The 57,671-nt window shown below is 64.0% G+C and carries 46 protein-coding genes, 1 tRNA gene and 2 pseudogenes (1 of these 49 running past the window's edge); 16 read left to right on the forward strand and 33 right to left on the reverse strand.

The genetic code is table 11. The features are described from left to right. Positions 1–1,505 carry the 5' portion of a serine hydrolase gene (locus tag D0T21_RS27055; RefSeq protein WP_116992604.1) on the reverse strand. 142 nt of this gene lie to the left of the window's left edge, so 1,505 of the gene's 1,647 nt are visible here — the first part of the coding sequence; the start codon lies at positions 1,503–1,505; its stop codon lies beyond the left edge, outside the window. 106 nt (positions 1,506–1,611) lie between these two features. Here D0T21_RS27055 and D0T21_RS27060 point away from each other — a divergent pair, with 106 nt between their 5' ends. Next, entirely contained in the window at positions 1,612–2,436 is an 825-nt protein-coding gene (locus tag D0T21_RS27060; RefSeq protein WP_116992603.1) for an AraC family transcriptional regulator, read from the forward strand. Here D0T21_RS27060 and D0T21_RS27065 read toward each other — a convergent pair. Both D0T21_RS27065 and D0T21_RS27070 read right to left on the reverse strand, forming a co-directional pair. Beyond that, positions 2,393–3,016, reverse strand: a complete 624-nt coding sequence (locus D0T21_RS27065) for a LysE family translocator (protein WP_116992602.1) — start codon at positions 3,014–3,016, stop codon at positions 2,393–2,395. The two genes, D0T21_RS27060 and D0T21_RS27065, sit on opposite strands and share 44 nt — an antisense overlap. A gap of 83 nt (positions 3,017–3,099) precedes the next feature. Then, positions 3,100–4,704 (reverse strand): alpha-amylase family glycosyl hydrolase, encoded by a 1,605-nt coding sequence (locus D0T21_RS27070; RefSeq protein WP_116992601.1) that lies wholly within the window; start codon positions 4,702–4,704, stop codon positions 3,100–3,102. 277 nt (positions 4,705–4,981) lie between these two features. Between D0T21_RS27070 and D0T21_RS27075 the strand changes: the two genes are divergently transcribed. Beyond that, positions 4,982–6,520: a sensor domain-containing diguanylate cyclase gene (locus D0T21_RS27075; RefSeq protein WP_116992600.1), complete on the forward strand. Its 1,539-nt coding sequence runs from the start codon at positions 4,982–4,984 to the stop codon at positions 6,518–6,520. A 47-nt stretch (positions 6,521–6,567) separates the two neighbouring features. Here D0T21_RS27075 and D0T21_RS27080 read toward each other — a convergent pair whose 3' ends face one another. Next, positions 6,568–7,266, reverse strand: coding sequence for a glutathione S-transferase family protein (locus tag D0T21_RS27080; RefSeq protein WP_116992599.1), 699 nt, complete (start codon positions 7,264–7,266; stop codon positions 6,568–6,570). Positions 7,267–7,358: 92 nt separating this feature from the next. On the opposite strand from D0T21_RS27080, the gene D0T21_RS27085 reads away from it, so the two are divergent. Together D0T21_RS27085 and D0T21_RS27090 are read left to right on the forward strand one after the other, a co-directional pair. Further along, positions 7,359–8,324: a GlxA family transcriptional regulator gene (locus tag D0T21_RS27085; protein WP_116992598.1), complete on the forward strand. Its 966-nt coding sequence runs from the start codon at positions 7,359–7,361 to the stop codon at positions 8,322–8,324. Between the two features lie 118 nt (positions 8,325–8,442). Further along, positions 8,443–9,573, forward strand: coding sequence for a sensor histidine kinase KdpD (locus D0T21_RS27090; RefSeq protein WP_158568056.1), 1,131 nt, complete (start codon positions 8,443–8,445; stop codon positions 9,571–9,573). Here the strand turns inward: D0T21_RS27090 and D0T21_RS32585 are convergent. Together D0T21_RS32585 and D0T21_RS27095 are read right to left on the reverse strand one after the other, a co-directional pair. Then, a complete protein-coding gene (locus D0T21_RS32585) occupies positions 9,570–9,989 on the reverse strand; it encodes a nuclear transport factor 2 family protein (protein ID WP_229211655.1) in 420 nt (139 codons plus the stop codon). The genes D0T21_RS27090 and D0T21_RS32585 overlap by 4 nt on opposite strands. 24 nt (positions 9,990–10,013) lie before the next feature. Next, positions 10,014–11,399: pseudogene (locus tag D0T21_RS27095) on the reverse strand (FAD-binding oxidoreductase); the annotation flags it as partial. 277 nt (positions 11,400–11,676) lie between these two features. Between D0T21_RS27095 and D0T21_RS27100 the strand changes: the two are divergent. Both D0T21_RS27100 and D0T21_RS27105 read left to right on the forward strand, forming a co-directional pair. Then, positions 11,677–12,051 carry a hypothetical protein gene (locus D0T21_RS27100; RefSeq protein WP_116992597.1) on the forward strand — a complete coding sequence of 125 codons (375 nt, stop codon included), beginning with the start codon at positions 11,677–11,679 and terminating at the stop codon, positions 12,049–12,051. A 235-nt stretch (positions 12,052–12,286) separates the two neighbouring features. Further along, the gene (locus D0T21_RS27105; protein WP_116992596.1) at positions 12,287–13,243 is read left to right on the forward strand and encodes an MYG1 family protein; all 957 of its coding nucleotides are present in this window, start codon (positions 12,287–12,289) and stop codon (positions 13,241–13,243) included. Here the strand turns inward: D0T21_RS27105 and D0T21_RS27110 are convergent. From D0T21_RS27110 to D0T21_RS27120, 3 genes and pseudogenes are all read right to left on the reverse strand, one after another. Next, a pseudogene (locus D0T21_RS27110) lies at positions 13,240–13,374 on the reverse strand (HigA family addiction module antitoxin); the annotation flags it as partial. The gene D0T21_RS27105 and the pseudogene D0T21_RS27110 overlap by 4 nt on opposite strands. A gap of 113 nt (positions 13,375–13,487) precedes the next feature. Beyond that, on the reverse strand, positions 13,488–14,783 hold the full coding sequence (locus D0T21_RS27115) for a hypothetical protein (protein ID WP_147328175.1): 1,296 nt from the start codon (positions 14,781–14,783) through the stop codon (positions 13,488–13,490). A 545-nt stretch (positions 14,784–15,328) separates the two neighbouring features. Next, positions 15,329–15,404, reverse strand: a tRNA-Phe gene (locus tag D0T21_RS27120). A gap of 121 nt (positions 15,405–15,525) precedes the next feature. Here D0T21_RS27120 and D0T21_RS27125 point away from each other — a divergent pair. After that, a complete protein-coding gene (locus D0T21_RS27125) occupies positions 15,526–16,926 on the forward strand; it encodes a M20/M25/M40 family metallo-hydrolase (protein ID WP_116992594.1) in 1,401 nt (466 codons plus the stop codon). A 9-nt stretch (positions 16,927–16,935) separates the two neighbouring features. On the opposite strand, the gene D0T21_RS27130 is transcribed toward D0T21_RS27125, so the two are convergent. From D0T21_RS27130 to D0T21_RS27155, 6 genes are all read right to left on the reverse strand, one after another. Next, positions 16,936–18,255 carry an alpha-amylase family glycosyl hydrolase gene (locus D0T21_RS27130; protein WP_116992593.1) on the reverse strand — a complete coding sequence of 440 codons (1,320 nt, stop codon included), beginning with the start codon at positions 18,253–18,255 and terminating at the stop codon, positions 16,936–16,938. Positions 18,256–18,263: 8 nt separating this feature from the next. Continuing rightward, positions 18,264–20,600, reverse strand: coding sequence for a S9 family peptidase (locus D0T21_RS27135; RefSeq protein ID WP_116992592.1), 2,337 nt, complete (start codon positions 20,598–20,600; stop codon positions 18,264–18,266). 142 nt (positions 20,601–20,742) lie between these two features. Continuing rightward, on the reverse strand, positions 20,743–22,170 hold the full coding sequence (locus D0T21_RS27140; protein WP_229211651.1) for an MFS transporter: 1,428 nt from the start codon (positions 22,168–22,170) through the stop codon (positions 20,743–20,745). An 87-nt stretch (positions 22,171–22,257) separates the two neighbouring features. Next, on the reverse strand, positions 22,258–22,830 hold the full coding sequence (locus D0T21_RS27145) for a hemerythrin domain-containing protein (RefSeq protein ID WP_116992590.1): 573 nt from the start codon (positions 22,828–22,830) through the stop codon (positions 22,258–22,260). 362 nt (positions 22,831–23,192) lie between these two features. Continuing rightward, entirely contained in the window at positions 23,193–23,903 is a 711-nt protein-coding gene (locus D0T21_RS27150; RefSeq protein ID WP_116992589.1) for an SDR family oxidoreductase, read from the reverse strand. A 76-nt stretch (positions 23,904–23,979) separates the two neighbouring features. Continuing rightward, on the reverse strand, positions 23,980–24,558 hold the full coding sequence (locus D0T21_RS27155) for a TetR/AcrR family transcriptional regulator (protein WP_116992588.1): 579 nt from the start codon (positions 24,556–24,558) through the stop codon (positions 23,980–23,982). A gap of 182 nt (positions 24,559–24,740) precedes the next feature. Between D0T21_RS27155 and D0T21_RS27160 the strand changes: the two genes are divergently transcribed. Together D0T21_RS27160 and pepN are read left to right on the forward strand one after the other, a co-directional pair. Continuing rightward, positions 24,741–26,798, forward strand: a complete 2,058-nt coding sequence (locus D0T21_RS27160; protein ID WP_116992587.1) for a S9 family peptidase — start codon at positions 24,741–24,743, stop codon at positions 26,796–26,798. Between the two features lie 62 nt (positions 26,799–26,860). After that, a complete protein-coding gene (pepN, locus tag D0T21_RS27165; RefSeq protein WP_116992586.1) occupies positions 26,861–29,512 on the forward strand; it encodes an aminopeptidase N in 2,652 nt (883 codons plus the stop codon). A 51-nt stretch (positions 29,513–29,563) separates the two neighbouring features. On the opposite strand, the gene D0T21_RS27170 is transcribed toward pepN, so the two are convergent. The 4 genes from D0T21_RS27170 to D0T21_RS27185 all read right to left on the reverse strand — a co-directional run bounded on the left by D0T21_RS27170 (position 29,564) and on the right by D0T21_RS27185 (position 33,314). After that, positions 29,564–29,962 carry a hypothetical protein gene (locus D0T21_RS27170; protein ID WP_116992817.1) on the reverse strand — a complete coding sequence of 133 codons (399 nt, stop codon included), beginning with the start codon at positions 29,960–29,962 and terminating at the stop codon, positions 29,564–29,566. Positions 29,963–29,991: 29 nt separating this feature from the next. After that, on the reverse strand, positions 29,992–31,005 hold the full coding sequence (locus tag D0T21_RS27175) for a hypothetical protein (protein ID WP_116992585.1): 1,014 nt from the start codon (positions 31,003–31,005) through the stop codon (positions 29,992–29,994). A gap of 68 nt (positions 31,006–31,073) precedes the next feature. Beyond that, on the reverse strand, positions 31,074–32,111 hold the full coding sequence (locus D0T21_RS27180; RefSeq protein WP_116992584.1) for a hypothetical protein: 1,038 nt from the start codon (positions 32,109–32,111) through the stop codon (positions 31,074–31,076). Positions 32,112–32,165: 54 nt separating this feature from the next. Then, positions 32,166–33,314: a TIGR04552 family protein gene (locus tag D0T21_RS27185; RefSeq protein ID WP_116992583.1), complete on the reverse strand. Its 1,149-nt coding sequence runs from the start codon at positions 33,312–33,314 to the stop codon at positions 32,166–32,168. Between the two features lie 178 nt (positions 33,315–33,492). On the opposite strand from D0T21_RS27185, the gene D0T21_RS27190 reads away from it, so the two are divergent. Then, positions 33,493–34,893, forward strand: a complete 1,401-nt coding sequence (locus D0T21_RS27190; RefSeq protein ID WP_116992582.1) for a GntP family permease — start codon at positions 33,493–33,495, stop codon at positions 34,891–34,893. Here the strand turns inward: D0T21_RS27190 and D0T21_RS27195 are convergent. Next, positions 34,859–35,764 carry a DUF2167 domain-containing protein gene (locus D0T21_RS27195; protein WP_116992581.1) on the reverse strand — a complete coding sequence of 302 codons (906 nt, stop codon included), beginning with the start codon at positions 35,762–35,764 and terminating at the stop codon, positions 34,859–34,861. The genes D0T21_RS27190 and D0T21_RS27195 overlap by 35 nt on opposite strands. Positions 35,765–35,958: 194 nt before the next feature. Here D0T21_RS27195 and D0T21_RS27200 point away from each other — a divergent pair, with 194 nt between their 5' ends. The 4 genes from D0T21_RS27200 (at position 35,959) to D0T21_RS27215 (ending at position 42,981) form a co-directional block, all read left to right on the forward strand. Beyond that, positions 35,959–37,605: a M28 family metallopeptidase gene (locus tag D0T21_RS27200; RefSeq protein ID WP_116992816.1), complete on the forward strand. Its 1,647-nt coding sequence runs from the start codon at positions 35,959–35,961 to the stop codon at positions 37,603–37,605. Between the two features lie 101 nt (positions 37,606–37,706). After that, a complete protein-coding gene (locus tag D0T21_RS27205; protein WP_116992580.1) occupies positions 37,707–40,481 on the forward strand; it encodes a pitrilysin family protein in 2,775 nt (924 codons plus the stop codon). 206 nt (positions 40,482–40,687) lie between these two features. Then, positions 40,688–41,317, forward strand: coding sequence for an FxDxF family PEP-CTERM protein (locus D0T21_RS27210; protein WP_116992579.1), 630 nt, complete (start codon positions 40,688–40,690; stop codon positions 41,315–41,317). Positions 41,318–41,460: 143 nt separating this feature from the next. Further along, positions 41,461–42,981, forward strand: a complete 1,521-nt coding sequence (locus D0T21_RS27215) for a family 43 glycosylhydrolase (protein ID WP_116992578.1) — start codon at positions 41,461–41,463, stop codon at positions 42,979–42,981. 17 nt (positions 42,982–42,998) lie between these two features. Here the strand turns inward: D0T21_RS27215 and yegQ are convergent, their stop codons facing one another. The 4 genes from yegQ to D0T21_RS27235 form a co-directional block, all read right to left on the reverse strand. Continuing rightward, positions 42,999–44,357 (reverse strand): tRNA 5-hydroxyuridine modification protein YegQ, encoded by a 1,359-nt coding sequence (yegQ, locus tag D0T21_RS27220; protein WP_116992577.1) that lies wholly within the window; start codon positions 44,355–44,357, stop codon positions 42,999–43,001. An 80-nt stretch (positions 44,358–44,437) separates the two neighbouring features. After that, positions 44,438–47,116 (reverse strand): bifunctional acetate--CoA ligase family protein/GNAT family N-acetyltransferase, encoded by a 2,679-nt coding sequence (locus D0T21_RS27225; RefSeq protein WP_116992576.1) that lies wholly within the window; start codon positions 47,114–47,116, stop codon positions 44,438–44,440. Positions 47,117–47,135: 19 nt separating this feature from the next. Then, on the reverse strand, positions 47,136–48,065 hold the full coding sequence (locus tag D0T21_RS27230; protein WP_116992575.1) for a histone deacetylase family protein: 930 nt from the start codon (positions 48,063–48,065) through the stop codon (positions 47,136–47,138). Positions 48,066–48,164: 99 nt separating this feature from the next. Then, positions 48,165–48,875 carry a DUF4386 domain-containing protein gene (locus D0T21_RS27235; RefSeq protein WP_116992574.1) on the reverse strand — a complete coding sequence of 237 codons (711 nt, stop codon included), beginning with the start codon at positions 48,873–48,875 and terminating at the stop codon, positions 48,165–48,167. A 130-nt stretch (positions 48,876–49,005) separates the two neighbouring features. Here D0T21_RS27235 and D0T21_RS27240 point away from each other — a divergent pair, with 130 nt between their 5' ends. Beyond that, positions 49,006–50,079, forward strand: coding sequence for a serine hydrolase (locus tag D0T21_RS27240; protein WP_116992573.1), 1,074 nt, complete (start codon positions 49,006–49,008; stop codon positions 50,077–50,079). An 8-nt stretch (positions 50,080–50,087) separates the two neighbouring features. Here D0T21_RS27240 and D0T21_RS27245 read toward each other — a convergent pair whose 3' ends face one another. The 9 genes from D0T21_RS27245 to D0T21_RS27285 all read right to left on the reverse strand — a co-directional run bounded on the left by D0T21_RS27245 (position 50,088) and on the right by D0T21_RS27285 (position 56,745). After that, entirely contained in the window at positions 50,088–50,957 is an 870-nt protein-coding gene (locus D0T21_RS27245; RefSeq protein ID WP_116992572.1) for a helix-turn-helix domain-containing protein, read from the reverse strand. An 18-nt stretch (positions 50,958–50,975) separates the two neighbouring features. Next, positions 50,976–51,329: a nuclear transport factor 2 family protein gene (locus D0T21_RS27250; protein WP_229211652.1), complete on the reverse strand. Its 354-nt coding sequence runs from the start codon at positions 51,327–51,329 to the stop codon at positions 50,976–50,978. A gap of 78 nt (positions 51,330–51,407) precedes the next feature. Continuing rightward, a complete protein-coding gene (locus tag D0T21_RS27255; protein WP_116992570.1) occupies positions 51,408–51,830 on the reverse strand; it encodes a PaaI family thioesterase in 423 nt (140 codons plus the stop codon). Next, positions 51,827–52,195, reverse strand: coding sequence for a VOC family protein (locus tag D0T21_RS27260; RefSeq protein WP_116992569.1), 369 nt, complete (start codon positions 52,193–52,195; stop codon positions 51,827–51,829). The genes D0T21_RS27255 and D0T21_RS27260 overlap by 4 nt, the downstream gene beginning before the upstream one ends. A 25-nt stretch (positions 52,196–52,220) precedes the next feature. Further along, positions 52,221–53,201 (reverse strand): PD40 domain-containing protein, encoded by a 981-nt coding sequence (locus tag D0T21_RS27265; RefSeq protein WP_116992568.1) that lies wholly within the window; start codon positions 53,199–53,201, stop codon positions 52,221–52,223. Between the two features lie 20 nt (positions 53,202–53,221). Further along, positions 53,222–53,665, reverse strand: a complete 444-nt coding sequence (locus D0T21_RS27270; RefSeq protein ID WP_116994563.1) for a nuclear transport factor 2 family protein — start codon at positions 53,663–53,665, stop codon at positions 53,222–53,224. Positions 53,666–53,769: 104 nt separating this feature from the next. Beyond that, a complete protein-coding gene (locus D0T21_RS27275) occupies positions 53,770–54,507 on the reverse strand; it encodes a LytTR family DNA-binding domain-containing protein (protein ID WP_116992566.1) in 738 nt (245 codons plus the stop codon). 5 nt (positions 54,508–54,512) lie between these two features. After that, complete coding sequence (locus tag D0T21_RS27280) at positions 54,513–55,685, reverse strand: sensor histidine kinase (RefSeq protein ID WP_116992565.1); 1,173 nt, start codon at positions 55,683–55,685, stop codon at positions 54,513–54,515. A gap of 154 nt (positions 55,686–55,839) precedes the next feature. Beyond that, positions 55,840–56,745, reverse strand: coding sequence for a LysR family transcriptional regulator (locus D0T21_RS27285; protein ID WP_116992564.1), 906 nt, complete (start codon positions 56,743–56,745; stop codon positions 55,840–55,842). Positions 56,746–56,869: 124 nt separating this feature from the next. Between D0T21_RS27285 and D0T21_RS27290 the strand changes: the two genes are divergently transcribed. Then, a complete protein-coding gene (locus D0T21_RS27290; protein WP_116992563.1) occupies positions 56,870–57,265 on the forward strand; it encodes a DoxX family protein in 396 nt (131 codons plus the stop codon). Positions 57,266–57,671 lie beyond the last annotated feature (406 nt).

Here is a 57,671-nt window from a genome sequence, read left to right on the forward strand (position 1 = left end):
AGCGGCTGCTCACCGAAGCGCGGCACCATCATCCACAGCTTGCCGTCCTTGAGCGTCAGCGTGTAGGTCGCGTTCAGTTCGGCACTGTCGTAGGTCCCGGCGACGGCGGCCAACTGCTCCGGCGTCATGCTGCCGGCGGTCACCCGTTCGAAGCGGGCCGCCGGTTCGCCCGGACGCTCCACCACCAGCGTGCGTTCGGTGATGAGCGCGGGCTTGGCCGTGCGCTTGGGATCGCGCACGAAGCGGCCTTCGCCGACCGGCAGCAGTTCCTGTTTCATGCCCGGCCCGGTGTACCACAGCTTGCCGTCCAGCGCCTCCACCCGGCGCAGCATGCCTTCGCGGGCGTTCCAGTACACGCCGGCATAGCGGGCCGGATCGGCCAGCGCCACGGCTTGAGGCTCGGCGGCGGCCGCGGCCGCGACCGGGAATTCGCCGGCCGCGTAGATGTCGGCCACCTTGCGCGCCAGGCTGCTCGGGTCGAGGTCGGGACGGTTACACAGCACGGCCACGCCCAGCTTCAGTTTGGGCAGGCGCAGCAGTTCCGCCTTGTAGCCGGCGAAGGAGCCGGAATGGGAGGCCACATCCAGGCCGCGGTATTTGTCCAGCATCAGGCCGCGGCCGTAGTTCAGCGGGGTTCCGTCGTTGAGCTTGCCGGCGGTTTGCATCTGCTCGATCATCCGGGCGCCGCCCACCTTGGGCTGGTAGAAATTGGCGTCCCACTTGGCCAGGTCGGCCACGGTGGACTGGACCGCGCCGTCGCCGGTGTGCTCCCAGTTCGACATCAGCAGCGCAAAGCTGGCGGGGCCGTTTGGACGGTAGGCGCTGGCGCGGTGCGGCACCACCGTGTCGTGGTCGTCGAGGATGCGGGTGTCGTTCATGCCCAACGGCTCGAAGATGCGCGCCTTGGCGAAGGCGGCCATGCTGCCGCCGCTGACCTTCTCGACGATCTGGGCCAGCAGCATATAGCCGGTGTTGCTGTAGGCGTAGGCGGTGCCGGGCTGGAAGTTGAGACCCTGCTGGCGCGCGACGTCGGCCAGGGCTTCGGCGTTGGAGCTGACGTCGCCCAGGGCCACGCCTCTCAGGTTCATCAGCAGCATATAGTCGCGCAGGCCGCTGGTGTGGTGCAGCAGGTGGTCGACGGTGATCGGCGTGCCGTAGTCGGGCAGCTGGGGCAGGTAGCGGCGGATGTCGTCGTCCAGTTTGAGCTTGCCGTCTTGTACCAGCAGCAGGATGGCGGCGGCGGTGAATTGCTTCGAGGTCGAGCCGATATCGAAGACGGTGCTGTGCGCGTCGATGGCGACGCCGTGTTCGAGGCTGGCGGCGCCGTAGCCTTGTTCCAGCAGCGGCTTGCCGTCGCGCCAGACGGAGACGGCGCAACCCGGCGCGTCGGCCTTGGCGTAAGGGGCGAACAGGGCGTTGGCCTGCTCGACCGGTGTGGCGGCGCCGGCGGCATGGGCCAGGACCAGGGCAGACAGCAGCAGGGACAGACGGGTAGGGTTTTTCATGATGATCTCCTTTGTGGTTAGGTGTTGTAGTGAAGTATATCACCGACACTGATGAGGATGTCAACATTGAAATTAATTAATTTGTGGAATGGGGTATGCTGGCGGGATGCCGCATTCGAACACCAAGCCCGGTCCCCGTTTCTGGCGGGACGCAAACCTGCCCTACATCGAGGCGCGGGCGGTTGGCGATGGGCGCAAGCTTGGCTACGCCAGGCACTCGCACGAGACTTTTTCGATCGGCGTGATTCGGGACGGGCACACCAACTACCTCAACCAGGCGTCGCGCCGGCTGGTGGGACCGGGCGCCGTGGTCCTGATGAATCCGGGCGATGTGCATGCCTGCAACCCGGTGGGCGACGAGACCTGGTCGTATCGCATGCTGTATGTCGACTGCGGCTGGCTGGCCGGCTTGCAGCGGGAATGGGGCTTCAGCGCCAACTGCGATTTCCGCCCGTTCGCGGCGACCATGAGCACGGCGCCTGCGCTGTATGCGGGATTCAATCATTTTTATGAGGTGCTGACGGCCGCCGCTTCCGACCACCTGCAGCGGCAGTGCGCAGCCGTGACCTTCTTCGAGCAGGTCCAGTCCGGCCTCGATCCGGCCGCCATGGTCGAGCGCGAAGCCAACCGCAAGCTCGAACGCGCGGCCGACTACATCAACGACAATTGCGCCGCCGCGCTCAAGCTGGAGGATATTTGCGGCGCGGCCGGGCTCTCGCCCTCATACCTGATCCGCGCCTTCCGCAAGCGCTACGGCATGACGCCGCACGCCTACCTGCTGAACCGCCGCATCCAGCTGGCGCGCGGCTTGCTCAAGGAGGGCAGGGCGATTGCCGAGGTCGCACTGGAGACGGGCTTTGTCGACCAGGCGCATTTCCAGCGCATCTTCAAGCAGTTGCTGGCGGCGACGCCGGGACAGTACTTGCGCTGAGCAACAAGTAGGCGGCGCTGGCCGCCAGCAGCAGCGCCATGGCGCGGTTAAACCAGCGCATCACAGCGGGATCGCTCAGGCGCCGGCGCAGAAAGGTGCCGGCATAGGCCCAGCAGGCGATCGACAGGTAGCAGATCACGAAATACAGCGCCGCGAACTGCCAGACCAGCACCGCGTCGCCGTCGGCGGCAAACGCGCCCATGCCCGCCACCGACGCCACCCAGGCTTTGGGATTGAGCCATTGCATGGCCGCGCCGGCCGCCAGCGACGGCCCCTTGGCGGCGTCGCCGGACGAGAGCGCGCCGTCGTCGCGCGCCAGCTTCCACGCCATGAACAGCAGGAAGGCGACGCCGGCCAGTTGTATCGCCCGCGTCAAGGCCGGCAGTTGAATCAGCAGTTCATGCAGGCCCAGGCCGGTTAGCAACAGCAATGCAGTGAAGCCGACGGTGGCGCCGGTGACGTGGCGCATGCTGGCGCGAAAGCCATGCTGCGCGCCGCTGCTGAGGGCGACGATGTTGACCGGGCCGGGGGTAATCGACGAGGCCAGGGCGAAGGCTGCCATGGAAATCAGGATGCTCATAGTTGCGGGTCTCCGGTAAGAATGAATCATGCCGGAGCGACGATACGCGGCGCGCGCATCGTCGTATTGTAGAAAACAACCCTTCAGCGGGCGCGGATCACGCAGCCATGCGCGGCCAGCTTGCCGTGCGCCTGGCCCCAGCCGTCGGCGTACAGGATCGGGCCGGCCGAGTCCGCCAACGCCACCGGCCGGTCCGACAGGTTGGCCAGCACGGTAATGGCGCCGGCGCCGCTGCCGCGCCGCATGCCGATCAAGCCGGGCGGCAGCGACTCGATGAAGGCGGTGGCGCCCTGGCGCAACGCGGGGTGCGCGCGCCGCAAGGCCAGCAAGGCGCGGTAGTGGCTGTGCATGCCGGGGTTGAAAGCGCTCCAGTCGAGCCGGTAGCGGTCGAACAGCACCGTCCAGTCGCGCCAGCTGGGCTCGTCGAACTCCTGGCCCATCAGGATGTGCGGCACGCCGTCCATGGTCAGCAGCAGCGCCGCCGCCGCGCGATGGACGCCGGCGCCGAGCACCTTGCTGGCGCGCGGTTGTTCCTTGTCTTCCAGCCAGCGCATGCGCAGCGCGCCGCGCGGGAAGCTGTAGGTCGACTCCTTCCAGTACTGGGCAAAGGCGTGCGCGTCGGCCTGTCCGCAAGCCACGCGGCGCAGCATCTCGCGGGTGCCGCCTTCGTAGGTCAGGTCGCAGCTGTGCAGGTGATGGAATTCGTCGCAGGACTGCGAGATCAGCGCGATGTCGGGCCGCAGCGCCGCCAGCGCGGTGCGGATCTCGGCCAGGAAATCGGTGGGCGTGATGTCGGAATCGTCGAAACGCAAGCCGTCGAAGCCGTAGCGGCCGATCCAGCGCTGCATGGCCGCGACCAGGTTGCCGCGCAGCGCGCGGTTGCTGAAATCGAAGCCGGCGAAGTACTCGCGCTGCGGCACCGCGTAATAGACCTGGCCGCCGGCGTCGCGGGTGTACCAGTCGGGATGGGTGGCGGTCCAGGGATGGTCGGCGCTGCTGCGGTTGAGCGTCCAGTCGAACAGCACGCGCATGCCGCGCGCGTGGATGGCGTCGACCAGTGCGTGCAGGGCGGTCTCGTCGCCCAGTGCCGGATCGATGGCGTCGAAGTCGAGCACCGCGTACGGATCGCCCAGCGCGCCGCGCCGGCCGCTATGGCCGATGGGATGGATGGGCATCATCCAGATCACGTCGACACCCAGTTGCTCCAGGTAGTCGAGGCGGGCGCGCACGCCGTCGAAATCGCCGCCGAACGCGGGCACCGACAGCTGGTAGATCACCGCCTCGTGCAGCCACGCCGGGCTGGCCAGCGCCTGATGGCGGCGATAGAGTGGGCCGGCCGCGTCGGCTTTCAGGCCGCGCCGGCGCATCAGCACGTCTCCATGCTCGTCGACCGTCAGGCAGGAATTGTTCTGGCCGTCCTCGGAGATCCAGGGATTGGCCGGATCCGGTATCCAGTGCTCGCCATCGACTACGAGTTTGTACAGGTGGCGGCCGGCGGCGATCGGCAGGGCGCATTCCCAGTGGCCGGGCGCTACCTGCTCGAACTGGCAGGCGTCGCCGACCCAATAGTTGAAAGTGCCGGCCAGCGCGACGCTGCGCAGCCCCGGCGCATCCTCGTAACGAAAGCGGACGCCTTGTGCGCAGCGTTGAGGGAGCTGCTCTGGGGAAGTTTCGAATTGGATGTTCATTGTGTTATTCAACTACAAAAATGTATTTAAGTAAATATTTATCGCTTAAGTTTGCATATTCATATGATTTTTATATGTAGTTTAGGTACTTATTGGCATGGATTTGAGAGAGCGCAAGTGCTGTGATTATTCGAGAGTTTCCACTGAGCAGAAAGCGCACATACTTAACGTCTTGCCCGGTAGATTATTCTTCGAGGTGACACCAATGATGTTCAGCAACATGTCGGAACGCCGCTTCGGGCTGCCGTTCGCACGACTCTCTCCACGCTTACCTGTCATGTACCTGGCCATCTTTTTTGTGGTCCTGGTATGCACCTCGCTGATCGGCGTCCAGGTATGGCTGACCGCGCACGCCCGCAGCGTGCAGCTGAACGAATCGGAAATCGCCGCCGCCAACCTCGCGGAGGCCGTGGGGCAGCATGCGTATGACACGATCAAGGAAGCCGATACGGTCCTGGTCGGGCTGGTGGAGCGGCTGGAAAACGACGGCAAGCTTGAGCTTGAGCTCGACCGCTTCCATCAGCTGCTGGTGCACCGCGTTGCGGAGTTGCCGCAACTGCACGGCCTGTTTGTCTACGGCGACGATGGCCGCTGGCTGGTCAATTCCCAACCTGAGCTGCTGAAAGGGAAAAACAACTCGGACCGCGAGTATTTCATCTATCACCGGGAGCACGCGGATCGGGGCGTGCATATCGGCCCGCCGGTGCGCAGCAAATCAACCGGCGATTGGATAGTCACGGTGTCGCGCCGCTTCAACCAGCCGGACGGCTCCTTTGGCGGGGTAGTGCTGGCGGCGATCAATATGAATTATTTCCAGAAGTTTTTCGAGCGCTTCAAGATCGGCGAGGACGGCGCCATTCAGCTGGCGCTGGATGACGGCATCATGCTGGTGCGGCGGCCGTTCAACGAAAAATCGCTGGGCAGGGATATTTCGAAACTGCCGCTGTTCCACGATTACTTGCCCAAGGCGCCAGTCGATACTGTGATTTTTACGTCAGCGCAAGACGGTGTGACACGGATCAATAGCTACCGGCGGTTGGAACAATACCCGCTGGTGGTCTCGGCCGCGCTGTCCAAGGACGAGGTGCTGGCGCAATGGCGGGCGGATGCTTATCTCTACAGCGCCGGCGTCATCATCCTGGTGCTGGGGATAAGCTTGCTGGGAATCCGGCTGGTGCGGCAGATTAATCTGCGGATACAGGCGGAAGCGGAACTGGTGCGTGCACGCAATTCGCTGGTGACGCTGAATCAAACGCTGGAGCGGTTGGCCATGCAGGATGGCATGACCGGCCTGTCCAATCGCCGGCATTTTGATGCGACATTGAAGAACGAATTCAGCCGGGCGATGCGCGGCGCCAGCGCGCTGGCGCTAGTCATGATCGATGTCGATTCCTTCAAGCAGTACAACGATATCTTCGGCCATGCCGCCGGCGACGAGTGCCTGAAGGCGATCAGCAAGGTGGTTGCCGACAGCAAGCACAGGCCGGGCGATATCGCCGCGCGTTACGGCGGCGAAGAGCTGGCGGTGCTGTTGCCGGGAACGGATGTGGCAGGGGCGCTGGCCGTCGCCGAGCATATCCGCGCGGCGGTCGAAGACCTGAACATCAAGCATCCCGGCAGCGCCACCGGCTACGTGACGGTCAGCGCCGGGGTCGAATCCTTCGCGCCGGTGCGGTTCGAGAGCGAGCCGGTCGACCTGATCAAGGCGGCCGACCAGGCCTTGTACCGGGCCAAGTCCCTGGGACGCAATCGCGTCCATTCGAACATCATCGACCGGGAAGTGCGATCGGCCTCCGCCCTCGGTGTGGCCGGGTAGGCCGGAGCGCTATTCCTTGGGGAGCGGCGAGTGGAGAGGGGCGATGCTTATCCGGTAAAGCGCGCCGAGATGGGCTGTTCGGTGGCGTCGAGTACAAACTCGCGCATGTCCGCGAAGGCGGCGCCGAATGCCGGCCGCTTCGAGATGAGTGCGATGTAGCGCTGGAAAACTTCGTCGCCACACAAGCCATAGCCGCGCGCCCAGACAACCGCATGTCCGACGATGCAATCGGCTGCGGTAAATTTCTGCCCACAGACGAAAGGCGCTTGCTCCAGCCGCGCGGCAAGCTGGGGTTCTATCTCCTCGCGGAACTTCTTGCGGTATCGCGCCACCGTGCGCGGGTCGCGCTCCGAGTCCGGCAAGACATGCTCATGGGCGCGAATTTGCCACAGCATCATGTCCATCCAGGTTGATCCAAAGTGCAGCATTTGCAGGTAGTCGGCGCGCTCGGGCGACGCCACCGGGAAGGGCGCGAGACCGGCATCGGGGTATGCATCGGCCAGAAAAGCGACCATGGCGGCGCTTTCGAGCATGTACTGCGACCTGCCGTTGTCCCAGGTAATTTCAAGCACAGGCACGTTATGGTTGGGATTCAGGCGCATGAACTCGGCGGAATACTGCACGGCGTTGCACAGGTCTACTTTCTCGACGTCGAAGGAGTTTCCAACGACCTCATGCAGCATCCATTTGGTGCGGGCGCTTCGGCTGGCCGGGTAGTGGTACAGTTTTAAGTGTTTAATTGGCAAGATATTCTCCTGTGATCGAAGGCCACAGTCTGGCGTCTTGCGGCTTGCCGGTGAAGTATCATATTTGACATTTTTTATGTCAAAATGGACAAATGAAGATCATCACGGTTCTGGTGTTGGATGGCGTGTTCGACAGCAGCTTGTCGATTACGCTGGATACCCTGTATGCGGCACAGTCCATACTTGCGGCGCGCGGCGGTGCGCTGCAAGTGCAGGTCAGGACCATCGCCGCCAAGGCTTACGTCACGACCGGCGCCGGCATGCGGATGAAGGCGGACCTCCAGCTCAAGACGGTAAAACAGGACGTATCGGACTGGATCATTGTTCCAGGCCTGGGTCACCGTTCGGATCAGGCGCTCAGCGAGGGTTTTGCGCGCACCGATACCAGGCAGGCGATGCGCTGGCTGGCGGTGGCGGGAGCGGGCAAGACCAGGATAGCGGCGTCATGCAGCGCGGTGTTTCTGCTGGCGCAGGCCGGTTTGCTCGACGGGCGCAAGGCGACGACGGCGTGGTGGCTGGCCCAGGCATTTCGCGCGCGCTATCCGGCGGTGCTGCTCGACGAAGCCCGTATCGTGGTGCGCGACGGACCGTGCCTGACTGCGGGCGCGGCCTTGTCGCAGCTGGATTTGATGCTGGCCATCGTGTCCGACGTGTTTGGCGAGTCGGTGGCGCATTTGTGCTCACGCTACTTGCTGATCGACCAGCGCGCTTCGCAGGCGCGCTACATGATGCGTGACCATCTGGAGCATGAAGACCAGACGGTGATTGCGGCGGAGCGCTGGATCGATGCGCATCTGGCGCAGCCGATGACGGTGACTGCGCTGTCGTCTGCGTTGGCGCTGTCGCCCAAGACGCTGGCGCGGCGCATCGAGGCGGCGACCGGCGTGTCGCCGATCAAATTCGTTCAGCGGCGGCGGTTGTCGCATGCCGCGCATTTGCTGGAAACGACGACGCTCTCGATCGAAGCGGTCGCGGCTCAGGTCGGTTACCAGGACAGTACCGCCTTGCGTAAATTGATCAAACGCGAGTTTGGCGTGACGCCGAGCACCTTGCGCTAACCCGACTGGTCAACTTGAAGGTCAGCGAGGCGGCAACTTGGGCGCTACTGTGATACTGTGGGGCGCGAGACAATTTTCGCAGGGATCGTCCGATTTTTTGCTGTGAAAGAGTGTCAATATGAGCCTCTCGGCTTTTATACGTTCCGATATGACGGAGATTCTTGCAGAGTGGACGGCCTTCGCGAAAAAGGCCGCACCGCCTGGTGGAGAGATGTCCGACCTGGCGCTGACCGATCATGCCGAGGCCATCCTGTGCGCAATCGCCAGCGATATCGAGAAGCATCAGAGCAAGCAACAGCAATACGACAAGTCCCAAGGCGGCGAGGCCGACGACAGCGACGAGGAGAGCGCTGCGGCTATTCACGGACGGCTGCGACAGGCGAGTAATTTTTCGCTCTTGCAGCTGAGTTCGGAGTTTCGAGCGCTGAGGGCGACCGTCTTGCGTCTCTGGTTGTCGCGCGTGGATCAAATGTCGGAAACGACGATACATGAAATGGTCCGGTTTAACGAAGCGATCGATCAGGCCCTTGCTGAATCGATTGTGACCTTCTCTGCCCGGGCGGACCGCACGCGGGATTTGTTCCTCGCCGTGCTGGGGCATGATTTGCGGGCGCCGCTTGCCACCGTTTCATTGGCCGCCGAGCTGCTCATGCGTACAGCGCTTTCCCAAGACCAGATCGCTCCGCTGGGGCAGAAAGTCAAGCGCAGCGCGATGCTGATGAGTTCGATGGTCACCGATCTGCTGGGATTTACGTGTCTGCAGATGGGGGCGGGCATGCCGACCAAGCGGTCGATGATCGATGCGCAGGAAGTGTGCAAAGCGGCGGTGGCCGATGCGGGCGCGATGTACCCCGGCAGCGCAATCGTTTTTCAGTCCAAAGGCAATTTAACTGGCGCGTTTGACGCCGTTCGCTTGCAGCAATTGTTGACCAACCTGTTGATCAACGCCGCCCAATACAGCGCAAAAGGCCATGACATTACGCTGCTGGCAGCCGGCGACGAGCAGGCCATCACGTTCAAAGTGAGCAATTTGGGGCCGGTGATATCGGAGGAGTCGCTGAAGACCATCTTCCAGCCGCTGGTCCAGCTGGATCCGGACAGTGACGACGATGCCAGGCCGAAGACCAGCCTGGGTCTCGGCCTGTTCATCGCTCATGAGACGACTGCGGCTCACAATGGCACGATTTCTGTGACGTCCGATGCGTCTGGGGAGACAGTTTTTTCGGTCAACTTCCCCCGCGATCGTTAGTGATGCAGTTCGCTGGCGACCGATGGCTGAGCCGTTGGTCCGGGCTGGAACGCTCGTTCGCTAGCCGCCGTGTCGTAAAGCGCCTCAAACCGCGCCACTTTGCCATCTCGCAAAGTAAACGCATGGACCCAGGAACTGTCGTACGCGCGCCCGGTTGGCTTGGCCAGCCAACTCGCCTCGCCGATGACGACCACCTTGTCGCCCTCGGCGATGAACTGCTTCGGTTCAAACCGGATGGTCTGCACGGAGGCGTCGAGCTTGGCGAAGAATTGCGCAATGCCCGACTTGCCGTGGAAGTTGCCGGAAAAAGGTAGCAGCTCCGATTCCGGCGTGCTCCACTCGGCGTTTTCGTGATAGCGGGTCAGCAAACTCTGGATGTCGCCGTTTTTGTAGTCTCGATAGCCGTCTATCACCACTTGCTTGTTTTCATCCGTCGCGGACGAGGCGGGTCGGATGTTCTGGTTGGTGCGGAACAGATTGTCGGGATCATATTGCCGCTTGATCTGCGCCAGCCGCTGATAGTTGGCGCCATACGCGTCGGCGGTGCGCCCGCTCTCGTCCTGGGTCAGGAAATTGACATAGACGCTGCCGGTCGCATAGGGCGCGGAGGCACTGAAAAAGTCGCGCGCCCAGTTGATGCAGCGGGCGTCGTCGGCCGGATCTTCCCAGCGCGTGTGCACGTTCATCACATACAGCGCGTCGCGGTGCGGATAGGCCGTGTCGCCCGGCGCGGGCCTGCCCGCCTGCCCGCCCAGCAGTCCGAGGAATATCTCGCATTGCGGCGTCGGCAGCTTGCTGGCGTAATGGATGACGGTATCGATGGCCTGATCGCTGAGCTGCGTGAAATTATGCGATTTCCAGTAGTTGCGCGCCCCTGGCGCCAGCAGCGGATCGAAGGCCTGCTGCCAGGCGACGTAGGGCATGGCGCCGACATGCATGCCTAGCGGTGCGCCGAAATGGGCGATGCGATCGATCGCATGTTGCACGGCATCCGGTGGCTGGCGCGAGAAGATGGGCAGCACCAGCACGTCCTGTCCATGCACCGCCGGCGGCAGGAAGGGCAGCGGCGGCGCCTGGCGCAAGACGGCCCAGACCGTGAGCTCGTCCGGCATCTCGTCGACGAAGGCGCGGTACTGCGCCAGCACGGCTTTGGCCTGGGCCAGCGGGAAAACGACCAGCCCGGCCGTGACGTCGGGCCCGACCGGATGCAGTTGAAACTCGAACCGGGTGACCACGCCGAAGTTGCCGCCGCCGCCACGGATGGCCCAGAACAGGTCGGGGTGTTCGGTGGCGCTGACGTGCAGCCGCCGGCCGTCGGCCGTGATCAGGTCGGCCGCCAGCAGATTGTCCGCCGCCAGGCCCAGCGTCCGGCTGAGCCAACCGAAACCGCCGCCCAGCGTCAGCCCGGCGACGCCGGTGGTGGAGTTGATCCCCAACGGCGTGGCCAGCGCGTAGGCCTGCGCTTCGTGATCGAAGTCGTGCAGCGTGGCGCCGCCTTCGACGTAGGCGCGGCGCTGCTGCGGATCGATCTGGACCGAGTTCATGGCCGACAGATCGATCACCAGTCCATCGTCGCACAGCGCGCTGCCGGCGATATTGTGGCCGCCGCCGCGCACGGCAAGGCTGAGGCCGTGGTCGCGCGCATAGGCCAGCGCGGTGAGGACGTCGGCCGGGCCCGCGCAGCGCACGATGGCGGCCGGGCGGCGGTCGATCATCCCGTTCCAGATGGCGCGCGCGGCGTCATAGCCGGCATCGCCGGCTTGCAGTAGTTGTCCTCTGAGCGAGGTGCGTAGTCCTTTGAGTTGATCATTCGTTGCAGTATTCATAGCGCATCTCCAGGTGGCGGCTTACGTTCATGTTTCGACGCGCAAGCCGGTGCAGACACGATTGGGCGGCGCGTGCTTCATCATAGGAAGTGGGTGCGCGCTCACGCAAGCACAGGCGCTTGAAATAGGGGAGTTTGCCCGTTGCTGATTGCGTGGGCCAGAACGCTCGGCCGGAAACGGCTTGACTTATAGTCAATCTGTTTTAACCTAGATTCGCGGAAGCCCTTTTCTGCCCTTCGTCGTCTCGGAAATGATGTCAATAAAAAGGAGAAAAATCATGTCCCGCCATCATACGTTTGTCGCCATGGCACTGTGGTCCGCAACTTTGCTCGCAACTTCCCTGTCTTTGGCTCAGAGCGGTAGTTCAGGTCGGCCTGTCGTAAAGGAAATCGAACAGAATGACAGGGTGCGCGTATATGAAGCGACCTTCAACCCGGGCGATGTCTCTCCCAGCGCCAAGCGTCCGATGCGGGTGGTGTACGCGCTGAAGGGCGGGGTGTTGGAACGTACGTATGTGGACGGCACCAAAGAAAAAATCATCTGGAAGAGTGGCGAGACCCGGATCATGCAGGAGGAACGAGATTACGCCATCAAGAACGTAGGCAAGACCAAGATAGACTTGATCGTGACCGCACTAAAAGAAACGAAATGACAAGAGGATGGGTAGTCTGAGGACTTGGGCGATAAGACGAAGGTCCGGAAATAGACCGGGCACATTCTGTTCCCAAAAAACGCCAAGCCAAAAATGACGACGTCCTGTGACTGGGCGCGATCAAGCCGATCACCACACATTGCACCCACGCACCATCATGCTCAGGCTGGCTTTGCTATCGGTGTTACAGCCGCGACGGTATATCATGGCGGTCGTTTCAACGATAGGACTAGGCATGATCATAGCGACTCACAGCGGCAAGTTTCACGCGGACGACGCGTGGGCGGTCGCCGTACTGAAGGTGTTATTCCCCGACGCGGACATTATCCGGACGCGCGACCCTGCGACCATTGAAGCGGCCGACTTTGCCGTCGATGTCGGCGGCATCTGGGACCCGGCCACCGGCCGCTTCGACCATCATCAAAAAGGCTTCAGCGGCGCACGGCAGAGCGGCGTGCCGTATGCCAGCGCGGGCCTGGTATGGCGGGAGTATGGCGCGCGCTGCGTGGCGGCGCTGGCCCTGGCGCATTGCGGGCACCAGCTCTCGGACGATAAGGCGCGGGAAATGGCCTACGGAATTGATGCGGACGTGGTGCAGTATCTCGATTTGTCGGACGTGGGGGCGGCGAAGAGCGCGCCGGGCGGGTATGGACTGTCGGCCGTGATCTCGGGCTACAACACCAACTGGCTCGACGAGCAAAGACTGGGCTACGGCGAGGCGGCGGATGGGTACCGCCTGGACCAGTTCCGTCGCGCGATGGCCGTGCTGACCGACGTCATGCTCAATGCCGTGAGATACCGGCTGGGCGCATTGCTCGCGCTGGAGCAGGTCCGGCAGGGGGAGGTGCTCGATGGCGGCAAAGTCCTGTTCCTGAAAAACGGCGCGCTGCCGTGGGGCCAGGTGGTACGCAAGGAAATGCCGAAGGTGTTGTTCGTCATCAGCCATAACCTCGCCGAGCAACGCCACATGTTGCACACCGTCTCGGTCAGCCCCGAAAGTTTCGAGGCGCGGGCCGACTTGCCTGAAGCGTGGGCAGGACTGCGCGACGCCGAACTGGCGGCGGTCACCGGCGTGCCGGATGCGGGTTTTTGCCACAACGGCAGGTTTATCGCGTCTGCCAAGTCGTACGAGGGGATACGCGCGATGGCGGTCTTGGCGCTGGAGGGCGTCGGCGAAGGTGGCGCGGGTTAAGCGGCGCTGGAGGCCATTTTCAAATCATATGCTTGTTGCATGTTGAGCCATGGCTGCGGATCGCCACCGAAGTAGTGTGTGAGCCGCAGCACGGTATCTGCGGTTAGTCCCCGTTCTTCTTTGACTAGTTCATTGACTTGACGATGTCATTGACGCGCGACGGAGACGCTCGCAACATCGGACCAGCCAGAGCAATAACTTTGGTGAAACGGCTGAGCTAGTTCGCCTATTCCGGCGATACTGCTCATGCCATGTAAGTCTGAAGCTTTTTCAATTCGCTTTTGATGAGCGTGAAAACTTCCGGAAGATCAAGCGACTTCCTGGAGAGCCGTTCCGATCGCATTGGTTCGCTATAAAGATGTTCGAGGTCGGCAGCGCAACCGTGCTTCTCGAAATATTCCTCGGTACGGATCTCGGGTAAAGGGACGAACGCCCCCGTCTTGCGGTTGAAGAGTACACCTTTGACGGGATAGGCTTTCAGCATTTGCCGTAGGTTCGCATCCAAGGTTAAAAACATCGGGATGATGTATCGCCCGTCACCGCCGGACAGAATAATTTTTTCTAGAAAGCGAGGTGCAGACATGTCCCATGCGATATTGTCGAGTTTCCTCAAAAGTCCGGTTTTCTTTGTTCCTTTTTTGATCTGCTCAAGCATGCTAATGCTTTTTCTGTCGCAAAAGAATTTGTGCGCAATGATGGCTTCGCGATCTGCGTAGGCACCGGTAACTTCATGCACAAATTTGAAGTATTCCTTCATCTTATTCTTTGGGCTTTTGGCGGATGCGATTTGAATGCGTAAGATGGCGATGAGGTGAAGCAAGAGGACCTTTTGGCGCAATTCCCAAGATTGGATAAGATTGCTACCCAATTCGCGGGCATAGAAATCATAGCTATACTGAACTGCGGTATGTACGGCTTCGCAATAACTCATCATGGATTTAATTACGCCGGTTGCTTTGAAAGCAGCGCAATCTATGCTCCGGAATAGCTGGAAACTCACCATATTTTTTCGGAAGTCGCGATTAAGTGACTTCCAAAACTGAATGGCGCTACTCGGATTCATGCTAAGACGCTTTCGCACTGTCTTAAGATTTTCCACCATATAGAAGACGCTGTCGAAGTTCAGGTTGTCATATAGGATGCTCGTTAGCAAATGCTCCGCCTCAGGGACCTTTTCCAGCGACCGGCCTTGGATCAGCGCATCTACGTACGTGACCATATTTGTGTCCAGAGTCAGTGTATAGTCGATTTTAAACTGCGCTTCCTGACCGGTGGTCATTTGCGCAAAGATGTGATCATCCATGAAGTAAAGTGTACTTCGGGAAAAATACGGGATAAGAAAATTGCCTGGCTCCATCATGTATTTTTCTAGCGTGGCCGGAAGCCAATTTTTTTTCCAATCCTTAAGCGCGACCATTGCGAACAAGTGCGGATTCGGCTTCCGCAAACAGGACCAACTAGCCAATGCTTCTAGGGGATTTGTCGCAGAGCTTAAAACATGGATGCATTGCTGCATATCTTGCGCGTCGAATTCCGTCATCAGTTTCTTTCAGTGGAGCCGCCGTCTCATACGGATGGGAACCGCAGGTGCCAACTGGCTTAGCAATAATGGTTAGGACATTGGGCGGCGGAGGGAGTTCGGGTGCCACTCGTGTCGATTTGCACCGAAAACTGACCCATCTTACCCCGTAATTCGCAGCATAATCTGACCCATGTTTAGACCACGCTGGGTGATGCCATCCCGACGCAGGCCAAACTGGTGGTGCTCAACGATTGACTTGGCGTGTCACCCCAGTGATTGCGTTTTGGGACTGGCAGGCGAAAGGTGACGAAGTCGAGCGACGCAACGCCTGACGAAGTCGGCTTTCACACAGGCGTCATTGTTGTTGGGCAGCAGCAGGCTTTGCTGGTGCCCTTGGTCCAATCTGAAGTGCCACTCGACGAGGATGATGATCTACTTTTTCGCTGGGTAGCAGACTAGGCGGCAGAGTCCAGGCGTTCCGGGAATGGACCGACACAGGGAGTTTGCACCGCAGAAACTAAAACGCCAACCTGCATGGGTTGGCGTTGTCGCTCAAGAATTCTTGGTGGCCCGGGGCGGAATCGAACCACCGACACAAGGATTTTCAATCCTCTGCTCTACCAACTGAGCTACCAGGCCAAGGGCCGCAATTATAGCGACCCTCCCCGGGGTTTGGCAAGGCCCAGCCACCACTTTTATTGACAGTAACAATTCCTGGGTATAAATTTAGTCGCTTTGGCATGACCTCGATAGGGACACTATGAAGCGGGCGACTTGGTTGGTGGCGGGATTGACGGTGGCGGGCGCGGTGCATGGCGCCGAATTGACGCCGGTGCAAAAGCAGATGCGCGAGATTTACCAGGAACTGGTGGAAACCAATACCACCAATTCGACCGGCTCCTGCACGGTGGCGGCCAACAAGATGGCCAAGCGCCTGAAAGCGGCCGGCTACCAGGACGCCGAGCTGCACCTGATCGTGCCGCCGGGCGGCCCGGCCAAGGGCAACCTGGTGGCGCGCATCAAGGGCGACGGCAGCAAGAAGCCGCTGTTGTTGCTGGCCCACATAGACGTGGTCGAAGCCAACCGCGCCGACTGGGCGCGCGATCCGTTCAAGCTGGTCGAGGAGGACGGCATGTTCTACGCGCGCGGCGCCTCCGACGACAAGGCCATGGCCGCATCCTTCGTCGCCAACATGATCCGCTACAAAAAGGAAAAGCTGGCGCCCAAGCGCGACGTCGTCATGGCGCTGACCTGTGACGAGGAAATGGTGCCCAGCAAATTCGACGGCGCCGAATACCTGTTCAACCACCACCGCGCGCTGATCGACGCCGAGATCGCGTTGAACGAAGGCGGCAGCGGCCTGCTGGACAAGCAGGGCAAGCCGGTACGCCACGGCATCCAGGCCGGCGAAAAAATCTACCAGAGCTTCCAGCTGGAGGTGACCAATCCCGGCGGCCACAGTTCGGCGCCGTATCGCGACAACGCCATCTACCACCTGGCCGACGGCCTGTCGCGCCTGGGGCAGTTCGCTTTCCCGTTCAAGCTGTCGGCCGTCACGCGCGCCTACTACGAACGCATGTCCAGCGTGGAGCAGGGCCAGGTCGCCGCCGACATGAAGGCCATCCTCAACGATCCGCCCGACGCGGCCGCGCTGGAGCGCCTGTACGCGGTCAGCCCGGTGCACAACTCCACTGTGCGCACCACCTGCGTGGCGACCAAGGTCGACGCCGGCCATGCCGACAATGCGCTGCCGCAGCGCGCCCGCGCCACCGTCAACTGCCGCATCCTGCCGGACGAGAAGGTGGACGATGTGCAGGCCACGCTGCAACGCGTGGTGGCCGACGACCAGATCAAGATCACCCGCATCGGCGAAGGCCTGAGCGCGCCGATGCCGCCGCTGACGCCGGCCCTGATGAAGGCAGTGGAAGAGATCAGCAACGATATGTGGCCGGGCGTGCCGGTGATCCCGACCATGTCGACCGGCGGCACCGACGGTCGCTTCCTCAACAGCGGCGGCATCTGGACCTACGGTATCAGCGGCATGTTCAGTGGCCCGGAAGGCAGCGGCGCGCACGGCTTGAACGAACATATCCGCGTGAAGTCGCTGTACGATGGCCAGGAGTACCTGTACCGCCTGGGTAAGCGGCTGGCCACCGAATAAGGCCGGGACTTACTCCGGCACGACGATGCGCCAGCGCCAGGGCTTGAGTACGGACTGGCCTTCGTCGCCGGCCAGCTTGTACTTTTGCAGCGTGGCGGTCGGGTTGACGATCACCCGCACATTGTTCTTGCCCTGTTGGCGCTTGAAGGCAAACAGCTGCTCGTTGCCGACGTCGAGCAGTTGCACCGCACCGCCGCTGGCGCCGTTCCACAACGCCGGGTTTTCCTTCTTCAGCTGATTCAGGCCGGCGTAGAAGCCTTCCAGTTCGTAGCTCTTCCAGTCGACCGGATCTTTTTCAAAGAACTCCAGCTTCTTCTCCAGCCGCGCTTCCTGGCCGTTGTAGATCAGCGGGATGCCGGGCAGGGTATAGCTCAACACCGCCATCGCGCCGTAGGCCGGGCCGTACAGGTCCTTGTCCGTGCCCTGCCACGAATTGATGTCGTGGTTGTTGGTGAACTGCAGGCGGTAGGCGTCGCGCGGATAAGCTTTCGGCGGATTGCTCACCAGGGCTTTCAGTTCAGCCGCTCCTGCCTGGCCTTTGCCGATCTTGACCATCAGCGTGTTCAGCGGCCAGTCGTAGCTGGCGTCGAAGGCCTTCTCGTGCAGCGCCGGCTCGTTCCATTCGGCCAGCATGAACACCGGCTTGATCTTGTCCAGCTGCGCGCGCGCCTGGTTCCAGAATTCGGTCGGCACCAGGCCTGCGGCGTCGCAGCGGAAGCCGTCGATGCCGGCCTCGCGCACCCAGAACGCCATCGCGTCCGTCATGCCCTTCCACAGTTCCTTGTTGCCGTAATCGAGGCCGATCACGTCGGTCCATTCCTCCATTTCGCCCGCTTCGTTCTTGAAGGTGACTGAGTGGATTTCGCCCTTGTCGTTCTTCTTGTACCAGTCCGGATGCTGGCTGGCCCATGGGTGATCCCAGGCCGTGTGGTTGCCCACCCAGTCCAGGATCACGTGCATGCCCAGCGCGTGCGCCTGCTTCACCAGCTTGCGCAGATCGTCCATGCTGCCGTAGTCCGGGTTGACGGCGGTGTAGTCCTTCACGGCGTAGTAGCTGCCCAGCGTGCCCTTGCGGTTTTGCTGGCCGATCGGGTGGACCGGCATTAGCCACACGATGTCCACGCCCATCTGCTTCAGGCGCGGCAGCGTGGCGGCGAAGGCGCTCAGCGTGCCTTCCTTGCTGTACTGGCGCAGGTTGACTTCGTAGATGTTGGAACTGCGGGACCAGGCCGGGTGTTTCACGGCGCCGGTTTCGGCATGGGCCGCGATCGGCCCGTACATCAGTGCGGACAGTGCGGTCAGTGGCAGCAGGGCGGCAAGCTTTTTCATGGAACTCCTTATTGTTTCAGCGTGCGTTCGAACAGCTGATAGATGCGGCGGTATTCGTCGTACCAGCTTTCCGGATGCACGAAGCCGTGACGCTCCAGCGGATACGGCGCCAGTTCCCAGTTGTCTTTTTTCAGTTCGATGAAGCGCTGCGCCATGCGCACCGAATCCTGGAAGAACACGTTATCGTCGATCATGCCGTGGGCGATCAGCAGATTGCCTTGCAGCTTGTCGGCGTATTCGATCGGCGACGAGATCTTGTACGCATCCGGGTCCAGCTCCGGCGTGTTGAGGATGTTGGAGGTGTACTCGTGGTTATAGGTGGTCCAGTCGGTCACGGGACGCAGCGCCGCGCCGGACTTGAACTGATCCGGTGCGCGCAGCAGCGCCATGAAGGTCATGAAGCCGCCGTAGCTGCCGCCGTAGATGCCGACGTTTTTGGCGTCGCCCTGCTGGTTGGCCACCATCCAGTTCAAGCCGTCGATGTAGTCTTCCAGTTCCGGGTGGCCCATCTGGCGGTAGATCGCGGTGCGCCATTTGCTGCCGTAGCCCAGCGATGCGCGGTAGTCCATGTCCAGCACGATGTAGCCTTTTTCCACCAGCAGGTTGTGGAACATCTGCTCGCGGAAGTAGACCGGATAACGCTTGCTGACGTTTTGCAGGTAGCCGGCGCCGTGCACGAACATCACCACCGGATATTTTTTACCCGCTTCCAGCGTGGCCGGGCGATACAGCTTGGCCCACACCGGATCGGCGCCATGCGTGGACGGCACGGCGACGATCTGCGGCGTGATCCACTCGCGCGCCTTGTAGTCGGCGCTGCGGGTGTCGGTCAGCTGGATGGCGGCGCCGCCGCTGCTGGCGACGGTGGCGATCTGGGTCGGCATGTAGGCGCTGGAGTAGCGCACCAGCAGCTTGCGGCCGTCCGGTGACAGCGTGAAGCTCTCGACGCCGCCCAGCGACGTCAGCTCGTGCAAGGCGCCGTCCTTGGTGGAGGCGGAACACACCTCGTAGGTGCCCGGCAGTTTTGGATTGCACAGGAAGTAGGCGGTGCTGCCGTCGGCGTTCCATTCAACGTCGCTGGTTTCCCATTTGCCCGAGGTCAGCGCGCGCGCCTTGCCGTCCGCCGTTTGCGTGTACAGGTGGGCGTAGCCGCTTTCTTCCGACTGGTACCACAGCGAGCTGTTGTCGGGCTGCCAGCCGAAATCGTTGCCGCGGTTATTGACCCAGGCGGCGTCGCTCAGGTGGTGCACCGGTTTCAGTTTGGCGCCGGCCAGGTCGACTGTGGCGATCCAGCGGTCCTTGTTGTCGATCGCCTGCACCATCACGGCCACTTGCGCGCCGTTGGCGCTCCAGCGGATCGAGTCTTCGCGGTTTTCGAAACGCAGGCCGCGATTGCCTTTGAGCGGATCGAGCTTGTGCGCGGCGCGCAGTTCGGCCAGCGGATCGACGGCGATGCCGGGCAGGGCGTCGAACGACAGGTCGGTCACTTTGCGGGTCGATAGTTCAACCAGTTTTAGTTGCTGCGGCAGCGGGCCGGCGTCGCTGACGCGCTTGCGCTGGTCGTCGCTTTCCTCGTAGCCGGATTCGGTGACGTACTTGGCCAGCTTGCCGACGCGGCGCTTGTCGCCGTCCTTGGCGCTGGTGACCACCAGCAGGTAGCGGCCGTCCGGCGACAGCGCGCTGGTGTCGATGACGACCTTCTCGCCGAAGTAGACCGGCAGCGGCGCGCGGGTAGGGTCGGCGCTGCGTTCGGCGTTGCGGCGGTCGCGGGTGGCGTCCTTCTCTTCCTTCAGGCGCGCCAGCGTGGACATCAGGCGCAGTTGCAGGTCGCGGCGGCTGTCGGCGTCCGGCGCGGCGTCCGGGTCCTTGGCGGTGCGCAGCAGCGCCACCGGCGACACCAGGCGCTCGGCGCGGCTCCAGCTGAACCAGTCGGCGCCGACGCGGAACTGCACGTGGGCGCCGTCGGCGGCGTATTGCGGATCGACGGCGGGCGTGGTGCCGCGCAGGATCTGCGTCAACGCGCCGGTCTTCAGGTCGCGCTCGAACAGGTCGCCGTTGCGCAGCAGCAGGGCGCGCGTGTGGTCGCGGTTGTAGACGGGGGCGGCGGCGTCAAGGTTGGCCAGCTGCTTGTCGTCGACCAGTTTCGCTGCGCCGGCGGCGGCGATCTGGAAGGTGTCGCGCAGCGGCGAGCCGGCGCGCTTTTGCTTGTAGTAGACCTGGCGGCTGTCCCAGCCCCACCATGCGGCTTCCACCGGATTGCCGATCCAGTCGGGATTGGCCATCGCCTGGTCCAGCGTGATCGGGGTTGGCGTGGCGCCGGCGCTGGCGGCGAACGAGCCGGCCATGGCGGCGGCTAAAAGGGGCAAGACAAAACGCATCGGTAGTTTCGCTTTGAGGTTGGGTGAACGGGAGCGCCGGATCACGGCGCGTCCACGATTCTAGCCCAGGCTCCAGTGAACTGTAATGCTTATATGTTCAGTTGCGTCTTCAGTTGCGGGCCATCTTGTCGCTGCTGCCATGGCGCGCGTCCGGGCCGCCGTGGCGTGGCGCTAGCCGCAAGGCCAGCAGCAGGATGGCGCCGGCCGCCAGGTACATGGCGATCAGCACGGCCAGCATGGCGGCGCTGCCGCCCCACGCCAGCAGGCGCGCGCTCAGTACCGGGGCGAACGCCCCGCCCAGCAGGCCGAAGCTGAGCACCAGCGCGATGCCGGCCGGGGCGCGCCGGCGCGACAGCAGGTCGGTGACGATGGCAATCAGCAGCGGCGCGGCCGAGGCGATGCCCAGTGACGCCAGCACCAGCCCGGCCAGCGACCAGGCCATGCCGTTGTTGGCGGCGAGCGCCAGCGCCAGGCCGCCGGCGGCCAGCACCATGCAGGCGACGAAGTGGCCGCGCCGTTCGTGCCGGCGGTCCGAATCGTAGCCGATGGCGATCATGCCGAGCACCCCCGCCAGACTGGGGACTGCGGCCAGCAGGCCAGGCTGCATATGGCTTGCTTCGGCCCAGCGCTGCATCAGCGCCGGCGCCCAGGACAGCAGCGCGTAGCTGGCGCCGATCAGCAGCAGGTTGGCGGCGGCCAGCAGGCACAGGGCGCGGTCGCGCAGCAGCGAGTCTATGATGTCGGCGGTCGAAGGCGGCGCGGCGTCGTCCGGCGCTGGCTGGCCGGGAGCGAATGCCGCCTGCAGCTGCGCTTCGTCGCGCGCCAAGTCCTGTTCGATCATCAGTTGTTCGAACGGTGTCAGCCAGCCGGCATCGTCGGGGCGCTCATCCAGGTAGCCGTAGACGACGGCGCCCAGCAGCACGGCCGGCAGGCCTTGCGTCAGCAGCAGCCATTGCCAGCCTTGCAGGCCGGCCGCGCCATGCAGGTATGTCAGCGTGGCGTCGCACAGCGGACCGGCGGCGACGCCGGCCAGCAGCGCGGCCGAGGCGAACACCGCGAACGCGCGCGCGCGGCGCGGCGCCGGATACCACCAGCAAAGGTACAGAATCACGCCGGGAAAGAAGCCTGCTTCCAACGCGCCCAGCGTGAAGCGCAGCGCGTACAACTGGAACGGCGTGCGGACGAAGGCGGCGGCGGCCGACACCACGCCCCAGCACAGCATCAGGCGCAGCAGCGTGCGGCGGGCGCCGGTCTTTTCCAGCAGCAGGTTGGCGGGGAGGGCGAACAGGCAGCAGCCGGCGAAGAACAGGCCGGCGCCCCAGGCGTAAACCTGGTCGTCGAAGCGCAGGCTGGCTTGCATCTGCCCTTGCGCGTAGCCGAGGTTGATGCGGTCCAGGCAGGCGACCGCGTAGCACAGCATCAGCAGCGGCAGCAGGCGCCAGCTGATTTTGCGGTAAATGGCGTCCAAGCCGGCGGAGCCGCGGAGGTGCAGTACGGTGGCGGTATGGGTCTGCATGCAGACGATATTAATCTGCACGATATTGCTTAGGCAAGCGTTAGCGGCGCGCGGCGGAACTCAAAACAACAGTGTTCCGCAGTGTTCCAGCATTGCGCTTGCACCAGGTCAGGCGGCCGCTGCGCCGGGACCGGCGTCATAGATGCGGGCGCGGCGCGGACGCAGCTCCGGCTGGGTGGCGGCGCCGTTGTCTTCCTGCGCCAGGAACTGGCTGCCGATCTCGAACCATTCTTCGCTGGAGATCACTTTCTGCGCCAGCGGCAGCAGCTCCTGCTCTTCCTTGTCGAGCCGTTTGAGCAGGTTCTGGCAATACAGGTCCACCGTGCGGCACAGGAACTTGCCTTGCGAAGCGCTGCGGCGCATGGCGCGGCGCAGGCATTTGTGCACGGCGTTGAGCATGGCGCCGCCGAGCCGGCTCAGCGATTCGAGATCGTTCATCAGCGCGCCGCAATTGGCGTCGGCCGCGCGCACGGCCGGCATCAGGCAGACCTCGACTTTGCGCTGGTGGCGCGACTCGGCAAAGGTGGTCAATTCCTTGAGCTGGGATTCAATGAACACAGGATCGATTTCCTGCGGGCGACGCGCGATCGACTGCACGTATTGCAGCAGACGGGCGATGAAATGGCGTTCTTTTTTTTGTTCGATCGATAGTGTCAATAAGACATAGGTGGCAGTGAGCATAACGTTTCCCGTATTTCGTCTGACTTCGGCTGCGCGGCAAGCGTTGGATGGCGGACGCGCCCGAGGTGAAGACTGCTACCTTAGCGCTGTGGCGGACTCATTCAACGTCGATTTACAATTGTTCACAACTAGTCGTGTGGCAATAACAGTATCGAAATAAAATCGCGAAGATTACCGGCGGGGAAAACGAGTTGACTACACGCCATGCCGGTCGTGAACGTGCGTACTCTTCCTGACTGAGAGGGAAATTATGCACCTATTTTGCGTGTGAAAATACGTGATTTATTGCGTCGATCAAAAATATTTTGTATCTAGCCGCGGCGATGTTTCGCCGCGGCTAGATTGCTGCGCTGCGGTAGCAATCAGGCGGCGCGCGGCTGGCCCAGGTAGGCGCTGCGCGGGGCGGTGAAGCCCTGCTTGACCTGGCGCGCGGTGTCGTCGGTCAGCACTTCGTCCTGGCCCGCTTCCAGCGCGGCGACGATGAGGCGGGCCACGTCGGCCGGGGCCGATTTCGGCGCGTCCACGCCGTCGGTCATGTCGGTGTCCATATAGCCCATGTGGGCGCCCAGCACCTGGGTGTTCTGCGCCTGCAGTTCGCCGCGCAGGCCGTTGGTCATCGCCCAGGCGGCGGCCTTGGACACGCTGTAGGTGCCGCTGGTCGGCAGGCTGATCCAGCTCAGCGCGGACAGCACGTTGACGATGGCGCCGCCGCCGTTGCGCTTGAGCGCGGGGGCGAAGGCCTGGCTCAGCGCCATCGGGCCGAACAGGTTGGTCTCCAGTTCGGCGCGCGCCGAGGCGTCGGCGTCGGGCGTGGAGACGCCGCTGCCGGTGAAGATGCCGGCGTTGTTGATCAGGATGGTCAGGTCGGGGATGGCCTGCGCGGCGGCGGCGATGTCGGCCGCGTTGGTGACGTCGAGCTGGATCGGCGTGACGCCGGCCAGGGTGACGCTGGCGGGGTTGCGGGCGCCGCCATACACCTTGCGGGCGCCGGCGGCGAGCACGGCTTGCGCCAGGGCCTTGCCCAGGCCACGGTTGGCGCCGGTGATGAGGACGACGGCATCTTTGATGTTCATGGTATTTCCTTTCAGTGGGTAAATCGATGAAAAACAATATGACCGGTCATCTTAAAAACCGGCGAAAAAAAAAGCATCACAGCAAAATACGGTTCAGCACCATGTCGGCGTAGCGGTCCAGCGGCGCCCGGCTGTGCGACGCTTTCGCGTGCAGCACCGCGCCTTGCCAGGCGTCGATGACGAAATGGGCCAGTTCCAGCGCCGGCTGCTGCGCGCCGATGCTGCCGTCGCGCTGGCCTGCGGCGATCACCACCGACAGGGCGGCGGCCCATTCGTCGTAGGCCTGGCGCAGCGCGTCGCGCATGGCCGGGATCTGGGTCGACAGTTCGCTGCTGAAGTTGCCCAGCATGCAACCGCAGTTGTAGTCGGTGGCGGTGTTGGCGCCGATCAGCAGGTCGAAATACGTCCGCAGCCTGGCCTTGGGCGCCTGGCTGGCGTCGTCCAGCACGTCGAGATAGCCGGCCGCCGCCGCGCGGTAGCGCTGCAACACTTCCAGCCCCAGCGCTTCCTTGCTGGCGAAGTGGTTGTAGAACGAGCCCTTCGGCACAGCGGCGGCGTCCGTGATGTCCTGGACGCTGGTGGCGTTGAAACCCTTGCTGTGAAGCAGGTTCAAGCCGGCTGTGACGATTTGCTCTTTGACGTTTGGTTTGGCCATGCGCTAAATATGACCGGTCGTCTCAAAATAGTCAAGAATAATTTTTGTTGCCAATCGTTTGAAAGAGTAGCGGCGGCAAGTAACAGCCAAGTAACTGTTTTGCTTGCTGCACTGCGATCTTGGTATCATGCCGACAGCCGGCCACCAGCCGGTATTTTTCTTATAACGTCGGAGATCACCGAATGAGACTATCACTGCTGCTGTTGGGAACCGCCGTCGCGGCTTCCAACGCCCTGGCCGCGCCGCGCGGCTTCACCGTTGAAGACATGGTCAAGATGGAGCGCGTCGGCAGCCCGGTGCTGTCGCCGGACGCCACCCGCGTCGTCTACACGGTGCGTTCCACCAATCTGGACAAGAACCGTGGCAACACCCAGTTGTGGATGCTGGACCTGCGCGCGCCCAAGGCTGCGCCGGTACGCCTGACCCAGGCCGACGCCAGCAGCAGCGATCCCGAATGGTCACCGGCCGGCGACGCGGTCTACTTCCTGTCGGCCCGTTCCGGCTCGCAGCAGGTGTGGCGCTTGCCGCTGGCCGGCGGCGAAGCGGCGCGCGTGACCGACCTGGCGCTGGACGTGGAAAACTTCCGCCTGTCGCCGCAGGGCGACCGCCTGGCGCTGAGCCTGGCCGTGTTCCGCGATTGCGCCGACCTGGCTTGTACCAAGACCCGCCTCGATGCGCAGGGCAAGGCCAAGGCCAGCGGCAAGGTTTACGACAAGCTGTTCGTGCGCCACTGGGATACCTGGGCCGACGGCCGCACCAACGTGCTGTACGCGGCGCCGATCGACGCCAGCGGCAAGGTCAGCGCGCAGCCGGTCAGCCTGTCCGGCATGCTCGACGGCGACGTGCCGTCCAAGCCGTTCGGCGACCACGACGAATACCATTTCAGCCCGGACGGCAAGACCGTGGTCTTCTCGGCCCGCATCGCCGGCAAGACCGAAGCCTGGTCGACCAACTTCGACGTCTACACCGTGGCGGCCGAAGGCGGCGCGGTCAAGAACCTGACCGCCGACAACCAGGCCTGGGACACCAAGGCGATCTACTCGCCGGACGGCAAGACGCTGGCCTACCTGGCCATGGACAAGCCGACCTTTGAAGCCGACCGCTTCCACCTGGTGCTGATCGACGTCGCCAGCGGCAAGAAGCGCACCGTCGCCGACAACTGGGACCGCTCGATCGCCGACTACCGCTGGACCCCGGACAGCAAGACCCTGCTGGCCAGCGCCGACGATATCGGTCAGCACCGCCTGTTCTCCATCGACGCCGCCAGCGGCAAGGTGAGCGCGCTGACCGGCAACGGTTATGTGAGCGGCTTCGACGTCGCGCGCGACACCGTCGTCATGGCGCAGGCCAACCTGGCGTCCGGCGCGCAGCTGTTTAAGTTCAAGCTGGGTGGCTCGGCCGACAAGGCGCAGCAGCTGACCACGCTGAACGCGCAGGCGCTGGCCGACGTCAAGTTCGGCGAGTACGAGCAGTTCTCCTTCACCGGCGCCAACGGCGAGACCGTCTACGGCCACGTGATGAAGCCATGGAACGCCCAGCCCGGCGTCAAATACCCGATCGCCTTCCTGGTGCACGGCGGCCCGCAGGGCAGTTTCGGCAACTCGTGGAGCTATCGCTGGAATCCGCAGGTGTACGCCGGCGCCGGCTACGCCACCGTGTTCATCGACTTCCACGGCTCGACCGGCTACGGCCAGAAGTTCACCGATTCGATCAGCGGCGACTGGGGCGGCAAGCCTCTGGAAGACTTGCAAAAAGGCCTGGCCGCAGCGGTGCAGAAATTCCCGTGGCTGGACCGCGAGCGCAGCTGCGCGCTGGGCGCGTCCTACGGCGGCTTCATGATGAACTGGATCGAAGGCAGCTGGTCCGACGGCTTCAGGTGCATCGTCAACCATGACGGCGTGTTCGACACGCGCGGCATGGCCTACGCCACCGAAGAGATCTGGTTCACCGAATGGGAAAACGGCGGCGCCTACTACGACGTGCCGGAACTGCACGAGAAGTTCAACCCGGCGCTGAAAGTGAAGAACTGGAAAACCCCGATGCTGGTGGTGCAGGGCGACCTGGACTTCCGCATTCCGACCACGCAGGGCCTGGGCACCTTCACCGCGCTGCAACGCCGCGGCATCCCAAGCAAGCTGCTGATGTTCCCGGATGAAAACCACTGGGTGCTGAAGCCGGCCAACTCGCTGCTGTGGCACCACACGGTGATCGACTGGCTCGATACCTACCTCAAAAAATAAAACCAGTTTAATCACGCAACGCCCGCAGCCACTGCGGGCGTTGCCACATTCAAGGAACACCCATGAAAAAATGCATGATCGCGGCCGCCATCGCGCTGGTCTATGGCGCCGCGCAAGCCGCCGCTCCGGCCACCGCTGCCGCTACCGCCGCTCCACGCGCCGAGAACGCCTTCCTGTCGCAAGCCGATGCCGCCGCCCGTTCGGCGCGCGTGGCCAATGTCGACTACACGCTGGACTTCACGCTGACCGGCAAGGAAACCTTCTCCGGCACCACCACGCTGGGCTTCGACCTGAGCGACGCCGGCCAGCCGCTGACCATCGACCTCGACAAGGCCACCATCCTCAGCCTGACCGTCAACGGCAAGGTCGTGGCGCCGCAATACAACCAGTGGTTCATCACCATCGCCCCGGCCGACCTGAAGGCCGGCCGCAACAGCGTCACCATCAGCTACACGCGCCTGCACAGCACCAACGGCGAGGGCTTGCACCGCATGGTCGACCCGGTCGACAACCGCGTCTACACCTACTCGCACTTCGAGCCGGCCGCCGCGCACCAGATGTTCCCGGTGTTCGACCAGCCCGACCTGAAGGGCACGTATGAAATCACCGTCACCGCGCCGGCCGACTGGGTGGTGTCGTCGACCAAGCGCGAGACCGGCATCCAGGATATCGGCAACACCAAGCGCTGGACCTTCCCGCGCACCAAGAAGCTGAGCTCGTACAACTTCGCCATGCACGCCGGCCCGTACAAGGTGTGGGAAGACCACGGCGGCCCGTACCCGATGCGCCTGTTCGCGCGCCAGTCGGTGGCGTCGCAGGTGTCGCCGCAGGACTGGTTCAACTACACCCGGCGCGGCCTGAAGTTTTTTGACCAGTACTTCGGCGTGCCTTACCAGTTCGAGAAATACGACCAGCTGCTGGTGCCGGACTTCCTGTACGGCGCGATGGAAAACGCGGCCGCGATCACCTTCGCCGAGCGCGGCTTCCTGTACAAGGACGAGATGACGGCGGCGCAGAAACAGAGCCTGGCCGGCGTCATCATGCACGAGATGGCGCACCAGTGGTTCGGCGACCTGGTGACGATGAAGTGGTGGAACGGCCTGTGGCTGAACGAAAGCTTCGCCTCCTTCATGGGCACGCTGGCCACCGCCGAATCGACCGAGTTCAGCAACGCATGGCAGGGTTTCTACTCGGGCGCCAAGCAGGGCGCCTACGTGCAGGACCTGCGCGTGACCACGCACTCGATCGAGACGCCGGTGCCGTCCACCGCCAACGCCTTCGACAACATCGACGCCATCACCTACTCCAAGGGCGCGTCGACCCTGAAGCAACTGCGCCACCTGCTGGGCGAGGAAGTGTTCCGCCAGGGCGTGCACAACTACCTGGTCAAGTACTCGTACCAGAATGCGAAGCTGGACGACTTCATCGGCAGCCTGGGCGAGGCCGCGCACCGCGACCTCAGCGGCTGGACCAAGCAGTGGTTGTACGAGCCGGGCGTCAACACCATCGCGGCGGAATTCAGCTGCGCCGGCGGCAAGATCAGCAGCTTCAATCTGCGCCAGAGCGCGCCAAGCAAGGCGATGCCGACGCTGCGCGAACAGCGCGTGCAGATCGGCCTGTTCAACTTGGGCGCGGACGGACTGAAGCTGGGCAAGAACGTGGCCGTCACCTACAAGGGCGCCAACACCGCCGTGCCGGAACTGGCGGGCGCCGCCTGTCCGGACCTGGTCTATCCGAACTACCAGGACTGGGGCTATGCGCAAGTGCAGCTGGATAAAAAATCCTTCGCCACCGCGCAGGCCAGCCTGGGCAAGGTGGACGATCCGCTGCTGCGCTCGATGCTGTGGCAAAGCCTGTGGGATGGCGTGCGCGCCGCCAAGCTGCCGCTCAACGAGTTCCTGAACACCGTGCTGGCCAACGCGCCGGGCGAGAAGGATTACACGCTGCTGGGCGACGTTACCGGCAAGATCCGCACCGCCAAGGCCTATCTCGATGAGATGGGGCCGTCGGTGGCCGGCTACAAAGGCCAGATGACGACGCAGCTGGAGCAGATGGCGTTCGCCGCCACCCAGGCCGCCAGTGGCGACAACAACTTCCAGCGCCGCTGGTTCGCGACCTACCTGGACATCGCCAGCACCCCGGCCGCGCTGGCGCAGCTGGCCGACATCCTCAGCGGCAAGCTGGTGGTGCCGGGCCTGAACGTCAGCCAGGACGTGCGCTGGGATATCGTCAACCGCCTGAACCGCTACGCCCATCCGGGCGCGGCGGCCTTGCTGGCGGCGGAACAGGAACGCGACAAGTCCGACAGCGGCCAGGCCGCCGCGCTGGGCGCCACCGTGGTTCAGCCGGACGCCAAGGTCAAGGCCGAATGGCTGGCCCAGATCATCGACCCGCAAACCAAGCTGCCGTTCTCGAAGATCCGCCGGGCGATGGAAAGCATGTATCCGGCCGAGCAGGGCGCGTTGGGCGAGCTGAGCGCCAATCAGCGCCTGGCTCAGCTGGGGCAGGTCGACAAGGCCGCCGGCCCGGTCTTCATGCGCTCCTACGCCAACATGATGATACCGGCCAACTGCACGCCGGCCAGCGTGCAGCGGCTGCAGGCGGCGGTGGGCAAGTTGAAGGACTTGTCGGCCGGCACCCGGCGCGCGCTGCTGGTGACGCATCAGGAAGATGAGCGTTGCGTGGCCATCAAGAAGGCGATGACCGCCAACTAACATCGTCAGTTGAAGAAAAAGACCCGCACGCCGCAAGGCCTGCGGGTTTTTTTATGGCTGGGCGGTTCCCACGTTCAGCACGCAGCGGCCGGCGCGGCAGACGGCGCCGGTATCCACCGCCAGCATGCAGTTCGACAGCATGTGGCCGCGCTTGTCTTCCTCGACGCGGGCGGCGGCGTGCTGCGCGACCAGCTGCTTGAGTTGTGCGCCATCCTGTGCACGGTCGGACCAGGCGATGTAGCGCTCCGGTCCGCCGCAAGCCTTGGCGCCGACGGCGATGGTGTGGCATTGGCTGTCGCGGTCGCAGCCGGTGTCGGCGTTCTGGGCCTGGATTTTTTGCCACAGCGATGCGGCGTCAGGCTTGACGGGCGGCGTGCCGTGGCAGGCGGTGGCGATCAGTATCAGCGCGCCGGCGGCGGCCAGGCACAGGGGGCGGAATGTGGTTTTCATGGCCATATCATGATCCTGTCCGGCAGGCTTTACAAGCGTTCGCTCAAGCGCGCCTTGCGCGCCATGCCGTCCGGGCCGAACAGGATGACGAAGTCGGCATAACGCGGCTCGCCGTCTTTGGCCGGCGTCAGCGACGGATAGCGGTAGCGCCACACCTGATAGCCGCTGTCGAAGCGGATCACGCTGGCCGGTCCCAGCGCGGCCTGCATCTGCTGCATGCTGCGGTGGTCGTCGGCCACGGCGGTGTCGGCGGCGCCGGGCGGATCGTCCTGGTAGCTCAACTCCAGCAGCGTGTCGTCGGACCAGCCGCGGTCCCACAGCGGCGCGTAAAAGCTGCGGTCCAGCAGTACCTGGCAATCGCAGAAGGGCAGCGTGTCCGGCGTCTGCGTGCCGCCGGCGTACAGCATGTCGAACGGCAGCGTCTCGCTGCGGGCGCCGTCGCGCAGCGTGACGGCGAATAGAGGCCGCTCGCTGAAGAACAGGTAATTGCCTTGCGGCGAGGAGCAGACGCGGTCGGCGTCGGTGAACAGTTCGCCCAGCCAGGCGAACAGCTGGTCGTTGTTCGACAGCAGCCCGGCCTGTACGCCGACCTTGCATTCCAGCCGCAAATCGCCCAGCCGCCGCATGCCGGCCGGCACGCCGGGACTGCGCACGCGGGCGCGCCAGGTCAGCGTGCTGGTCTTGCTGCTGGCGACCAGGGCGGCGTCTTCCTTCAGCGCCTGGGCGTTGAGCGCCAGCGTGAAGGTGTGGTCCGGCGCCACCGGGACCGGCAGCGACAGCGTATCGCCGGCCACGCGCAGGGTGATGCCGTCAAGCCGGGTGGTGGGCAGGCGCGGTAGCAGTTCGAAGCGCAGCGTGGCCTGCGGCGCCAAGGCATGCTCGCGCTCGAAGCGCTGCATGCCGGCGATCATCTTGCGGTAGGACTTATCGACCGGGTCGCGCGTGGCGGTGACCGTCACGCGCGGCGGCGCGGCATCCTGGCCGTGGGCGGCGCCGGCCAGCGCCGCCGCAACCAGCAGCCAGGCATGGACTGGATAGCGCATCGCCGCTTCCTCCTGCTAAAGCCCGATGGTAGAACCGTGCGCCGTTCGGCGGCGCACGGCTGGCTTGCTTACAGGTGGTTCAGCTGCCAGGTGCCGGAGCTGCCGTCCGGCGCGCTCCAGCTGCCCTGGATGCTCAACGGCGTATCGAACTTGCCGCTGAACGTGGGGCCGGCGCTGCTGCCTACATTCAGCGAGAACGCCACATTGCCGTTGGCGTCGATGTTGCCATGCACGGCGAACTGGCCGCCGCCGCAGGACGCATCGAGCACGCCGGCGGTGGAAACCTGGCCGCTGCATCGCCCGCTGTAGGTGCCGCTGAAGGTGCCCGACCACGGTCCGCTGAAGCGCTCCACGTTGAGCATGGCGCGTCCGGTCTTGGCCTGCGCATAGCCTTGCAGTTCCAGCGTAGTGCTGTGCGAGGTGCGCTTGCCTGCCGCCGTCACCGAGGTCAGCACGACGCTGTTCTTGATGGCGCGATTGGAGCTGGATTCGACCCAGCTGGTGCTTTCCCTGGTGTTTGTTGTGCCGTCGGCCGATTTCATGCTGGCGCTCGAAACCAGCTTCGCGGTCTTGAAGGTGCCGGCGCGAACCGTCACCGTTTCCAGCGCGGCGACCGTGGTCGTGGAGGTGCTGGTGACGGGGGGCAGGGCGCCGCAGCCCGGCGAGTAGCTGGTGGTCGTCGTGACGTTCCAGCTGGCGCCGACGGTCAGGTCTTTTTTGCCGCTGGTGTAGGTTCGCGCGTAGGTCGAGGTGCACTGGCCGCTGACGTAGGCGCTGCTGTCGCCGTCGGCCAGGATGCTGGTCTGGCCGCGCACGAGCGACGGATCATCGAGGATCTGGTCCTGTACCCAGGAACCATCGGCGTTGACCGAAGTCACCACATTCGAGTACCACAGCGGTGGCGGCCCGCCGGCGGCGCTGGTGGCGGCCGGTTCGATCATGGTGTAGAGCTCTTGGTACGAGTAAAAATCGCCGACGCTGGGCTTGATGTCGGCCAGCGGGCGGACCTCGGCCGGGGTGGCGCTGGAGGCGCCGCCGCCAGCGGAGCCGCCGCCGCAAGCGGCCAGCAGGGCGGCGATAGTCAGGATGGAAGCGTTGCGTAACATGATGCGCCTTGTGTGGAAAAAGGGCGCGATCTTATAGGCTGGAACTGAAATTGTCTAGTTTGCAACCTGCTGTTCGATCCAGCGCAGCAGCTCGCGGCCGAACACGCGGGTGCGGGCGGCGTCGAGCTGGCGTTTCTTGTAGGCGTCGTGGCTGGCCGGGCCGGTCAGGCTGCGCTGATAGCTGGCCTCGTCCATCAGCTGGATCTCGTACTCGAAGAAGAAGCCGACGTCGTAGTCCTGCTCCGGCCCGGCGTCGAGCTGCTGCACGTGGATCATCTTGCGCACCGTGACCTGGATGCTGTTGAAGCCGCTGCCGCTGTGCGGATTGTCGCAGCGGGTTTGCGGTTGCGCCAGCTCGGCCAGTTCGGCGTCCATGACTTGCAGCAGCGCGGCCGGATACTCGTCGCTGTGCTCCAGCTGGGCGCGGTATTTGTTGAAGATCAGCTTGGCCGCCTCCAGGTCCAGCAAGGTGTTGCGGGTGCGTTCGGCATCGACGTTGGTGACCGACAGCAGGTGCGCCCGTTGCAGCGTGCGCAGCGCCAGCAGGCATTCGAAGCGGGTGGCGAACACCAGCCGCACGCCCAGGTGGTCGAAGATGTCGGCCGCCAGGTAGGCGGCCTTTTGCAGCAGCTTGAGCAGGATGCTGCTGCGGCCCTTGTTGTCCTTGCGGTCGTAGTGCAGCATCGGCAGACAGACTTCGCCGTCGGTCAGGTAGTGGCGGTCGCCATCGTGGCGTATCACTTCGTCCAGCGTGCCGAACACCTGGGCGCGGATGGCGTGGAAGTGGCGCAGCTTGAGGTTGTTGTCGATGTAGAAGATGCCGTGCATGACCTTCAGCACCGCGCACGACCACATGCGCCGCAGGTCGACATGCTGGCCGCGCAGCGAGGCGTACACCAGCAGTTCCAGCGGGTCGTCGGGGTGGGTGACGTCGTCCGGGATCAGCGCCGCCTGTTCGGGCGTGAGGAAGCTGCCGGTGATGAAGTCGATGGCCTCGCGATGGGCGCGCTTGATCAGCGCGGTCGCGGCCGGCTGGTCCAGGTCGAAGCCGTACTCGCGCACGAACTGGTGGGCGTCGTGCAGGTTGCGCAACGCCAGCGCCCCCAAGTCGATTGCCGAGACGCCGTTGGCAATTGCGTTGAGATAACTCCAGTTGAGCGAGAACTTGCCCCCGCTCTTGAGCGAGGCTTTGAGTTCGGACATGGCATCAGGCAGAGGCGGCGATGATTCAGTATCGCAGTCTGTTTGATCAGCGTCAATGCTGCACCGCCGCACCCGGCGCGCCCGCCTGCGACAATGCGGGTTCTGCTTTCAGTCCAGCTACGTCGGCGCCGGATTATCTCTACAATGTGCCGATCTCATTTGAATCGACGGAGCCCGCATGTCCTTCCTGATTGTGCTTGCCGCACTGGTGTTTCTGATGCTGGCCGCGTATCGCGGCTACAGCGTAATCCTGTTCGCGCCGGTGGCGGCGCTGGGGGCGGTGCTGCTGACCGACCCGGGCGCGGTGGCGCCGGTGTTCAGCGGCATCTTCATGGAAAAAATGGTCGGCTTCGTCAAGCTGTACTTCCCGGTGTTCCTGCTGGGCGCCGTGTTCGGCAAGCTGATCGAGCTGTCCGGGTTTTCCGAAGCCATCGTGGTGGCGGCCATCAAGTACATCGGCCGCTCGCGCGCCAACGCCGTCATCGTCGCCGTGTGCGCCTTGCTGACGTATGGCGGCGTGTCGCTGTTCGTAGTGGTGTTCGCGGTCTATCCGTTTGCCGCTGAACTCTACCGCCAGAGCAACATCCCCAAGCGCCTGATGCCGGGCGCGATCGCGCTGGGCGCGTTCTCGTTCACCATGGATTCGCTGCCGGGCACGCCGCAGATCCAGAACATCATTCCCACCACCTTCTTCAAGACCACCGGCTGGGCGGCGCCGTGGCTGGGCGTGATCGGCTCGCTGTTCATCCTGGTGGTCGGCCTGAGCTTCCTGGAATGGCGCCGCCGCTCGGCCATGGCCAAGGGCGAAGGCTACGGCGCCAGCACCGCCAAGGACACCGCCCGCGCCGCCAGCACCGGCCTGCCGCATCCGCTGCTGTCGGTGGCGCCGCTGCTGCTGGTGGGCGTGGCCAACTTCATCCTGACCAAGCACATCCCCGGCTGGTACGGCGACAGCTACGCGCTGACCACCGAAGCCTTGCCCGGCCTGCACGCGCCGGTGGCGGTGCCGATCAAGACCGTGATCGGCATCTGGGCAGTGGAGGGCGCGCTGCTGCTGGGCATCCTGCTGGTGGTGGCGACCGCCTTCGGCCGCATCCGCAGCACCTTCGCCGAGGGCACCAAGGCGGCGGTCGGCGGCGCGCTGCTGGCGGCGATGAACACCGCGTCCGAATACGGCTTCGGCGGCGTGATCGCTTCGCTGCCGGGCTTCCTGGTGGTCAGCGACGCCTTGCGCAGCGTGCCCAATCCGCTGGTGAACGCGGCGGTGTCGGTCAGCTCGCTGGCCGGCATCACCGGCTCGGCCTCGGGCGGCATGAGCATCGCGCTGGCGGCGATGGCGGACGCCTTCGTCAAGGGCGCGCAGGCGGCCAATATTCCGCTGGAGGTGCTGCACCGGGTGGTGGCGATGGCCAGCGGCGGCATGGACACGCTGCCGCACAACGGCGCCGTCATCACGCTGCTGGCGGTCACCGGCCTGACCCACCGCGAATCCTACCGGGAGATCTTCGCCATCACGCTGATCAAGACCACGGCGGTGTTCTTCGTCATCGCGGTGTACTACCTGACCGGGCTGGTGTGACGGCCGGCGCCGCGGCCCCACGGCCCAGCACCTTGTACAGCCAGGCGCCGCCGGCGGCCACGGCGACCAGGATCACTTGCTTGAACGCCAGCAGCAGCGCGGACAGCTTGCCGAACAGGCCCAGCTTGGCCGCGACGCCGCCGGCCACCAGCGCCGCCAGGCCGTAGTCGGCCACCTTGTCGGTCTTGCCGTCGAAGTCGGCGTAGCGCTTGCCCGGCGTGAAATCGGTGAGGGCGGCGACGTTCTTCATCTCGCTCCTGACCTGCGCGATCTGGTCCATGCCGGCCACGGCGTTGAGCACCAGCACGCCCTCGCGGCCCAGCACCCTTACGTGGTAGTTCAGGCCGTTCTCGTTGCTGCCCTCGGTGTGCAATTCCTTGGCCCAGAACAGCTTGTGTTGCGCCGCGTCGTAGCTGGGCTGCTCGGCCCAGCCGATCAAGGTCATCGCCGCGTAGCCCTGCTCGCGGCGCGCGGTGTTGTTGTCGGCCACCGCATCCTTCAGCTGCACCAGCAGCTCGGCGTAGTCGATGCCGCCGGCGTCGTCGTCGCGGACGTGGCCGCCCGGTTCGTAGCTGACGATCACCCCCCACCCAGCCGCGCCCAGCGGATCCACATTGGCCGGCAAGATCATGCCCAGCGTCGGCGCGCCCGGCGGATTGCCCCAGCCGTCGACCAGCAGCTTGTTGCTGTCTTCCGGGTTCAGATAGCGGAAGTGCGGCGGCAGCTCCAGCGTGGCGATGCCGCCCGGCAGCGTGACCCTGCCGGTCTGGAAATGCAAGCCGGCCAGCAACTGCTCCGGCGCGTCGACGGCGCCGGCCAGCAGCGGTGCGCACAGGATCAGGCACAACAGGGCGGTCAGGACACGGCGCATCGTCACTCCTTGTTAGAAAAGCCATATCCTACAGGAAAATATTATGAATTTGGTAATTATCTCCAGCCGTGTGCGGCGTGGATGAAACGCTACGCCCGGCATGCGCCTGTCTGATTGCCCGTGGGTTGATTTCATGTCAGTATTGCCTCGCAGTTTTAATTAAAATAATTTCGGAGACAGATTTGAAAAACACCATGCTCATTTGTTCGCTGGTCGCTGCCGCTACCGCACAGGCAGCCAGCGTTCCGGAGTTCGATGCCAAGCATTTGTCGCAAGACGTCAAAGTGCTGGCGTCGGATGAATACGAAGGCCGCGGCCCGAATACGGCCGGCGAAACCAAGACCGTCAACTACCTGATCGAGCAATTCAAGGCCGCCGGCCTGCAGCCGGCCGGCGACCTGCTCAAAGGCCAGAAGACCCAGCGCAGCTGGACCCAGGATGTGCCGCTGGGCCGCTTTGAAATCAAGGGCCCGGTCAAGCTGGTCGTCAGCGACGGTACCACCCGCCAGGAACTCAAGCAGGGCGACGACATGGCCGTGCGCGCCGCCATGAACGGCAGCAAGCAGGTCGACTTCCGCAACGCGCCGCTGGTGTTCGTCGGCTACGGCGTCAACGCGCCGGAGCGCAAGTGGGACGACTTCAAGGGCTTCGACCTGCGCGGCAAGCTGGCGGTGGTGCTGATCAACGATCCCGACTTCGAGACCGGCATCGGCGACTTCGGCGGCAAGGCCATGACCTACTACGGCCGCTGGACCTACAAGTTCGAAGAGATGGCGCGCCGCGGCGCGCTGGGCACCATCATCGTGCACGAGACCGCGCCGGCTTCCTACGGCTGGGCCACGGTGAAGAACTCCAACACCAACGTCATGTACGACATCGTGCGTAAGCAGCCGGCCATGGCGCACGCGCCGATGGAAGCCTGGATCCAGCGCGACCTCGCTGTCGACCTGTTCAAGCGCGGCGGCCAGGACTTCGAGGCGCTGAAGAAGCTGGCGCAGACCCGCAACTTCAAGCCGGTGCAGCTGAAGGGCGTGAACCTGAGCGCCAGCTACGCGGTCGACGCCCAGACCATCGTGTCGAAGAACGTGGCCGGCCGCGTGATCGGCAGCAGCGCGCCGGAGCAGACGGTGATGTACAGCGCGCACTGGGACCACCTGGGCGTCGGCCTGCCGGACGCCAAGGGCGACAAGATCTACAACGGCGCGGTCGACAACGCCACCGGCATCGCCGCCTTGCTGGAACTGGCGCGCGCCTACGGCAAGGCGCCGGCGCCGCAACGCAGCGTGGTGTTCCTGGCGGTGACGGCGGAGGAGAAGGGCTTGCTCGGCTCCGAGTACTACGCCGCCTATCCGCTGTATCCTCTGGCCGAGACGGCCGGCGTGATCAACATGGATGCGCTCAGCCCTTATGGCCCGGCGCGCAACTTCACCATCTCCGGCAGCGCCAAGCTGGACCTGCTGGACCAGCTGATCGCCAAGGCCAAGCAGATGGACATGGCGTATGCGCCCGATCCGAAACCGGAAGCGGGTCACTTCTTCCGTTCCGACCACTTCCCGTTCGCCAAGCGCGGCGTGCCGGCGATTTCCTTCGGCTCCGGCGACGACTGGATCGACGGCGGCCTGGCGGCCGGCCACAAGGCGGAAGAGGACTACAACACCAACAACTACCACCAGCCGTCGGATGAGTGGAGCGCCGCCTGGCCGTTCACCGGCATGGCCCACGATCTCGGCCTGTTGTACGGACTGGGCCGCGACCTGGCCGATTCCAGCGCCTGGCCGAACTGGGCGCAGGACGCCGAATTCCGCGCCACCCGCGACGCCAGCTCTGCCAAGCGCAAATAGTCGCCAATTTAACTAAAAAGCAATAGAATACTTGCGCACCCGCTTGAATGCCGGTGCGTTTTTTTTTGCAGCCTGCCTTCCCCCTACCGAGGAGATTCCGCATGACCCTGTCCCTACGCCGCACCATCCTGGCGGCTTCGATTGCCCTGTTGTCAGCCAGCGGCGCGCTGCACGCCGCCGAGCCGGCCAAGTCCGTCAAAGCCGATATCGCCATCCCCGATATCCCGTACACCAAGTTCGTGCTGAAGAACGGCCTCACCGTGCTGGTCCATGAAGACCACAAGACGCCGGTGGTGGCGGTCAACACCTGGTACCACGTGGGCTCGAAGAACGAGAAGGCCGGCAAGACCGGCTTCGCCCACCTGTTCGAACACCTGATGTTCAGCGGCAGCGACCACTTCAACCAGGGCACCTTCATCAACGCCATGGAGCGCATCGGCGCGACCAACCTGAACGGCACCACCAACACCGACCGCACCAACTATTTCGAGAACGTGCCGACCTCGATGCTGGACTACACCCTGTTCGCCGAGAGCGACCGCATGGGCCACCTGCTCGGCGTGCTGGACCAGAAGAAGCTGGACCTGCAGCGCGGCGTGGTGCAGAACGAAAAGCGCCAGGGCGAGAACCAGCCCTACGGCGTGGCCTACCAGCTGCTGACGGAAAACACCTGGCCGGCCGGCCACCCGTATTCGTGGACCGTGATCGGCTCGATGAAGGACCTGGACGCGGCCTCGATGACGGACGTGCAGGAATGGTTCAAGACCAATTACGGCCCGAACAATGTGACCCTGGTGCTGGCCGGCGACATCACGCCGGAACAGGCGCGCGAGAAGGTCGAGAAGTACTACGGCGAGATCCCGGCCGGCCCGCCGCTGGCCAAGCATGAGGCGTGGATCGCCAAGCGCACCGGCACCCATCGCGGCACCGTGCAGGACCGCGTGCCGCAGGCGCGCATCTACCGCGTGTGGAACGTGCCGGGCGCGAACACCGCGACCGAGCCGCTGCTGGACCTGGCCGCGCACGTGCTGGGCAGCGGCAAGACGTCGCGCTTCTACAAGCGCCTGGTGTACAAGGACCAGCTGGCCACCAGTGCCAGCGCCAGCAACGACTCGTCGGAAATCGCCGGCCAGTTCGACCTGACGCTGACCGCCCGTCCCGGCGTCGACACCCGCAAGCTGGAGCAGGCCGCCGACGAAGAGCTGCGCGCGCTGATGAAGTCCGGCCCCACCGCGGCCGAGCTGGAGATCGCCAAGACCGCGCTGCTGGCGCGCTACACCCGCATCGTCGAGCGCGTCGGCGGCTTCGGCGGCAAGAGCGATCTGCTGGCCTCCTGCAGCACCTACACCGGCAATCCGGACTGCTACAAGGACTACCTGAAGGCCATCAAGGCGGCCACGCCGGCCGCCATCAAGCAGGCCATGAACGAATGGCTGGCCGACGGCGACTACGTGCTGGAGGTGCAGCCTTTCCCGACCAATCTGTCCGCCGGCGCCAAGCTGGACCGCAGCGCGCCGCCGGCGCTGGGCCAGCCTGAATCGCTGAAGCTGCCGGCCATGCAGAGCGCCACCTTGTCGAACGGCCTGAAGGTGGTGCTGGCCGAGCGCCACAGCGCGCCGGTGGTCAACCTGTCGATGATGATCGATGCCGGCTACGCCTCCGACGCGCAGGACATGCCCGGCCTGGCCAGCCTGTCGTTGCGCATGCTGGAAGAGGGCACGCCGACGCGCGGCTCGCTGAAAATCAGCGAAGAGTTCGAGGCGCTGGGCGCCGAGTACTCCGCCAACAGCAACCTGGACGGCGCCTTCGTGCAGCTCAACGCGCTCAAGGCCACGCTGCCGAAAGCGCTGGACATCTACGCCGACGTGCTGCTGCATCCGGCCTACGCGCAGAACGAGCTGGACCGCCTGAAGAAGGACCGGCTGGCGGCGATCGCGCGCGAGAAGAGCAATCCGCAATTGATGGCGCTGCGCGTGATGCCGGGCCTGATCTACGGCCAGGGCCATGCCTACGGCCTGCCGCTGACCGGCTCCGGCACCGAGGCCGCCGTGGCGCGCATCAGCCGCGACGACCTGGTCAAGTACCACCAGACCTGGTTCAAGCCCAACAACGCCACCCTGCTGGTGGTGGGCGACACCACGCTGGCGGAAATCACGCCGCTGCTGGAAAAAACCTTCGGCGGCTGGAAGCCCGGCGCGGTGCCCAAGAAGAACGTGGCCCAGGTCGCGCCGGCCGACAAGCCGGTGGTCTACCTGATGGACAAGCCGGGCGCGCTGCAAAGCGTGATCTACGCCGCGCAACTGGCGCCGCCGCGCAACGCGCCGGAAGCGGTGCCGCTGCAAGTGGTCAACAACATCTTCGGCGGCAGCTTCAGCTCGCGCATCAATATGAACCTGCGCGAAGACAAGCACTGGTCGTATGGCGTGAACGCCGGCCTGCAGCCGGCGGTGGGCCAGCGCCTGTACCTGAGCACCTCGCCGGTGCAGACCGACAAGACCGGCGCGGCCCTGCAGGAACTGGTGCAGGAATACGCCAACATCGCCGGCGCCAAGCCGATCACCGCGGCCGAGCTGAGCAGCGCGCAGGAAAACGAAACCCTGCGCCTGCCGGGTTCGTTCGAGACGGCCGGCCAACTGGCCGGCGCCTACGGCACCATCCTGCAATACAAGCTGCCGGCCGACTACTTCAACACCTTCACCGGCACCGTGCTGGCGATGACGCCGGAGCAGGCCAACGCGCTGGCGGCGCGCACCATCACGCCGGGCAAGCTGACCTGGCTGGTGGTGGGCGACCTGAGCAAGGTGGAAGCCGGCGTGCGCGCCCTGAATTTGGGCGAAGTGCGCAAGATCGACGCCGACGGCAAGCCGGTCCAGTAAGCGTCAAGCTTTAACGCGAGGTACAGTCAAAAAATCCCCGCCATGTGCGGGGATTTTTTTTGTGGCGCGGATGCAGCAGAACATTTACTGTATTGCAATTTACGTTGTATTTTGATAATTATAATGTACAAAATGCATCAAATGTGGTCTACTTGAATCTCTTGGCGTCATCCGGTTTTTGTCCCACTTCGCAAGGAGCTCCAGCTATGAACAAGAAGATTCTCGCCGCCCTGGTAGCGGCCTCGGCCGCATTGAGCATGGGTGGCGCCGCGCAGGCGGCCAACCTGGTGGTCAACGGCAGTTTTGAAGATCCCGGCTTCAGCCTGCCGGCAGGCTCCTACTGCTACCTGGGCGGACCTTTCGATTGCGGCATCGTCAACGGCTGGACCGGCGGCTTCCCGCTGATGCTGTCGACTAGCGGCCCATGGGGCAATCCGAACACGCCGGACGGCAATGTGCTGGTCGGCATCCAGGGCACCAGCTTTATCCAGCAGACGCTGAACCTGGCCCCCGGCAGGTACACGCTGTCCTGGATAGACGCCGGCCGCAGCAATTATGGCGCCCCGGCCGAAACCTACCAGGTCTCCGTCGGCGGCAACGTGATGAGCGTCGAGTCGGTCAACTTCGGCGCGGGCTGGACGGCCAAGTCGCTGACCTTCAACGCCGCCGGCGCCACCACGCTGAGCTTTGCCGGCCAGACCACCGACGACGCCACCGCCTTCATCGATAAAGTGGAAGTCAACGCCGTGCCGGAACCGGAAACTTACGCCATGCTGCTGGGCGGCCTGGGTCTGGTTGGCTGGGCGGCGCGCCGCAAGGCCCGCGCCGCAGCCTGAACACGGAATAGGCGCGGACGCTAAGCCGATACCGAAGCGCGTATCGGCGGCGCTCAAAATGTGATTGGAGGGATTTTCATTCGCCCCGTAGCATGCGATGAAAACATAACGAGAAGCGCCCCTCAATCGCACTGGAGACAACCATGAAGCGTCTACTGTCATGCATGGCCATGCTGTTCAGCATGGCCTGTTCAGCCTTTTCCGCGCACGCCGCCATCACCATGAACACCAGCGTGCAATACCAGATCAAGAACGTCAACAGCGGCTTGGTCCTGGGGATAGCCGGCGCCAGCCAGGCCGCCGGTTCCAATGTGGTCCAGTGGGCCGACAACGGCACCGCCGACCACCTGTGGCACTTTATGCCGATGGGTAACGGCCAGTACAACATCGAGAATATGCTGACGCACCAGGTGCTGGGCGTGGCCAGCGCCGGCACCGCCGACGGCGCGCAAATCGTCCAGTGGGCCGACAACGGCACCACGGATCACCTGTGGACCGTCACCCAGGCCGCCAGCGGCAACTTCCTGATTCAGAACGTCAACAGCGGCAAATACCTGGAGGTGTTCCAGGCCAGCAATCTGAATACCGCCACCATCGACCAATGGGCGTTGACCGGCTGCACCTGCCAGGAATGGCAGCTGGTCAATACCAAGACCAGCCCCTACCCGGCGCCGCGCACCGTCAGCGGCGACGGCATCTTCGTCCACGACCCGTACATGCTGCGGGATGCCGGCGGCAAGTACTGGCTGTACGGCAGCCACCAGACGCTGGCCACCTCGACCGACCTCAATACCTTCACGCCGTACACCAACTGCACCACCACGCAGATGGGCGGCTATGCGCCGAACTGCCCGCCGATCGGGCCGGATTTCAGCTCCTGGAGCGGCTTGCAGACGCCGAAGGGATGGAACAGCGGCGCCAACACCGACATCTGGGCGCCCAGCCTGATGCTGGTGAATGGCACCTATTACCAGTACTACTCGATTCCCTACCTGCCGAGTTCGGGCGCCGAGGCGGTGATCGGCCTCGCCACCAGCAGCGCGCCGCAAGGGCCGTGGACCGACCGCGGCTTCGTCACCAAATCCTGGACCAGCACGACCACGCCGCCGGCGGGCTTCACGACGACCACCGACAACGCCATCGATCCGGCGCCGTTCACTGACGCCAGCGGCAACTGGTGGATGGCCTGGGGCTCGTGGACCGACGGCACCCACCTGATGCAGCTCAATCCCGCCACCGGCCTGAAGTCCACCACCAACACCACGGTCACCACGATCGCGCGGCGCGGCTCGCCGACGTCGGCCGAGGAGGGCCCGTTCATCTACTACTACAACGGTTTCTACTATTATTTCGCGCCGATCAACGCCTGCTGCAGCAGCACCTCGCCTTACCGCACCATCGTCGGCCGCTCGGCCAGCGTGACCGGGCCCTATGTGGACCGCGGCGGCGTCGCGCTGACCGCCGGCGGCGGCACGATACTGCTCAGCACCCATGGCAACATCATCGGGCCGGGCGGCGGCAGCGTGTTCAGCGACGCCGGCAACAACAACCGGCCGACCTTCGTCTACCACTACTACGACGGCAACAACAACGGCCGGCCGACGCTGGGCATCAACCCGCTCGGCTTCACCAGCGACGGCTGGCCCTACGTGATGGCGAACTAAGCCGGCCGCGCGGGCGGCTACAGGTAGCGCGCCAGCAGCGCGCCGTCCAGCGCCGGGTCGAGCTCGATGTGCACGAAGTGGCCGCTGCCCGGCGCCACTGCGATGTCGGCGCCGTCGTCGGCGCGCATGCGCGCCAGCGTCAGGTCGCGGTTGCCGCCGGGGTGGATCACCTCGATGCGGTCGCCGACGGCGAAGCGGTTCTTGACCTCGACCCGCGCCCAGCCGTCCGCCACGCCCAGCACGTCGCCGACGTACTGGCTGCGCTCCGCCTCCGAGGCGCCGCGCATATAGTTCTGGTGCGCCTGCGTGTGGTGGCGCTGGTAGAAGCCGTCGGTGTAGCCGCGGTTGGCCAGGCCCTGCAACTGGCCCAGCAGGCCGATGTCGAACGGCCTGCCGGCGACGGCGTCGTCGATCGCCTGGCGGTAGACCTGGGCGGTGCGCGCCGCGTAGTACAGCGACTTGGTACGGCCCTCGACCTTGAGCGAGGTCACGCCGATCTTCACCAGCCGCTCGATGTGCTCGACCGCGCGCAAGTCCTTGGAATTCATGATGTAGGTGCCGTGCTCGTCTTCGAGTATCGGCATCAGCTGTCCCGGCCGTCCGGTCTCCTCGATCAGGTAGGGCTGGTCGGCCAGCGGGTGGCGCGGCTGCCGGTGCAGCGACGACCACGGACGGTTGGCGTCCTCCAGCGCCTGCTGGAAATGCAGCGGGATGATTTGCGTCGGCCCGAGGTCGCCGCTGGCGTCTTCGGCGGCCGGTTGCACCTTGTAGTCCCAGCGGCAGGAATTGGTGCAAGTACCCTGGTTGGGGTCGCGGTGGTTGAAGTAGCCCGACAGCAGGCAGCGACCCGAGTAGGCGATGCACAGCGCGCCGTGCACGAACACTTCCAGCTCCATCTCCGGGCAGCGCTGGCGGATTTCCTCGATCTCGTCGAGCGACAGTTCGCGCGACAGGATCACCCGCGTCAAGCCCATGCGGTGCCAGAACTTGACGTCGGCCCAGTTGACGGCGTTGGCCTGCACCGACAGGTGCACCGGCACCTCGGGCCATTTATCGCGCACCATCATGATCAGGCCGGGATCGGCCATGATCAGCGCGTCGGGCTTCATCGCGATCACCGGCGCCATGTCGTGCAGATAGGTCTTGAGCTTGGCGTTGTGGGCGAAGATGTTGGAGGCGACGAAGAATTGCTTGCCGCGCGCGTGGGCGCTGTCTATGCCTTGCTGCAGGGCTTGCAGCGTCGAGAAATCGTTGTTGCGCACGCGCAGGCTGTAGCGCGGCTGGCCCGCGTACACGGCGTCGGCGCCGAAGTCGAAGGCGGCGTGCATCTTGGCCAGCGAGCCGGCGGGGAGGAGGAGTTCGGGAGCGTGAAGCATGGCGGTTGGGCAAAAGCTGCACAGTCTAGGGCGGCCGCCGCCAGGTTTCCTTGTCCTAAATCAAAATTTCCCGGATGGCTTCACAGCGTCTTGCTGCACAGCCGGAAGTCGGGATCGTCCTCGTACGGGCGGATCTGGAAGCCCAGGCTGGCCATCAGCTTGAGCATGCCGCTGTTCTTGCACAGCACCAGGCCGTCGATCTCGCTCAGGCCCTTGTCGCGCGCCACGTCCATGATGCCCAGCATCAGCCGCGTGCCCAGGCCCTGGCCGCTGTAGCGGTCGTCCACCAGCAGCGAGAATTCGCAGCTGCTGAGGTCGGGATTGGCGATGTAGCGCGACACGCCGATGATGCTGTCGGTCTCGACGAAGTCGCCGTCCGGGCCCGGCGTGCGCTGGGTCAGCACCGCCACCAGCGCCATCTCGCGGTCGTAGTCGATCAGCGTGTAGCGCGCCAGCATCGGCACCGACAGCTCGCGCAGCGAGGAGGCGAAGCGGTAGTAGCGCGACTTCTCCGACAGCCCGCGCACCAGTTCCTGCAGCATCGAGGCGTCGTCCGGCTGCACCGGGCGCAGCGTGTACTGGCCGCCGCCGCGCATCGGCCATTCCTGGGTGTAGCTGGACGGGTAGGGCAGGATCGCCAGGTGGCCGTAGCCGTGCGCCGACGGCGGCGCGGCGTCGATCACGATGCGGGCGTCGACCGCCAGCGCGCCGTGCTCGTCGACGATCAGCGGGTTGATGTCCATCTCGCGCAGCTGCGGCAGCGCGCACACCATTTCCGACACCCGCAGCAGCATCTGCTCGACCGCCTCGCGCTGCACCGGCGGCGCGCCGCGCCATTCGCCCAGCATGCCGGCCGAGCGCACCCGGCCGATCAGGCGCTGCGCCAGGAACAGGTTCAGCGGCGGCAGCTCGACCGCGCGGTCGTTGATCAGCTCGATCATCGTGCCGCCCGCGCCGAAGGTGATCGCCGGCCCGAACAGCTGGTCGGTGACGACGCCGATATACAGTTCGCGGCCGTGGCGCTTGCCGGCCATCTTCTGCACGGTGACGCCGTTGATCTGCGCCTCCGGCAGCAGGCGGCGCACGGTGGCCATCATGTCGCCGTAGGCGTCGCGCACGGCGGCGGCGTTGAGCAGGTTGAGCACCACGCCCTGCACGTCGGACTTGTGGGCGATGTCGGGCGAGTCGATCTTCAGCGCCACCGGGTAACCCAGTTGGCTGGAGATCAGCATCGCCTCGCCGGCGCTGCGCGCCAATATCGTTTGCGTGATCGGGATGTGGAAGGCCGCCAGCAACGCCTTCGATTCCATTTCAGTGAGCACCTTGCGGCGCTCGGCCAGCACGCCCTCGATCAGCAGGCGGGCGCCGTCCAGGTCCGGCTGGGCCAGCTGCGACAGCGGCGGCGGCGTCTGGTGCAGCAGCTGCTGGTTCTGGTAGAACGAGGCGATGTTGGAAAAACCGTCGACCGCCGCTTCCGGCGTGCGGAAGGTGGCCACGCCGGCGGCGTTGAGCAGCTGGCGCGCCTCGGCTACCTGGCGGTCGCCCATCCAGCAGGTCAGCAGCGGCTTGCCGAGGCCGGCGTTGAGGGCGCCGACCGCCTGCGCCACCGCCGCCGGGTCGCCGCCCAGCTTGGGTGAATAAATCACCAGGACGCCGTCCACCTGGCTGTCGTGGCCGCAGGCCTGGACCGCCGCGCTGAAGGCTGCCGCGTCGGCTTCCTCGGACAGGTCGAGCAGGTTGGCCAGCGTGGCGTGCGGCGGCAGGCCGGGCGCCAGCGCCCGCGCGCCGGCCTCGGACAGCGTCGCCAGTTGCAGGCCCAGCTCGGCGATCCAGTCGGCCGCCAGCACGCCGGGGCCGCCGCCGTTGCTGACCACGGCCAGGCGCGGCCCGACCGGACGGTAGCGCGAGGCCAGGCATTTGGCGGCCGAGAACAGCTGCACGAAGGTCTTCACCCGCACCGCGCCGGTGCGGCGCAGCGCGGCGTCGAACACTTCGTCGCTGGCGACGATGGCGCCGGAGTGGGTCAGCGCCGCCTGCGAGGCCGCCGCCGCCTTGCCGGCCTTGAGCACCAGCACCGGCTTGGTGTTGGCGGCGCCGCGCAGCGCCGACAGGAAGCGGCGGGCGTCGGTCACGCCCTCCATGTAGATGACGATGCTTTGCGTGGCCGGATCGGTGGCCAGGAAGTCCAGCGTCTGCGCCAGGTCGACCGCGGTGTTGGCGCCCAGCGAGACCACGGTGGAGAAACCCACCGCGTTCTGGCTGCCCCAGTCGAGGATGGCCGAGGTCAGCGCGCCCGATTGCGAGATCAGCGCCAGGCTGCCCGGCTGCGCCAGCTGGCCGGCGACGCTGGCGTTGAGGTGCAGGCGCGGCCGCTGGTAGCCCAGGCAGTTCGGCCCCAGCAGGTGGATGCCGTGCTTGCGGGCGATGCCGTGCAGCTCCCCGGCCAGCGCGCCGTCGACGCCGGCCGACAGGATCAGCGCGGCGCGGCACTGGATGCGGCCGGCCACTTCCAGCGCGAAGCTCAGCTCGTCGTTGGGCAGGGCGATCAGCGCCAGGTCGGCGCGCGAGTGGGCCAGGTCGGCCAGCGTGCCGCTCATGCCGACGTCGAGGTAGGTCACCGGCCCGGTGTAGCCGCCTTGCTCCAGCTGGGCGCGGATGCCGCGGCCGTAGCAGGTCTGGGTGCCGGGCTGGTCGGCCTGGCCGGCGAATACCACGATGGACTTGGGCGAGAACAGCGGCGTCAGGTAGTGGGTTTCCATGGATGCTTTCGGTGAGGGCTCAGTCGTCCATGCCCAGCAGGACCTTGACATGGGCGGCGGCGCTGCGTGCCAGCGATGACAGCTCGTAGCCGCCCTCCAGGCAGGAGACGATGCGGCCCTGGCTGTGGCGCGCGGCGACGGCGACGATCTGTTTGGTGATCCACGCGTAGTCGGCTTCGACCAGGCCGAGATTGCCCATGTCGTCGTCGCGGTGGCCGTCGAAGCCGGCCGAGATGAAGATCAGCTGCGGCCGGAAGCGCTCCAGCGCCGGCAGCCATTGTTCGGTCACGGCCCGGCGCATCGGCTCGCCGCCGGAGCGGGCCGGCAGCGCCACGTTGACCATGTTGGCGCCGCGCGGGGTGTTGCCGCAGAAGGGATACAGCTGGTCCTCGAAGATGGAGCACATCAGCACGCGCTCATCGTCGCGCAGGATGTCCTCGCTGCCGTTGCCGTGGTGGACGTCGAAATCGACCAGCGCCACCCGTTCCAGGCCGTGCACATTGAGCGCGTGGCGGATGCCGACGGCGACGTTGTTGAAGAAGCAGAAGCCGCCGGCGGCCGCGTGCTCGGCGTGGTGGCCGGGCGGGCGCACATTGCAGAAGGCGGTGCCGGCGCCCTCGGTCAGCACCAGGTCGGCGGCCAGCACGGCCGCGCCGGCGGCGCGCAGTGCGGCCCGGTAGGTGTGCGGGTTCATGCTGGTGTCCGGGTCGACCTGCACCGTGCCATGCCGCGGCGACTGCGCGGCGAGGCGGTGGATGTACTGGATGCTGTGCGCCTGCGCCAGCTGCCGTTCGGTGGCCAGCGGCGCTTCGCAGGGCTGCATGAAGTCCAGCAGGCCTTTGATCAGCAGCATGTCGCTGACCGCGCCGATGCGCTCCGGGCATTCGGGATGCTGCTCGCCCATGGCGTGTTTCAGGCAGTCCGGGTGGGAGATATAGGCTGGCAGCATCGTGGCCCTGCTTGCGTTGACGAGGATGTAACGAATATAACTTGAATCGAGTGTAATGAGCTCGATCAGATTATTCGTTGATCCAAGTCAAACTCTGCCTTATGCGGCGACCGGGGTGCGCAGCGCGGCCGCCTGGCGTTGCTTGGCGCCCAACACCAGGATCCAGAAGGCAAACGCCACCTCGCCCAATTGGCAAGGGAAGGCCAGGTTGGCGACCAGGTCGTTGTATTGCGGCTGCAGCAGGCCGGCGTAGCTCAGCGCCAGGTAGGCGACGCCGTTGATGGTCAGCCATACCGCCAGGAAGCGCGGCAGGAAGCCGGAGCGGTACACCAGCGCCGCCAGCGGGAACAGCCACAGGCCCCAGAAGATTTCCGACGCAAACGTCATCATGCTGTGCACCCGCAGGAACAGCGTCGCCAGTCCGGTGCGCTGGGCCTGGTCGAAGGCGGCCAGGAAGTCGGGGCCTTGCACCAGGATCAGGGTGGCCATGTCGTTGAGCGTGTTGAAGAAGTACAGCGGCGTGTCCATGAAGCCGAGCATCAGCATCAGCAAGGCGGTGGTCTTGTGCACATCCTTGAACAGCCGATACAGCGTGAAGGTCAGCACCAGGCTGACGGCGCCGGTCACCAGGTCGCCGGCTATGCCCAGGCGGAACAGCAATTCATTGCTCGCGATGCCGTGGATGGTAGCCGCGGCATCGCCGCTGACGAACAGCTTGCTGGGGATGTAGACCAGGCGCAGCGGCGCGATCAGTATCACCAGCAGATAGAAGAAACCTGCGATTCTGGCGTTTTTGCTGAGGGTGTTCATGCGCTTGCCTTTTCGGAGTGAAGTTGATATTTCATGTGTCAACAATATCTGACATATGAAAGTCACGCAAGCTAAATTTGAGCCGTGCTACTATTTTTGCAATCTTACCCCTGCGCAAAAAGGACCTTCCATGCTGCTTAAGAAATATCTCGCCGTTTTACTTTGGCTTCCTTGCCTTGCAGGCTTGGCGAATACAGATGACGCCAATAAATCGGCCCGGCAACTGATACAGCAGGCGATGAAGGACCAAGGCATCCCTGGCTTGCAGTTCGCAGTCATCAAAGACGAGCAAGTGGTCCTGTCCGAAACCTATGGCCTGGCGAATGTGGAGAACCATGTGCCGGCCACCAGCACGACCCTGTTTCCCATTAATTCCGCGACCAAAACCTTTACCGGCGTCGCCATGATGCAATTGGCCGAGGCCGGGCTGGTCGATCTCAACGCCCCGGTCTCCCGCTACCTCGATGACCTGCCCGAGGCTTGGCGCGGCATCCGCGTCCGTCAACTGCTCGGCCATACGTCGGGACTGCCTGACGTCGTCGACCAGAAAGGCATGATCGGAGGGGGAAGCGAGCGGGATGCGTGGAAGTTGGTGAAGCGGCTGCCGATGGATGCGGCCGTTGGTGCTCAATTCTCCTACAACCAGACCAACTATGGTTTGCTGGCGCAGGTCATTGCCAAGCAAGGAAAAGTGCCGTACGAGCAGTATTTGGCCAAGCATCAGTTCGGCCCTGCCAACATGCCTTTGTCGACGTTCGGCGACAGCTATGACCTGATCCCCAATGCCGCGACGATCTATAGCTACTCGCCACGGGGAACTCTGGCCCAGGATGACGACCATCGATTGTCCCGCTGGATGTACGAGATGCCATATGGCCTGTGGGCAGGCGGCGGCATTCAAACCACCGCTGACGAAGTCGCGCGCTGGCTGATAGCACTCTCGAAGGGCAAGCTGATCAGCAAAGCCAATGTCAGGAATATGTGGATACCGGAAAAACTGAACAGCGGAGCCGACGGTGACTGGGCAGCGGGATGGCCGGTACTGCAAACCTCTCCCGAGCGGCAAGTGGCGGGCATCGGCGGCGCCCGTGCCGCGTTTATCGTTTATCCGGATGAGGGCCTGGCCATCATTGTGCTGACCAATCTTGCGGGAGCGAATCCCCAGCGCTTGATTCCGCGAATAGCCAAGCTCTACAAGAAGTAAGTGCCGCGTCAGACAATCGGAATGGCGTAGCGCATCTGGGAGCGTTCGGAAAGCGGATCGAAGCTGGCGTCGTAGATTTCCAGATCGGGGCCGCCGCCATGGCGGTATTCGGACTGGCATAGCCAGTTCGAATAAATGAAATCAACCGTACGGTCGACCAGCTTGCCCAGGCCGCAGTGCAGAAACGTCGCATACTGCGCTGCCGGGATCTCGATGCGCTGCATGCCGGCGGGCAGCGAGTCCGCTTGCCGCACTTCGATGGCGGCGTAGTACTCGAGCTCGTCGGAGTCGCCTGATACTGGCAACACCACGCCATAGCAGCATCCCCGTACGGTATGTTCCACTTCGCCCAGCCGCGCGATGAAACTTTCCCACAAGCGAGGCAGTTGCTGGCCCAGATTGTTTTTGTCCGAGTCGCTGCCGTAAAAGCGCGTGTGCATGCCAACCAGCAGCATCGCCGGCCGCGCGCCCAGCTCCGGAACAGGCGTCATGTTTTGATGCAGGTGGCGCAGGTAGTCCCCGTCCATTTTCAGCTTGCGCACGATAAGATTGCGCCGCCCGCGCCGGCGGAATTCGTTGGGCGTCAGCGCGTAGCGTTCCTTGAATGCCCGCGTGAACGCCTCCTGGCTCTGGTAGCCAGCCAGGATGGCGATATCGAGTATGCCCAAGCGTGTTTCCAGCAATTTTTCAAGGGCGTTGGCGAGGCGGCGCGCGCGAATATAGTCCTTGAGCGTTTCCTTGGTCAATGCCTTGAAAATGCGCTGATAGTGCCATTGGCTTAAACCTGCTTCCCGCGCCACGCTCGCCAGCGGAATGTCTTCCTCCAGATAGGTTTCGATGAAGTCGATGCCTTGCTGGATCTGATTCAGGTAGTTCACTGGCGCTCCATGGTAGCTTCAGGTGTCGAAGAAGCCCGTCACTGTCACGAGCCGGCCCGCGTCATTGTAGTGGCCTACGCTGACGCCGTCACCAATGACCTTGCCTTGCGCGTCCTGCATATCCCACTGCGCGACGCTCTGCCCGTTGAGGTAGCGGAAGCGGCGCGTGACAAAATGACCCCCGGGTACTTGCTGATGGAAAGCCGCCATGTAGGCAAGCAGTTCGTTCCAGCCACTGGCCCTGGTCAGCGGGTCCTGATAAGCGCATTCCGGCGCCAGGCTGGCGCCGATCAGTGCGCGCTTGTCGTCGATATTGTCGGACTTCCAGGCGGAGGTGTAGGTTTCCCAAATTTGATGATGGTCGATGTGCATGGCGGATTCCTGGTTGATTGGCAAGGCATGCATGATGCGACCAGGCGGCGGTTTAGTTTTGATATTTTGTGCTGTCGCCTACTCAAAAATTCGCGCATAACTGATGACGTGGTGCGCCAGCAGTTGCCCCTGTTCGTTGGAACATTCGGCGGTGCCGTAAACGGTCCGCTTGCCGAGCTTTAATATCCGCGCCACACACACGACATTCTCCTGTCGCGCACTGCGAAGGAAAGCCGTCTTCATGTCGGTCGTGACCCATTGCTCTTGCGTGCCACGCTCGCCCATGATGGCCAGCCACATGGCGACGTCGGCGGCACCCATGATGGTCATGCCACTGACGATGCCGCCCGGCCGCTCCAGGCTCGCGCTAAAGGGAACGATCAGCGTGCATTGCTTCTCCTCGCAGGAGCGCACGGAAAACCCATACGGCGCCAGAAAGGCCGATTGTGCCAGGACCGTGTTCAGCTGATCGACCGACATGCGCGGCGCCTCGTTCATCATGCCGCCTCATGACCGACTTCGACGGTGATGCCGCCCGGCGCACGACAATAAAACCGGCGCGCACCGCGCGTCAATTCGATGTCGCCGATGTCGAAGCCGCCTGTGCTCAGTTCGGCATGTTTGCGGTCAACGGCCGCCTCGTCCGCCACCAGGAAGCCGACGTGGAACATAGGCGGATACGCGTGCTCGGGATCGACCTTGCTCGCATGACGCATCAGGATCAGTAGCATGCCGGCCTCGCCGCGGATGATGGCCATGCCATTGTTACCCCGAGATTCGGACAAGGTGAAGTTGAAGTGCGCTGTAAAAAATGCCGAGGCGGCCGCGACGTCGGTAACGGAGAGGTGCAAGTGATTGAGTTGCATGAATAAGCTCCAGAAAATGGAAATACTACCGCGCGCTGCCATTTGCGCGCGCCGCATTCAGCCATGGCAGTAAGGACACACTCCAGATATTCTGGTTGCCATTGTCCCATTGATCAATCCGTGCCAGGTCCGTTTCCGCTTGAGTGCGCGTGCGCGGGAAGTGGATGGCCTCACTCCGGTCGGTACTGAAATACAAGGTTAGTCGATCGGGACCCAGGCGCGCCTCGTTGGTATCGGTCGCGCCGTTGCCGTTGACCGCCTTGCCCAAATCGACAGGCGCACCCCAGCCCTCGCCACGCCGGAATGCGATGAACAAGCGTTCGTGCGCGTTCGGGCCCGGCAGCATGGAGCCGAACACGATGAACGATTCGTCCGGCGCGACAGCGGGGGCGACATCCTGGGTGCGCGGGTCGCCGAAGAATTGCGCCACCGGCGTCAGGTACTGGCCGTCGCGATACTGGGAGCGCCACAAGCGAAACGGTGCTTCGGCGCTAGCGCGTTCGATGAAGTACAGGCTGCCGTCGCCGGCGACGCTGGGCGCCCAGGTGCTATTGCCGCGATTGATGGTGGCGGGGAGATGCACCGGTGCACCCCAGCCGTCGCCTTCGCGATCCACGCGCCACAGGTTACCTGCCGGCCCTGTCAACTCGCCAGGTTTGAGCGGCCGGTTCGAGACGAAGACCAGAAAGGAACCGTCCGGCGCCATGCTCGGTTGCTGATCGGCCCATTGCCCTGAGAAAGAGGTGATGCGGGGCGCACTCCAGGTGTCGCCGTCGCGCCGTGCGCTCAGGATGGTGCTGTTGCGGGAAAAGTAGACGGTGTTGCCGTCGCTCGAAAACGTCGGATCGGCGTCGTTGGCCGGGCCGGAAATGACGCCCGGGGCGAAGATGCGGGGCGCCGCCGGCTGCCGCGATTCGTCCGCCGCGCTTGCCTGGTGGGCCAGGATCAGCCAGGCGCCGAGCATGCCAATGCGGGTCAACAAATAGATGGGCTTGATTGCATTCATGCGTGTCCCTCGATGTGACGTCAATTCGTGCGGGGCTGCGCATCGAGGCGCGCCGTGTGTTGCGAGTACCACGCCCGCCAGCGGCCATCGGAGTAATGGAAGACGTCGATCGAGGTGTCGCCTTTGCCTGAGTGAATAACAATCGCCGCCGTGCCCTTGACGTCGATTTTCGCGGTCGGCAACAGAGGCGTGGCCTGGGCGCCGGGATGCGCCGCCCCGTAGGCCTTCGCCATGGCGATGATGTCGGCCTTTGGTCTGGCGACCCCTTGCGTTCCTACCGAAACATAAGCGGGGTCGAGCAAGGCATCGAGATAGGCGGTATCGCCGGTGACAAACGCCTTGCTCCAGCCATTCTCTACCTCGCGCACACCGGCTTCCCCCGGGGCGGCGCCCGGAACCGCGGCGAATACACCGGGCGATGCCAAGCCGGCCAACAACAATACGGATAAGGCGTATGTCTTCATCGTGATGTCACTCCTCCTCAATCAGGTCGGAAAGCAGCTTAATGCGGGGCGCACGCCAAGGCGATGGAAACGCGACGAATGACGTTTCTGTGCGACGAACAACGTCAGGTGGAAGGTGCCAGCCCGAGCCGCGCCTTGACGTCGACGAGGTAGCTGCGGCCGACGCGCGCCGGACGGCCGTTGCGGTCGACAATTTCCCATGCGCCGGCCCCAAGGTGCCTGACCTGCCCGACGCAGTCCGCGCGCACAATGGTCGAGCGATGCACCCGCACGAACAGCGTCGGGTCGAGCCTGGCGGCGACGGCGGACAGCGCCGCGCGCAGCAGGTAGGAGCGGCTTTCGACGGTGAGGCGGACATAGTCGCGCTCGGCGTCGATGCGCTGCACTGTCGCCACGGGTATGCGCACGATGCTGCCCGCATGGGGCGCCCAGAAATCCTCGACCGCCGCGTCGGGGCTTGCCGCGCCCTGGCGTGCCGACAGGATCTGGCTGACCCGCTCGATCGCCCGTTCGAAGCGCAGCGATTCCACCGGTTTGAGGAGGTAATCGACGACGCAGAGATCAAACGCTTCCGTGGCATAGTGGTCGAAAGCGGTGACCAGGACCACCAGCGGCGCGCGCTCCCAACCCTTGATCGTTGCGGCAAGCTCGAGACCGCTCATGCCGGGCATGCCGATATCGAGAAAGACGACATCGGGCCGGTGCTCCACCAGCGCACGCAGGCCCGATGCGCCGTCGCCCGCATGCCCAATCACGCGCACGGTGCCGGCGCGCTCGCACAGCCGGCGCAGGGCGTCGATCGCCAGCGGCTCGTCGTCGATGATGATGGCGCGGATGTCCATCGTTCCTAGCGCCGCACCAGGGGCAGCGACAATTCCACCCGAAAACCACGCGGCGCCATCGGCCCGGCGGTACAGCTTGCCGTACCGTTGAAATGCAGGGCGAGGCGCTCGGCGACGTTGCTCAGTCCTATGCCCAAGCCGCTTGCCGCGCCGTCGTCGGCAGGTGCCAGCGCGTCGTCTTCGATCACGATCTGGAGCCGGCCGTTTGGCAGGTCCACGGCCTGGATCCGGATCGTCACCGGTTCGGTCGAACGGCCCAGTCCATGTTTGATCGCATTTTCGACCAGCGGCTGCAGCAACAGACTGGGCACCAATGCGGCGGCGGCCGCCTCGGTGACATCCAGCTGCACCGTCAGGCGATGCAGGAAGCGCCGCCGTTCCAGCTCGAGATAGCTCATCTGCATGTCGATCTCGTCGCCGAGCACGGCGTCGGCGAGCGGGTCGGCTCCCAGGCTGTAGCGCATGAAGCGGCCGATTTGCGCGATCAGCGCTTCGGCCTCGCGCATGTCGCCGCGACCGACCAGCGCCATCAGCGAATTGAGGACGTTGAACAGGAAGTGGGGATTGATCTGGTAGCGCAGGGCGCGGATTTCGGACAGGCGGGCCGCGTCGCGGTGCGCGCTGGCGCGCCGGTCCGCCGCCCTGGTCGCGTGCGCCGATGCCATTGACAGGCACAGCATGCCCCAGGCGATAAACACGAAGGTCCAGCTGATCAACAGGTCTGAAATGGCGACAATAATTTGCCGGCTAAAGCAGGGGAACTCGGTTTCGCAGCTCGCCCCCGGGATAGGCGCGAAAACATAGAAGACAAACACGTTGGCCGAGGCAAAAATGATACCGGCAGGCAGGCTCATTATCGCAGTCAGCAGGATCTGCTTGCGCAGCGAGGCCAGCTTGGCCCGGTCGAGCACGCGATACATCAGCCACGACAGCGTCATGCCAACGATCGCCACGGCGGATCGACGGACGAAGGATTCGAATTGATAATCGACATCGAGCAGCGCGGCCCGCAAGGTGTACATGCCGATGAACGCCAACCAGAATAGGGCGAGCGCGCCGGCCACGCTGCGCCAATGGACGGGGCTTCCTGGTTCATGGGCTACATCGGACTCGACAATGTGCTCGGGCATGGCGCAGGCGGGCAATGGCTGTTCGGGTTGATCGGACCAGATCTCCATGCCTCGCTCGACGCAGGTGGTGGAATCTTGCTCGGACAGATCGTAGCGCCTTTTGCTGGCCGATGCTCAAGAATATCGGTGCCGCGCGATATGCGAATACTCGCCCAGTCAGCGCATTGCCTTGCCGCAGGGCGGGATGAAGCGGTTCGTTGCGCTATTCCAGATAGGGTGCGAGCACGTTTTCGATCCATTTCATGAATGCGCGGACTCGGCGCGACAAGTTGCGCCGATGCGCTACCACCAGGGAGACGTCGAGCGGCTTGTGCTGAAAATCCGGTAGAAGCTCTATCAACGCTCCACTCTCCAAGTACCGGCCTATCCCCAATAGAGGGGCCTGGATCAGGCCAAGGCCGGCGATGCCAGCTGCTTCGTAGGACTGGACGCTGTTGACGTGCAGCGCACCCCGCAACTGAAGCCTCGCGTAGCTATCGCCGTGCGGGTACTCCCACCCATAAGGTTTAGCGCCGAGCGTCCTCGCGAAATGAATTGCCCGATGTTCTTGGCGCTGCAGATCTTCCAGCGATCGAGGAACGCCGTAGCGCGCCAGATAGGCAGGACTGGCGGCGTTGACCATGCGTAACTTGCCCAGCGGACGGGCAATCAGCGTTTCGTCCCCGATAGGACCAAGTCGCAATACACAGTCAAACCCCTCTTGCACCAGATCTACTTGGCGATCCGTGCTTGATACCTCCAGCTCCAGGTCGGGATAAGTCTCCATGAAGGCTGGCAAGGCGGGCACGATAGTGGTGCGCGCCAGCTCACTCGGCAGATCAACGCGTAGGCGCCCTCGAAGTGCAACTCGATCGCTGGCGAACATTGAGTGCAGATCATCGACTTCGGCAAGCAGATCGCGTGCGCGGGCATGAAATACCCGTCCGTCTTCTGTCAACTGCACGCTACGCGTCGTTCGATGCAGAAGCCTGACGCCGATATCTTCCTCTAACTTTCGGACCGCCGTCGAGGCTCGCCCCTTATGAATGCCCAGACTATCGGCTGCATGGGTGAAGCTCCCCATTTCCGCCACTGTTATGAAAATGAGGATCGGTTCGAGATTTTGCATGTCGTGCCTCGGTGTGGCATTGATCACTCTAAAGAGAACAGTGAGTTTATTTCTTCGGCGTTTATCACGTCTGAGAGACACAGTATGCTCCGAATATTGCGATTCCCCATAGGAGAAATGACAAATGACTGAAACCTTGGCTGTGCAGCGCGCCCTTTGGGCCGGCCGGATAATGAGCGCGCTTGTCGTGATCGCGCTGTTGGCCGACGCCGCTATCCAGCTTTTCGCGCCAGCACAGATCGCGAGTCTGTTGCAGGAAACCGGGTTCGCGATGAACCTGACCCACGTCGTGGGTTCGATCATCCTTGTTTGCGCCATCCTTTACGCCATCCCGGCCACCGCCGTCCTTGGCGCCATCCTGTTGACGGGCTTTTTGGGCGGCGCCATCTGCGCCCACGTCCGCATCGGTGAGTTGGGGTCTCCGCCGGAAATCATTTCCCTGCTTCTGGGCGCGATGGCATGGGGCGGCCTCTATGCGCGCGATCCCCGTATCCGGGCCATTCTGCCGTTTCTCCGATGATCCAACGGGGGCTATGTTCGGTCCCTCAAGATCAGAAGAAAACGCATATTTTTTAGCAAACGGGGCAGTGCTCTGCCCCTTCAATATCAGGAGAAACGCATGTTTTTAGTAATGGGAATCACGGGGAAAGTGGGCGGCGCAGCGGCGGAACATCTGCTGGCGCAAGGCCAGGAAGTACGCGCGCTAGCGTAAGCACGCACTTTGTTGACGGCGTCGCTGTGCGTAAGTGGCTGGTGGTTTGCGATGCGCTTGTCTATCGTAGCGGTTCTGGGGTATTGTGGAATTATAGCGACGCCAGAGCACCCGGGATTTTCGGACAATTTCATACCACCCGCGTCGAGAGAGCTACCTGATCGGCACTTTGTCGATATGCCGTACCCGGCCTGTTGGTGGCGGCGTGAAACCG

Source organism: Duganella sp. BJB476, from assembly GCF_003416895.1.
GTDB lineage: Bacteria > Pseudomonadota > Gammaproteobacteria > Burkholderiales > Burkholderiaceae_D > Rugamonas.

Excerpts from the sequence above, each read along its gene's own strand:
- D0T21_RS27170 (WP_116992817.1), bottom strand. The coding sequence starts at position 29,962 with ATGAAAACCACATTCCGCCCCCTGTGCCTGGCCGCCGCCGGCGCGCTG.
- D0T21_RS27130 (WP_116992593.1), bottom strand. The coding sequence starts at position 18,255 with ATGAAAAAGCTTGCCGCCCTGCTGCCACTGACCGCACTGTCCGCACTG.
- D0T21_RS27260 (WP_116992569.1), bottom strand. The coding sequence starts at position 52,195 with ATGCAACTCAATCACTTGCACCTCTCCGTTACCGACGTCGCGGCCGCC.
- D0T21_RS27240 (WP_116992573.1), top strand. The coding sequence starts at position 49,006 with ATGCTGCTTAAGAAATATCTCGCCGTTTTACTTTGGCTTCCTTGCCTT.
- D0T21_RS27060 (WP_116992603.1), top strand. The coding sequence starts at position 1,612 with ATGCCGCATTCGAACACCAAGCCCGGTCCCCGTTTCTGGCGGGACGCA.
- D0T21_RS27105 (WP_116992596.1), top strand. The coding sequence starts at position 12,287 with ATGATCATAGCGACTCACAGCGGCAAGTTTCACGCGGACGACGCGTGG.
- D0T21_RS27185 (WP_116992583.1), bottom strand. The coding sequence starts at position 33,314 with ATGTCCGAACTCAAAGCCTCGCTCAAGAGCGGGGGCAAGTTCTCGCTC.
- D0T21_RS27250 (WP_229211652.1), bottom strand. The coding sequence starts at position 51,329 with ATGCACATCGACCATCATCAAATTTGGGAAACCTACACCTCCGCCTGG.
- D0T21_RS27200 (WP_116992816.1), top strand. The coding sequence starts at position 35,959 with ATGCTCATTTGTTCGCTGGTCGCTGCCGCTACCGCACAGGCAGCCAGC.
- D0T21_RS27215 (WP_116992578.1), top strand. The coding sequence starts at position 41,461 with ATGAAGCGTCTACTGTCATGCATGGCCATGCTGTTCAGCATGGCCTGT.
- D0T21_RS27150 (WP_116992589.1), bottom strand. The coding sequence starts at position 23,903 with ATGAACATCAAAGATGCCGTCGTCCTCATCACCGGCGCCAACCGTGGC.
- D0T21_RS27285 (WP_116992564.1), bottom strand. The coding sequence starts at position 56,745 with ATGCAAAATCTCGAACCGATCCTCATTTTCATAACAGTGGCGGAAATG.
- D0T21_RS27085 (WP_116992598.1), top strand. The coding sequence starts at position 7,359 with ATGAAGATCATCACGGTTCTGGTGTTGGATGGCGTGTTCGACAGCAGC.
- D0T21_RS27135 (WP_116992592.1), bottom strand. The coding sequence starts at position 20,600 with ATGGCCGGCTCGTTCGCCGCCAGCGCCGGCGCCACGCCAACCCCGATC.
- pepN (WP_116992586.1), top strand. The coding sequence starts at position 26,861 with ATGAAAAAATGCATGATCGCGGCCGCCATCGCGCTGGTCTATGGCGCC.
- D0T21_RS27190 (WP_116992582.1), top strand. The coding sequence starts at position 33,493 with ATGTCCTTCCTGATTGTGCTTGCCGCACTGGTGTTTCTGATGCTGGCC.
- D0T21_RS27160 (WP_116992587.1), top strand. The coding sequence starts at position 24,741 with ATGAGACTATCACTGCTGCTGTTGGGAACCGCCGTCGCGGCTTCCAAC.
- D0T21_RS27280 (WP_116992565.1), bottom strand. The coding sequence starts at position 55,685 with ATGGAGATCTGGTCCGATCAACCCGAACAGCCATTGCCCGCCTGCGCC.
- D0T21_RS27100 (WP_116992597.1), top strand. The coding sequence starts at position 11,677 with ATGTCCCGCCATCATACGTTTGTCGCCATGGCACTGTGGTCCGCAACT.
- D0T21_RS27145 (WP_116992590.1), bottom strand. The coding sequence starts at position 22,830 with ATGCTCACTGCCACCTATGTCTTATTGACACTATCGATCGAACAAAAA.
- D0T21_RS27225 (WP_116992576.1), bottom strand. The coding sequence starts at position 47,116 with ATGGAAACCCACTACCTGACGCCGCTGTTCTCGCCCAAGTCCATCGTG.
- D0T21_RS27115 (WP_147328175.1), bottom strand. The coding sequence starts at position 14,783 with ATGACGGAATTCGACGCGCAAGATATGCAGCAATGCATCCATGTTTTA.
- D0T21_RS27235 (WP_116992574.1), bottom strand. The coding sequence starts at position 48,875 with ATGAACACCCTCAGCAAAAACGCCAGAATCGCAGGTTTCTTCTATCTG.
- D0T21_RS27230 (WP_116992575.1), bottom strand. The coding sequence starts at position 48,065 with ATGCTGCCAGCCTATATCTCCCACCCGGACTGCCTGAAACACGCCATG.
- D0T21_RS27210 (WP_116992579.1), top strand. The coding sequence starts at position 40,688 with ATGAACAAGAAGATTCTCGCCGCCCTGGTAGCGGCCTCGGCCGCATTG.
- D0T21_RS27205 (WP_116992580.1), top strand. The coding sequence starts at position 37,707 with ATGACCCTGTCCCTACGCCGCACCATCCTGGCGGCTTCGATTGCCCTG.
- D0T21_RS27070 (WP_116992601.1), bottom strand. The coding sequence starts at position 4,704 with ATGAACATCCAATTCGAAACTTCCCCAGAGCAGCTCCCTCAACGCTGC.
- yegQ (WP_116992577.1), bottom strand. The coding sequence starts at position 44,357 with ATGCTTCACGCTCCCGAACTCCTCCTCCCCGCCGGCTCGCTGGCCAAG.
- D0T21_RS27065 (WP_116992602.1), bottom strand. The coding sequence starts at position 3,016 with ATGAGCATCCTGATTTCCATGGCAGCCTTCGCCCTGGCCTCGTCGATT.
- D0T21_RS27075 (WP_116992600.1), top strand. The coding sequence starts at position 4,982 with ATGTACCTGGCCATCTTTTTTGTGGTCCTGGTATGCACCTCGCTGATC.
- D0T21_RS27090 (WP_158568056.1), top strand. The coding sequence starts at position 8,443 with ATGAGCCTCTCGGCTTTTATACGTTCCGATATGACGGAGATTCTTGCA.
- D0T21_RS27255 (WP_116992570.1), bottom strand. The coding sequence starts at position 51,830 with ATGATGAACGAGGCGCCGCGCATGTCGGTCGATCAGCTGAACACGGTC.
- D0T21_RS27270 (WP_116994563.1), bottom strand. The coding sequence starts at position 53,665 with ATGAAGACATACGCCTTATCCGTATTGTTGTTGGCCGGCTTGGCATCG.
- D0T21_RS27180 (WP_116992584.1), bottom strand. The coding sequence starts at position 32,111 with ATGTTACGCAACGCTTCCATCCTGACTATCGCCGCCCTGCTGGCCGCT.
- D0T21_RS27175 (WP_116992585.1), bottom strand. The coding sequence starts at position 31,005 with ATGCGCTATCCAGTCCATGCCTGGCTGCTGGTTGCGGCGGCGCTGGCC.
- D0T21_RS27155 (WP_116992588.1), bottom strand. The coding sequence starts at position 24,558 with ATGGCCAAACCAAACGTCAAAGAGCAAATCGTCACAGCCGGCTTGAAC.
- D0T21_RS27290 (WP_116992563.1), top strand. The coding sequence starts at position 56,870 with ATGACTGAAACCTTGGCTGTGCAGCGCGCCCTTTGGGCCGGCCGGATA.
- D0T21_RS27265 (WP_116992568.1), bottom strand. The coding sequence starts at position 53,201 with ATGAATGCAATCAAGCCCATCTATTTGTTGACCCGCATTGGCATGCTC.
- D0T21_RS27275 (WP_116992566.1), bottom strand. The coding sequence starts at position 54,507 with ATGGACATCCGCGCCATCATCATCGACGACGAGCCGCTGGCGATCGAC.
- D0T21_RS27125 (WP_116992594.1), top strand. The coding sequence starts at position 15,526 with ATGAAGCGGGCGACTTGGTTGGTGGCGGGATTGACGGTGGCGGGCGCG.
- D0T21_RS27195 (WP_116992581.1), bottom strand. The coding sequence starts at position 35,764 with ATGCGCCGTGTCCTGACCGCCCTGTTGTGCCTGATCCTGTGCGCACCG.